General features: G+C 69.3%; 43 protein-coding genes and 18 pseudogenes (1 of these 61 only partly in view). 28 read left to right on the top strand and 33 right to left on the bottom strand.

Going from position 1 to position 55,962, the window contains the following annotated elements:
* The 4 genes in view from ACWFR4_RS04295 to ACWFR4_RS04280 are tightly spaced (at most 15 nt apart) and all read left to right on the top strand, a layout consistent with a single transcriptional unit that may run on beyond the window.
* On the top strand, positions 1-45 hold the end of the coding sequence (locus ACWFR4_RS04295; RefSeq protein WP_100597836.1) for an ABC transporter permease. The gene continues 882 nt to the left of window position 1, outside the view; only the last 45 of its 927 coding nucleotides appear in the window; its start codon lies off the left edge, out of view; the stop codon is at positions 43-45.
* Positions 38-940 carry an ABC transporter permease gene (locus ACWFR4_RS04290; protein ID WP_327579081.1) on the top strand — a complete coding sequence of 301 codons (903 nt, stop codon included), beginning with the start codon at positions 38-40 and terminating at the stop codon, positions 938-940. The genes ACWFR4_RS04295 and ACWFR4_RS04290 overlap by 8 nt, the downstream gene beginning before the upstream one ends.
* Positions 941-955: 15 nt before the next feature.
* The gene (locus ACWFR4_RS04285) at positions 956-1,960 is read left to right on the top strand and encodes an ABC transporter ATP-binding protein (protein ID WP_100597838.1); all 1,005 of its coding nucleotides are present in this window, start codon (positions 956-958) and stop codon (positions 1,958-1,960) included.
* Positions 1,957-2,976: an ABC transporter ATP-binding protein gene (locus ACWFR4_RS04280; RefSeq protein ID WP_116507045.1), complete on the top strand. Its 1,020-nt coding sequence runs from the start codon at positions 1,957-1,959 to the stop codon at positions 2,974-2,976. The genes ACWFR4_RS04285 and ACWFR4_RS04280 overlap by 4 nt, the downstream gene beginning before the upstream one ends.
* Positions 2,977-2,983: 7 nt before the next feature.
* On the opposite strand, the gene ACWFR4_RS04275 is transcribed toward ACWFR4_RS04280, so the two are convergent.
* The gene (locus ACWFR4_RS04275) at positions 2,984-4,642 is read right to left on the bottom strand and encodes a BTAD domain-containing putative transcriptional regulator (RefSeq protein WP_453650717.1); all 1,659 of its coding nucleotides are present in this window, start codon (positions 4,640-4,642) and stop codon (positions 2,984-2,986) included.
* A gap of 72 nt (positions 4,643-4,714) precedes the next feature.
* Complete coding sequence (locus tag ACWFR4_RS04270; RefSeq protein ID WP_453650715.1) at positions 4,715-5,935, bottom strand: aminotransferase class V-fold PLP-dependent enzyme; 1,221 nt, start codon at positions 5,933-5,935, stop codon at positions 4,715-4,717.
* A 245-nt stretch (positions 5,936-6,180) separates the two neighbouring features.
* Between ACWFR4_RS04270 and ACWFR4_RS04265 the strand changes: the two genes are divergently transcribed.
* Positions 6,181-6,870, top strand: a complete 690-nt coding sequence (locus ACWFR4_RS04265; RefSeq protein WP_100597842.1) for a FadR/GntR family transcriptional regulator — start codon at positions 6,181-6,183, stop codon at positions 6,868-6,870.
* A gap of 194 nt (positions 6,871-7,064) precedes the next feature.
* Positions 7,065-7,657 (top strand): annotated as a pseudogene (locus ACWFR4_RS04260) (RNA-guided endonuclease InsQ/TnpB family protein); the annotation flags it as partial.
* Between the two features lie 31 nt (positions 7,658-7,688).
* Here the strand turns inward: ACWFR4_RS04260 and ACWFR4_RS04255 are convergent.
* From ACWFR4_RS04255 to ACWFR4_RS04240, 4 genes and pseudogenes are all read right to left on the bottom strand, one after another.
* Positions 7,689-8,427: pseudogene (locus ACWFR4_RS04255) on the bottom strand (integrase core domain-containing protein).
* Between the two features lie 287 nt (positions 8,428-8,714).
* Positions 8,715-9,956 (bottom strand): MFS transporter, encoded by a 1,242-nt coding sequence (locus ACWFR4_RS04250; RefSeq protein ID WP_453651388.1) that lies wholly within the window; start codon positions 9,954-9,956, stop codon positions 8,715-8,717.
* A gap of 52 nt (positions 9,957-10,008) precedes the next feature.
* The gene (locus tag ACWFR4_RS04245) at positions 10,009-10,767 is read right to left on the bottom strand and encodes an alpha/beta fold hydrolase (protein WP_453650713.1); all 759 of its coding nucleotides are present in this window, start codon (positions 10,765-10,767) and stop codon (positions 10,009-10,011) included.
* A 35-nt stretch (positions 10,768-10,802) separates the two neighbouring features.
* Positions 10,803-11,480 (bottom strand): cysteine hydrolase family protein, encoded by a 678-nt coding sequence (locus ACWFR4_RS04240; protein WP_453650711.1) that lies wholly within the window; start codon positions 11,478-11,480, stop codon positions 10,803-10,805.
* A gap of 69 nt (positions 11,481-11,549) precedes the next feature.
* Here ACWFR4_RS04240 and ACWFR4_RS04235 point away from each other — a divergent pair, with 69 nt between their 5' ends.
* Positions 11,550-12,062: a PadR family transcriptional regulator gene (locus ACWFR4_RS04235; RefSeq protein ID WP_389533003.1), complete on the top strand. Its 513-nt coding sequence runs from the start codon at positions 11,550-11,552 to the stop codon at positions 12,060-12,062.
* Between the two features lie 582 nt (positions 12,063-12,644).
* Positions 12,645-12,866 (top strand): annotated as a pseudogene (locus tag ACWFR4_RS04230) (integrase core domain-containing protein); the annotation flags it as partial.
* A gap of 187 nt (positions 12,867-13,053) precedes the next feature.
* Here the strand turns inward: ACWFR4_RS04230 and ACWFR4_RS04225 are convergent.
* From ACWFR4_RS04225 to ACWFR4_RS04210, 4 genes and pseudogenes are all read right to left on the bottom strand, one after another.
* A pseudogene (locus tag ACWFR4_RS04225) lies at positions 13,054-13,322 on the bottom strand (IS110 family transposase); the annotation flags it as partial.
* 25 nt (positions 13,323-13,347) lie between these two features.
* The gene (locus tag ACWFR4_RS04220; RefSeq protein WP_453650708.1) at positions 13,348-13,947 is read right to left on the bottom strand and encodes a nucleoside deaminase; all 600 of its coding nucleotides are present in this window, start codon (positions 13,945-13,947) and stop codon (positions 13,348-13,350) included.
* A gap of 58 nt (positions 13,948-14,005) precedes the next feature.
* A pseudogene (locus tag ACWFR4_RS04215) lies at positions 14,006-14,147 on the bottom strand (IS21-like element helper ATPase IstB); the annotation flags it as partial.
* Between the two features lie 901 nt (positions 14,148-15,048).
* Positions 15,049-15,795: an AraC family transcriptional regulator gene (locus tag ACWFR4_RS04210; protein WP_453650706.1), complete on the bottom strand. Its 747-nt coding sequence runs from the start codon at positions 15,793-15,795 to the stop codon at positions 15,049-15,051.
* A 252-nt stretch (positions 15,796-16,047) separates the two neighbouring features.
* Between ACWFR4_RS04210 and ACWFR4_RS04205 the strand changes: the two genes are divergently transcribed.
* A complete protein-coding gene (locus tag ACWFR4_RS04205) occupies positions 16,048-16,770 on the top strand; it encodes an alpha/beta fold hydrolase (protein ID WP_453650704.1) in 723 nt (240 codons plus the stop codon).
* Positions 16,771-16,946: 176 nt separating this feature from the next.
* On the opposite strand, the pseudogene ACWFR4_RS04200 reads toward ACWFR4_RS04205, so the two are convergent.
* The 3 genes and pseudogenes from ACWFR4_RS04200 to ACWFR4_RS04190 form a co-directional block, all read right to left on the bottom strand.
* Positions 16,947-17,366: pseudogene (locus ACWFR4_RS04200) on the bottom strand (MmyB family transcriptional regulator); the annotation flags it as partial.
* A 288-nt stretch (positions 17,367-17,654) separates the two neighbouring features.
* Positions 17,655-18,089 (bottom strand): hypothetical protein, encoded by a 435-nt coding sequence (locus ACWFR4_RS04195; protein ID WP_453650702.1) that lies wholly within the window; start codon positions 18,087-18,089, stop codon positions 17,655-17,657.
* Positions 18,090-18,232: 143 nt separating this feature from the next.
* On the bottom strand, positions 18,233-18,760 hold the full coding sequence (locus tag ACWFR4_RS04190) for a nucleoside-triphosphatase (protein ID WP_453650700.1): 528 nt from the start codon (positions 18,758-18,760) through the stop codon (positions 18,233-18,235).
* Positions 18,761-18,898: 138 nt separating this feature from the next.
* Here ACWFR4_RS04190 and ACWFR4_RS04185 point away from each other — a divergent pair, with 138 nt between their 5' ends.
* On the top strand, positions 18,899-19,351 hold the full coding sequence (locus ACWFR4_RS04185; RefSeq protein WP_375994908.1) for a YbhB/YbcL family Raf kinase inhibitor-like protein: 453 nt from the start codon (positions 18,899-18,901) through the stop codon (positions 19,349-19,351).
* A 630-nt stretch (positions 19,352-19,981) separates the two neighbouring features.
* Here ACWFR4_RS04185 and ACWFR4_RS04180 read toward each other — a convergent pair.
* Positions 19,982-21,079: a baeRF2 domain-containing protein gene (locus ACWFR4_RS04180; protein WP_453650698.1), complete on the bottom strand. Its 1,098-nt coding sequence runs from the start codon at positions 21,077-21,079 to the stop codon at positions 19,982-19,984.
* 207 nt (positions 21,080-21,286) lie between these two features.
* Here ACWFR4_RS04180 and ACWFR4_RS04175 point away from each other — a divergent pair.
* Positions 21,287-21,757, top strand: a pseudogene (locus ACWFR4_RS04175) (transposase); the annotation flags it as partial.
* A gap of 293 nt (positions 21,758-22,050) precedes the next feature.
* On the opposite strand, the pseudogene ACWFR4_RS04170 reads toward ACWFR4_RS04175, so the two are convergent.
* A pseudogene (locus ACWFR4_RS04170) lies at positions 22,051-22,119 on the bottom strand (integrase core domain-containing protein); the annotation flags it as partial.
* A gap of 494 nt (positions 22,120-22,613) precedes the next feature.
* Here ACWFR4_RS04170 and ACWFR4_RS04165 point away from each other — a divergent pair.
* Complete coding sequence (locus ACWFR4_RS04165) at positions 22,614-24,971, top strand: glycosyl hydrolase family 95 catalytic domain-containing protein (RefSeq protein ID WP_453650696.1); 2,358 nt, start codon at positions 22,614-22,616, stop codon at positions 24,969-24,971.
* 138 nt (positions 24,972-25,109) lie between these two features.
* Here ACWFR4_RS04165 and ACWFR4_RS04160 read toward each other — a convergent pair.
* Positions 25,110-25,211, bottom strand: a pseudogene (locus ACWFR4_RS04160) (integrase core domain-containing protein); the annotation flags it as partial.
* 427 nt (positions 25,212-25,638) lie between these two features.
* Here ACWFR4_RS04160 and ACWFR4_RS04155 point away from each other — a divergent pair.
* The gene (locus ACWFR4_RS04155) at positions 25,639-26,250 is read left to right on the top strand and encodes a class I SAM-dependent methyltransferase (protein WP_453454804.1); all 612 of its coding nucleotides are present in this window, start codon (positions 25,639-25,641) and stop codon (positions 26,248-26,250) included.
* A gap of 114 nt (positions 26,251-26,364) precedes the next feature.
* Here ACWFR4_RS04155 and ACWFR4_RS04150 read toward each other — a convergent pair whose 3' ends face one another.
* Entirely contained in the window at positions 26,365-27,171 is an 807-nt protein-coding gene (locus ACWFR4_RS04150; RefSeq protein WP_453650694.1) for a site-specific integrase, read from the bottom strand.
* A gap of 111 nt (positions 27,172-27,282) precedes the next feature.
* Between ACWFR4_RS04150 and ACWFR4_RS04145 the strand changes: the two genes are divergently transcribed.
* Positions 27,283-27,537: a hypothetical protein gene (locus ACWFR4_RS04145; protein WP_453650692.1), complete on the top strand. Its 255-nt coding sequence runs from the start codon at positions 27,283-27,285 to the stop codon at positions 27,535-27,537.
* Positions 27,538-27,920: 383 nt separating this feature from the next.
* On the opposite strand, the gene ACWFR4_RS04140 is transcribed toward ACWFR4_RS04145, so the two are convergent.
* The 5 genes and pseudogenes from ACWFR4_RS04140 to ACWFR4_RS04120 form a co-directional block, all read right to left on the bottom strand.
* The gene (locus ACWFR4_RS04140; protein ID WP_453650690.1) at positions 27,921-28,256 is read right to left on the bottom strand and encodes a hypothetical protein; all 336 of its coding nucleotides are present in this window, start codon (positions 28,254-28,256) and stop codon (positions 27,921-27,923) included.
* Between the two features lie 118 nt (positions 28,257-28,374).
* On the bottom strand, positions 28,375-28,782 hold the full coding sequence (locus tag ACWFR4_RS04135) for an FKBP-type peptidyl-prolyl cis-trans isomerase (RefSeq protein WP_376609244.1): 408 nt from the start codon (positions 28,780-28,782) through the stop codon (positions 28,375-28,377).
* A 173-nt stretch (positions 28,783-28,955) separates the two neighbouring features.
* Positions 28,956-29,477, bottom strand: a pseudogene (locus ACWFR4_RS04130) (integrase); the annotation flags it as partial.
* A 51-nt stretch (positions 29,478-29,528) separates the two neighbouring features.
* On the bottom strand, positions 29,529-29,660 hold the full coding sequence (locus tag ACWFR4_RS04125) for a hypothetical protein (RefSeq protein ID WP_453650688.1): 132 nt from the start codon (positions 29,658-29,660) through the stop codon (positions 29,529-29,531).
* 291 nt (positions 29,661-29,951) lie between these two features.
* Positions 29,952-30,404 carry a VOC family protein gene (locus ACWFR4_RS04120; protein ID WP_100595502.1) on the bottom strand — a complete coding sequence of 151 codons (453 nt, stop codon included), beginning with the start codon at positions 30,402-30,404 and terminating at the stop codon, positions 29,952-29,954.
* Positions 30,405-30,733: 329 nt separating this feature from the next.
* On the opposite strand from ACWFR4_RS04120, the pseudogene ACWFR4_RS04115 reads away from it, so the two are divergent.
* Together ACWFR4_RS04115 and ACWFR4_RS04110 are read left to right on the top strand one after the other, a co-directional pair.
* Positions 30,734-31,066: pseudogene (locus ACWFR4_RS04115) on the top strand (transposase); the annotation flags it as partial.
* 22 nt (positions 31,067-31,088) lie between these two features.
* A pseudogene (locus ACWFR4_RS04110) lies at positions 31,089-31,296 on the top strand (transposase family protein); the annotation flags it as partial.
* Positions 31,297-31,341: 45 nt separating this feature from the next.
* Here the strand turns inward: ACWFR4_RS04110 and ACWFR4_RS04105 are convergent.
* Entirely contained in the window at positions 31,342-31,896 is a 555-nt protein-coding gene (locus tag ACWFR4_RS04105) for a hypothetical protein (protein ID WP_453650686.1), read from the bottom strand.
* Between the two features lie 68 nt (positions 31,897-31,964).
* On the opposite strand from ACWFR4_RS04105, the gene ACWFR4_RS04100 reads away from it, so the two are divergent.
* From ACWFR4_RS04100 to ACWFR4_RS04085, 4 genes are all read left to right on the top strand, one after another.
* Positions 31,965-32,219 carry a hypothetical protein gene (locus ACWFR4_RS04100; protein ID WP_453454785.1) on the top strand — a complete coding sequence of 85 codons (255 nt, stop codon included), beginning with the start codon at positions 31,965-31,967 and terminating at the stop codon, positions 32,217-32,219.
* Positions 32,185-34,194: a protein kinase domain-containing protein gene (locus ACWFR4_RS04095; RefSeq protein ID WP_453650684.1), complete on the top strand. Its 2,010-nt coding sequence runs from the start codon at positions 32,185-32,187 to the stop codon at positions 34,192-34,194. The genes ACWFR4_RS04100 and ACWFR4_RS04095 overlap by 35 nt, the downstream gene beginning before the upstream one ends.
* Before the next feature lie 118 nt (positions 34,195-34,312).
* Entirely contained in the window at positions 34,313-36,550 is a 2,238-nt protein-coding gene (locus ACWFR4_RS04090) for an outer membrane protein assembly factor BamB family protein (protein WP_453650682.1), read from the top strand.
* A gap of 5 nt (positions 36,551-36,555) precedes the next feature.
* Complete coding sequence (locus tag ACWFR4_RS04085) at positions 36,556-38,793, top strand: protein kinase domain-containing protein (protein WP_453650680.1); 2,238 nt, start codon at positions 36,556-36,558, stop codon at positions 38,791-38,793.
* A 109-nt stretch (positions 38,794-38,902) separates the two neighbouring features.
* Here the strand turns inward: ACWFR4_RS04085 and ACWFR4_RS04080 are convergent, their stop codons facing one another.
* The 3 genes from ACWFR4_RS04080 to ACWFR4_RS04070 all read right to left on the bottom strand — a co-directional run bounded on the left by ACWFR4_RS04080 (position 38,903) and on the right by ACWFR4_RS04070 (position 40,278).
* Positions 38,903-39,223 carry a hypothetical protein gene (locus ACWFR4_RS04080; protein ID WP_453650678.1) on the bottom strand — a complete coding sequence of 107 codons (321 nt, stop codon included), beginning with the start codon at positions 39,221-39,223 and terminating at the stop codon, positions 38,903-38,905.
* 1 nt (position 39,224) lies between these two features.
* Positions 39,225-39,671, bottom strand: coding sequence for a hypothetical protein (locus ACWFR4_RS04075; RefSeq protein WP_453650676.1), 447 nt, complete (start codon positions 39,669-39,671; stop codon positions 39,225-39,227).
* A gap of 169 nt (positions 39,672-39,840) precedes the next feature.
* On the bottom strand, positions 39,841-40,278 hold the full coding sequence (locus tag ACWFR4_RS04070; RefSeq protein WP_326710019.1) for a MarR family winged helix-turn-helix transcriptional regulator: 438 nt from the start codon (positions 40,276-40,278) through the stop codon (positions 39,841-39,843).
* A gap of 113 nt (positions 40,279-40,391) precedes the next feature.
* On the opposite strand from ACWFR4_RS04070, the gene ACWFR4_RS04065 reads away from it, so the two are divergent.
* The 3 genes and pseudogenes from ACWFR4_RS04065 to ACWFR4_RS04055 all read left to right on the top strand — a co-directional run.
* Positions 40,392-41,900: an MFS transporter gene (locus tag ACWFR4_RS04065; protein ID WP_453650674.1), complete on the top strand. Its 1,509-nt coding sequence runs from the start codon at positions 40,392-40,394 to the stop codon at positions 41,898-41,900.
* Between the two features lie 169 nt (positions 41,901-42,069).
* Positions 42,070-42,861: a maleylpyruvate isomerase family mycothiol-dependent enzyme gene (locus ACWFR4_RS04060; protein ID WP_382638648.1), complete on the top strand. Its 792-nt coding sequence runs from the start codon at positions 42,070-42,072 to the stop codon at positions 42,859-42,861.
* A 116-nt stretch (positions 42,862-42,977) separates the two neighbouring features.
* Positions 42,978-43,760, top strand: a pseudogene (locus ACWFR4_RS04055) (ISL3 family transposase); the annotation flags it as partial.
* Positions 43,761-43,783: 23 nt separating this feature from the next.
* Here ACWFR4_RS04055 and ACWFR4_RS04050 read toward each other — a convergent pair.
* Both ACWFR4_RS04050 and ACWFR4_RS04045 read right to left on the bottom strand, forming a co-directional pair.
* A pseudogene (locus ACWFR4_RS04050) lies at positions 43,784-44,882 on the bottom strand (integrase core domain-containing protein).
* A 67-nt stretch (positions 44,883-44,949) separates the two neighbouring features.
* Positions 44,950-45,069, bottom strand: a pseudogene (locus tag ACWFR4_RS04045) (IS5 family transposase); the annotation flags it as partial.
* A gap of 245 nt (positions 45,070-45,314) precedes the next feature.
* Between ACWFR4_RS04045 and ACWFR4_RS04040 the strand changes: the two are divergent.
* Both ACWFR4_RS04040 and ACWFR4_RS04035 read left to right on the top strand, forming a co-directional pair.
* Positions 45,315-45,575, top strand: a complete 261-nt coding sequence (locus ACWFR4_RS04040) for a hypothetical protein (protein ID WP_453650671.1) — start codon at positions 45,315-45,317, stop codon at positions 45,573-45,575.
* 130 nt (positions 45,576-45,705) lie between these two features.
* Entirely contained in the window at positions 45,706-48,285 is a 2,580-nt protein-coding gene (locus ACWFR4_RS04035) for an FG-GAP-like repeat-containing protein (protein WP_453650669.1), read from the top strand.
* 247 nt (positions 48,286-48,532) lie between these two features.
* Here the strand turns inward: ACWFR4_RS04035 and ACWFR4_RS04030 are convergent, their stop codons facing one another.
* Positions 48,533-49,375 (bottom strand): maleylpyruvate isomerase family mycothiol-dependent enzyme, encoded by an 843-nt coding sequence (locus ACWFR4_RS04030; RefSeq protein ID WP_453650667.1) that lies wholly within the window; start codon positions 49,373-49,375, stop codon positions 48,533-48,535.
* A 190-nt stretch (positions 49,376-49,565) separates the two neighbouring features.
* On the opposite strand from ACWFR4_RS04030, the pseudogene ACWFR4_RS04025 reads away from it, so the two are divergent.
* Positions 49,566-49,706, top strand: a pseudogene (locus tag ACWFR4_RS04025) (IS701 family transposase); the annotation flags it as partial.
* A 21-nt stretch (positions 49,707-49,727) separates the two neighbouring features.
* Here ACWFR4_RS04025 and ACWFR4_RS04020 read toward each other — a convergent pair.
* Complete coding sequence (locus ACWFR4_RS04020) at positions 49,728-51,014, bottom strand: BTAD domain-containing putative transcriptional regulator (protein WP_453650665.1); 1,287 nt, start codon at positions 51,012-51,014, stop codon at positions 49,728-49,730.
* 487 nt (positions 51,015-51,501) lie between these two features.
* Between ACWFR4_RS04020 and ACWFR4_RS04015 the strand changes: the two genes are divergently transcribed.
* Together ACWFR4_RS04015 and ACWFR4_RS04010 are read left to right on the top strand one after the other, a co-directional pair.
* The gene (locus ACWFR4_RS04015; RefSeq protein ID WP_453650663.1) at positions 51,502-53,163 is read left to right on the top strand and encodes a serine/threonine protein kinase; all 1,662 of its coding nucleotides are present in this window, start codon (positions 51,502-51,504) and stop codon (positions 53,161-53,163) included.
* 26 nt (positions 53,164-53,189) lie between these two features.
* Positions 53,190-53,318, top strand: coding sequence for a hypothetical protein (locus tag ACWFR4_RS04010; protein WP_453650661.1), 129 nt, complete (start codon positions 53,190-53,192; stop codon positions 53,316-53,318).
* Here ACWFR4_RS04010 and ACWFR4_RS04005 read toward each other — a convergent pair.
* The 3 genes and pseudogenes from ACWFR4_RS04005 to ACWFR4_RS03995 form a co-directional block, all read right to left on the bottom strand.
* A pseudogene (locus tag ACWFR4_RS04005) lies at positions 53,302-53,818 on the bottom strand (transposase); the annotation flags it as partial. The gene ACWFR4_RS04010 and the pseudogene ACWFR4_RS04005 sit on opposite strands and share 17 nt — an antisense overlap.
* Before the next feature lie 66 nt (positions 53,819-53,884).
* Positions 53,885-54,763 carry a GNAT family N-acetyltransferase gene (locus ACWFR4_RS04000; RefSeq protein ID WP_453650659.1) on the bottom strand — a complete coding sequence of 293 codons (879 nt, stop codon included), beginning with the start codon at positions 54,761-54,763 and terminating at the stop codon, positions 53,885-53,887.
* A 187-nt stretch (positions 54,764-54,950) separates the two neighbouring features.
* Positions 54,951-55,824, bottom strand: a pseudogene (locus ACWFR4_RS03995) (IS5 family transposase).
* Positions 55,825-55,962: the final 138 nt, after the last annotated feature.

Genomic DNA, 55,962 nt, shown 5'->3' with positions numbered 1-55,962 from the left:
GACCTGCTCTACGGCCTCCTGGACCCGAGGGTGCGCCATGTCTGACACCGCCCTGGCGACCGCCGCGACCGCCGCCGAACTCGAGCCCGTCGGCGAGGACAGCCCGCGCGGCGCCGCCGTCCTACGCGAACTGCTGCGCAAGCCACGCTTCGTCCTCAGCGCCCTCGCCATCCTGGTCATCGCGCTGATGGCCGCCTTTCCCCGGCTGTTCACCGCCACCGATCCCACCGTGTGCGACCTGAAGCTCTCCAAGGGCGCCCCGTCCGCCGCGCACTGGTTCGGCTACGACATCCAGGGCTGCGACTACTACGCCAACGTGATCTACGGGGCCCGGCCCTCGGTCCTGGTCAGCGTCTCCGTGTGTGTGGTCGGCTTCGCTGTCGCCTGCGTCCTCGGCATGCTCGCCGGATACTTCCCCGGCTTCGTCGACAGCCTCGTCTCGCGCACCGCCGACGTGCTGTTCGCCCTGCCCGGCCTCGTCGCGATGATCGTCATCCTGCAGGCCTTCTCGTCCCGCTCCGTGTGGACCATCGCCTTCGTGATCGTGCTGCTCGGCTGGCCCGCGGGCATGCGGCTGATGCGCTCCACCGTTCTGAGCGTGCGCACGCGCGAGTACGTCCTCGCCTCCCGCGCGCTCGGCGCCGGGGCCCCGCACATCCTGCGGGTGCACATCCTGCCCAACTCGGTGGCGCCGCTGCTCGCCCTGACCACGCTCACCGTCGGCGCGGCGGTCGGCACCGAGGCCGCGCTCACCTTCCTCGGCATCGGGCTCCAACCCCCCACCATTTCCTGGGGACTTCAGATCGCCATCGCCGCCTCCTACCGCGACGACGTCCACCTCTTCCTCTTCCCCGCCCTGCTCCTGACCATCACCGTCATGGCCTTCATGATCATGGGCGACACGGTCCGCGACGCTCTCGACCCGAAACTGAAGAGGTGAGCGGTGAACCGCCCCATGGCAGCTGAACCTCTGCTCGACGTACGTGACCTGAGCGTCGAGTTCGACACCCGCGCCGGCCGCCTGCGCGCCGTGGACTCCGTTTCCTGGACCCTGCACCGCGGCCGCACCCTCGTCATCCTCGGCGAGTCCGGCTCCGGCAAGAGCGTCTCCACCCAGGCCATCACGGGCATCCTCGACAGCCCGCCCGGTCATGTCACCGGCGGCCAGGCCCTGTTCGACGGAATGGACCTGCTGACGCTGACCGAGCGCGCACGCCGCGGCGTCGTCGGCAGCCGGATCTCGTTGGTCTTCCAGGACGCGCTGTCCGCACTCAACCCCGTGCACACGGTCGGTCGGCAGATCGCCGAGCTGTACCGGGTACACCGGGGCACGAGCCGCTCCGACGCCATGAAGCGGGCGGCCGAGATGCTGGACCGCGTGGGCATCCCCGGCGCGCGGGCCCGTGTCCACGACTACCCGCACCAGTTCTCCGGCGGCATGCGCCAGCGCGTGATGATCGCCATGGCGCTCGCCCTCGGCCCCGAGGTACTCATCGCCGACGAGCCGACCACCGCGCTCGACGTCACCGTGCAGGCCCAGATCCTCGAACTCCTCGCGGAGATCCAGGCCGACACCGACATGGGGGTCGTGCTCATCACCCATGACCTGGCCGTCGCCGCGGAGATCGCCGACGACCTGGTCGTCATGTACGCGGGCCGGGTCGTGGAGTCGGGGGCCACGGCCGATGTGCTGGGTGATCCACAACACCCGTACACCCAGGGGCTGTTGCAGTCGGTGCCGTCCGCCGAGAGGCGCGGCCAGGACCTGCCCGCCATCCCCGGCACGCCGCCCGACCTGATGCGGCTGCCGTCCGGCTGCCCGTTCCGGCCGCGCTGCCCGCACGCCCACGACCGGTGTGTCACCGAACGCCCCGCCCTGCAGCCCGCCCCCGGCGAGCTCCGCTTCGGCGCCTGCCATCTCCTCGACCAGCCGCTCAGCCCGGAAGGCGCCGCACGATGACCGACGACGTGATCCTCAGGGCCGAAGGGCTGGTCAAGCACTACGGCGGCGGGCCCGCGCTGCCGTGGCGGCGCGGCCGGGGCGCGGCCGTGGTCCGGGCCGTCGACGGCGTCGACCTGGAGCTGCGGCGCGGTCAGGCGCTCGGCATCGTCGGCGAGTCCGGCTGCGGCAAGTCGACCCTGCTGCGGCTGCTGTGCGCGCTGGAGCGGCCGACCGACGGGCGGCTCCTCTTCGAGGGCGAGGACGTCGCGCGGCTGCGCGGCGCCGCCCTCAAGCGGTGGCGCCGCCGCGTCCAGGTCGTCTTCCAGGACCCGTACGCCTCGCTCAACCCACGGCTGAGGGTCGGCGAGATCATCGGGGAGGCCTTCGACGTCCATCCCGATGTCGTCCCGCGCGCCGGGAGGCGGGCCCGGATCGCCGAACTCCTGGAACTGGTCGGCCTCGACGCCCGTCACGCGGACCGCTATCCGCACCAGTTCTCCGGCGGACAGCGCCAGCGCATCGGCATCGCCCGCGGCCTCGCCCTCGGCCCCGACGTGCTGCTGTGCGACGAGCCCGTCTCGGCGCTCGACCTGTCGGTGCAGGCCCAGGTCGTCAATCTGCTCCTGAAGCTCCGTCGCGAATTGGGTCTCGCGCTCGTCTTCGTCTCCCACGACCTCGGCGTCGTACGCCACGTGTGCGACGACGTCACCGTGATGTACCTGGGCAAGGTCGCCGAACAGGCCCCGGTGGACGCCCTCTACGCGGCCCCGGGCCACCCCTACACCGAGGCGCTCCTGTCGGCCGAACCCTCCCTCGACCGCATCCGCGACCCGCACGCCCCGCGCCGCACCCGCATCGTCCTCGCGGGCGATCCGCCGTCGCCGTCCGCACCGCCGCCGGGCTGCCGGTTCCACACCCGGTGCCCGCGCGCACAGGACCTGTGCCGTGACACCGAGCCCCTGCTGACGGTGCGGGGACAGCGGGCCGGCGCCTGTCACTTCACGGACGCGATGCTCGCCGGGAGTGTGGACTGACGGGGTGTCAACCTGCCGATGCGATACGGGTCCTGGCGGTGCGCGGGCCGTCCGGGAACCCCGGGTGCGAAGCGGGCGGCCCGCCGATGTCGTCCACCCGGGCCGCTTCGTCGGCAGCCCGCGCGGCGGCGAGCCGCAGCGCCAGCGGATGCCCGGCGCAGCCGTCCGCGAGGCTGTGCAGAGCGGACGTAGCCGAGGCGGTGGCCGCCGAACGGTACGGCAGCGCCGCGACCGAGGCCAGCGGCGCCCCCGAAGCGAACCGGCGCAACAGCCGCAGGGACTGGGCCGCGTCCAGCGGGCCGAGCCGGAGCGGCACCCGGCCGGGCAGGTCCCGCAGCGGGGCCTGGCTGGTCACCAGCACCGCGCAGCCGGGCGCCGCGGGCAGCAACTCCCGCAACTGGTCCGTGGACTGGGCGTCGTCGAGCAGGACGAGGAGCCGACGTTCGGCGGTGAGCGTACGGAACCGGACGGCGCGCCGCTCCAGACCGTCGGGCACCTCGTGCGGCGCCACCCCGAGGTCCTCCAGGAATCGGCCGAGCACGTCGGCAGGGGCGCGCCCGCCGAGCACCGCGTAGAGCTGGCCGTCGGGGAACCGGTCCCGCACCTGGTGGGCGACGTGCACGGCAAGCGTGCTCTTGCCGAGGCCCCCCGCACCGGAGATCACCACGGTGGGGCAGACGGCGGCGGGGGAGTCGGGGCGCCGCAGCAGTTCGCGCAGCTGCCGCACCTCCTCCTCCCGACCGGTGAAGTCGGCACTGTCGCGCGGCAGTTGAGCGGGCACGGGCAGGAGGTGGGCCGGTGCCGGACACGCGGGCGTGAGTGACCGCGGCGGCTGCCGGGGCGCGGCCAGCGAGGGGTCGGCGTGCAGGATGCGCTCGTGCAGCCGGCTCAGTCCCGGGCGCGGTTCGACACCCAGGTCGTGCACGAGGGCGCGCCGCACTCCGCGGAACAGGGCGAGGGCCTCGGGCGTGCGCCCGCTGCGGTACAGCGCCAGCATCAGCAGCGCCTGCAACCGCTCGTCGTACGGTCTGCCCGGCACCAGCGGGGCGATCCGCTCGGCGGCCTCGGCATGTTCACCGAGGTCGAGCAGTGCCTCGGCGTGTTCGAGGCGGGCGTCGAGGCGCAGCCCGGCGAGCCGGTGCCGGGCATCCGCCGCACAGCGTTCCGGCACCCCGCTCAGCGCCTGCTCGCCCCGCCACTGGGCGAGGGCCCGCTCGTAACAGGTGCGGGCGGCGCCGACCCGGCCCGCGCGGCGCTCCCGGCGCGCCTCGGACAGCGCGTCCTCGAACCGCCACAGGTCCAGTGCGTCCCGCCGCAGATGCAGCCCGTAGGTGGTGCCCCGCGTGATCAGGAGCCGGGGTGCGGCGCGGCGGGCTCGGTCCGGCTCCAGCGCCTTGCGCAGGCGTGCTGTGTACGTGGCGAGCAGGCCCGCCGCGCTGTCCGGCGCGTGCTCGCCCCAGACGGCCCGCACCAGTTCGGTGCGCTCGACCTGTTCACCGCCGCGCAGCAGCAGCGCCGCGAGAAGCGCCTGCTGTTTCGGGGCGCCCGGCGGTAGCGGCTCTCCGGCACGCTCCGCGCGTACCTGGCCTAGGAGGCGGTACCGCACCAGAGCGCTGTCGCACGCGGGCGGGAGTGGGGGGAGGTCCGTCGAGATGCTCGGGGCCACGGGTCGTTACCTTCCTCGTCGGGGCCGTGTTCGGAGAGCCGTGCGGGCTGCTGGGCCGGGGCGCGCGCGGGCTCAGGCGGCGCGGCTCCACGCCACCAGCCGAGGCACGCACCGCTCGGCGAACTCCTCATAATCGGCGGGGGTGTTGTAGACGTGCGCGGAGAGCCTGATATAGCCGACCCCGTCGAAGGACGTGAACGCGGTCTCCGCGCCGAGTTCCTGTGCGGCCCGGTCACGCAGCACATCACTCGCGAACCGGTCGGGGCCGAGCTCGTCGGGCAGTCTTACCAGGCGTAGCGCCGGCGCGGGTGTGCCAACCGCCGGCACGGCGTCCTGTCCGATGTGCTGGGCGAACGCGTCCGCGACGGTGCGCTGCCCGTAGTCGGCGAGCGCGCTCAGATAACCGCGGACCGTCTCCCACCCCCACGTCCGCTCGACGAAGGACAGCGCGGCCGGGGCCGCGAGCCAGGCGGAGGTGTCCTGGGTCCCGGTGTGATCGAAGCGTGCGGGGAAGGGCAGTTGGGTGCCCCAGGAGTCGATCAGCGGGTACAGGGCCGCGCGCAGTGGACCGCGCGCGACGAGGGCGGAGGTGCCGCGCGGGGTGCAGGCGAACTTGTGCAGATTGCCGGTCCAGAAGTCGCAGGCGAGACCGTCCAGCGGCGCGGCCAGCATGCCGGGGGCGTGCGCGCCGTCCACCAGGAACGGGATGCCGCGCCGTCGGGCGAGCCGTGCGATCCGCTCGACCGGCAGCAGTCGGCCGGTCGACGACGTGATCTGGTCGAGGAGGATCAGCGCGGTGCGATCGCCGACCTGTTCGGCCACGGCCGTAAACGCCTCGTCCGCGTCGGCCGCGAGAGGGATGTGCGCGGTCCGCACCCGCCCGCCGCAGCGCAGGGCCGTACGCTGCGCGGCCATGGTGACCGCGCCGTATCCGTGATCGGTGACCAGAATCTCGGCCTCGGGCGGCAGGGTGAGCGAGGCCAGGACGGTGCTGACTCCGGCGCTCGCGTTCGGTACGAGGGCCAGATCGTCGGCGTCCACACGCAAGAACGCGGCGAGTTCGGCGCGGGCCGTGGAGATCCGCTGCGGCTGAGCCGGGAACCATACCACCGGCGCCCGCTCGGCCCGCTCCCGCAGCCGGTCCTGCTCACGCTGTGCCGCCACCGGCACCGCACCGAACGAACCGTGGTTGAGATGCAGCAACTCCGGGTCGAGCGACCAGGCATCCGCGGCGGGTCGGCCGTTGGGCAGGGACAAGGGTTTTGGCGGGGCGACGGCCAGGCCCGTACTCATGCGACTCCTAGGAGGAACTACCCAAGACGTATGATGACATGCAGCATCCTGGCATGTGCATCGCTGCGATTAAAGTGCTCCTTCCCCGAGTTTTCAGGGAAGGTGGCTGATGACAGGAGCGCGAGTTGATCTCAGTCTCCTGAAGACATCAGATGACTTGCTAGGGTCTCATCAGTCGAAGCACGCATGACGGAGCACGGGCCGCCGCGGGCCGTGGGGCACGGCACGGATCGGGGGAGCGGGATATGTCCGCAGTGGAGAAGGCCTTTCACGGCCTACGGCACATGATCGCCGACGGGCGGCTGACGGCCGGTGCGCGCATGCCGCCCGAGGCGGACCTGTGCGCTGAACTCGGAGTCTCCCGCGGGCCGTTGCGGGAGGCCGTGCGGATGCTCGCCGCGCTGCGCGTGGTCGAACCGCGCCACGGCTCGGGCACCTACGTCTCGGCACTGCGGCCCGAGGACATCATCGGCAGCCTCTCCCTCACCGTGGACCTGCTGCCGCTGCCCGGCCTGCTCGAGGTCTACGAGCTGCGCCGGGTCCTGGAGGCGCACGCCGCCTCGCAGGCCGCCGCGCGAGTGGGCGCCGAAGCGTTGGAGCGCATGCATGCCCACCTCGCGGCAATGGAGGCCACCGATGATCCGGCGGAAGTCTCCGACCTGGACCACCGGTTCCACTCGGAGGTCGCGCGCGTCGCGGGCAACCCCGCGCTGGATTCACTGCTCACCGTGTTCCGTACCCGCTCGCGCCGCCACCAGATCTTCACGTTGCCCGAGGGCCCGGACATCAAGCGGGTCAGCGACGCGGGCCACCGCGAGATCGTCGGAGCGATCAGTCGCCACGACCCGGTGGCGGCCGCGTCGGCCGCCGCGGCGCACATCGCGCATTCGGAGAAGTGGCTGCGCCATCTTCTGGACCAGGAGCGACAGGCCTGACCGGAGGTTCGTTCCCGGCAGGCTTGACGACCTGGGTACGGCTACCGGGATTCATTCGCAGTGCTCCGGTCTTCAGGCCGGGGGTGAAGCGAATCTTGTGGGGGCGGCGCGGAGCGTCGCCGTATCGTTCCAGCGGGGCTGGATACGGCTGATCCGCCCCGGGACTGTCAGTGTGCGGTGTTAGCGTCCGGATCATGCAGCTTCGGTACGCCTTCAGGTTGTATCCGAACGCCGTCCAGCAGTCCGCGTTGGCCAGGGCGTTCGGGTGCGCCCGTGTCGTGTCAACGACGCGGTCCGCGCCCGCGAGGACGCGCGTAAGGCTGCCCAGCCGTTCCCGACTGTCGGTGAACTGTCGCGGAAGCTGATCACCGAGGCCAAGCAGACCGCTTCGCGGTCCTGGCTGGGTGAGGTGTCCGCGGTGGTGCTCCAGCAGTCCCTGCGGGACGCCGAGAAGGCGTACCGCAACTTCGTCGCCTCGCTCAAGGGCACCCGTGAGGGTGCCAGGATCGGCCCGCACCGCGTCAAGTCCCGCAAGGATGCCCGGCAGTCGATCCGGTTCACCGCGAACGCCCGCTGGAGCATCACCGACAGCGGCCGTCTGAACCTGCCGAAGATCGGGGCGGTGAAGGTGAAGTGGTCCCGCACCCTGTCCACCACTCCCACGTCGGTCACCGTCATCAAGGACGCGGCCGGCAGGTACTTCGCTTCCTTCGTCATCGACACCGACGCCGACGCTGCCCGGATGCCCGAAACTGACCGCACCATCGGCATCGATCTCGGTCTGACCCTGCCCTTGCCGAAAACCTCATCCGCGCTGGTCAGGCCGCATGGTGGTACTCGTGGAGGGTGCCGCCAAGTCGATCTCGCCGTCGTATGTCTAGATGGGCGATCCGGTCCGGATCCTTGATCGGGGCGGGCAGGGAGTGGAGGGGGCAGGCATTCGCATTGCCCTGGTGGGGTTCGTGCTTGTTGTAGAACTTCTCGAACTCGCGCAGGGCGTGAAGGAGATGGCGCTGGTTCCAGATCAACGTGCGGTCCAGCATCTCTCGCCTGCAGGTTTGAACCCACCGCTCCGTGATCGAGTTCATGCGCGGTATCCGGATGCCGCTAAGCACCACTTCAATACCCGCGTCGTTGAGCACGTCGTCGAATGGCTGCGGGAACTTTCCGTCCCGGTCCCGGATCAGGTAGCGGGCTCGGCAGCCGGCGTCTTCGAGGTCCATGACGAGATTCTTCGCGGCCTGGACTACCCAGGACGCGGTCGGATGCGCGGTTGCGCCCAGGACCCGGATCTGGCGGTCTGCGTGCTCGATCGAGGTGAACACGTACAAGCGAGCGGCGCAGCACCTCTCGTGGCAGGCCATGAAGGAGCGATGCCAGGAACGCCCGGTCGCTCGCGTGGAACCGAAGCTGCTGCCCATTCAGCTGACGTTCCAGAACGCCGATCTGGTGGCGCAAGGCCAGGATCTTGACATCTTTCTCGCGATCGCTCATCGGCAGCAGTCGCAGCATCGCGAACGCGTTCGTCACACCCAGGTACGTCAGTCTCAGAAGCACGACTGATCATCATGCCGCGCCCACCGCCGCCAAGCGACAGCGGCGACTTGAGCGGTCTCAGCCGGCGCCGCTACCCGCTCCCTCCTACATGGATGAGGTATTCGGCAAGGGCAAGATCACCTGGAGGCCTCGAGACCGAAGAAAGATCCTCAAGCGTCACAACATCCAACTCGAACTTGGTGAAGTGAAGCCGGCTGTGGCGCAATGCCCCAGATAGACACGCTCCCGGACTGTCAAACCTTCGGCAGCATCGGCTGCTGGGAACGCGTCTGGCGCGGCGAGAGCCTCTACTTGCATGTCCGTCGCAGGGGAACAGCAACCCTGTCTCGGGCGCTGCTCGTCACAGCCGCGTCGGCGCGAGCGATCGAGCCGGTTGGCCGGGTTGCGACGAGAGTGGCGACTGCGATGACGGTTGCCGCAAACGTGAACGACCGCAATATGCCGCCGGACTGATCGACGATCAGCCCGGCCATCGCACCGCCGGCCGAGTTGGCCGCCATCGGAACGGTCACCAACCAGGTACCGGCCTCGTTTCGCATACCGGCCGGCACGATACGCCCGACGATGGTGGTGTAGACGGTCAGCGTTGGGGCTACGGTGATGCCGCCGACCGCGAGCGCAATGCCCAGCGCCAGTGGGCCTGGCATGACCGCCAGTACCGCCGTACTCAAGCAGACGGCGCCGAGCAACCATGTGAACTGCCGCGGCAGCGGGGCGTGCGGCCGTGCAATGCCATAGCCGAAGCCGCCCAGTGCAGAACCCAGACCCCATACCGCGAGCAGGACACCGGCCAGCTGATCGGCGCCAGTCCCCGCGTGCCGGGACGCGAACGCCGGCACGGTCACGCTGATCGCACCGAAAGCCATCCCGAGACTGCCCACGCAGACCAGCACCACTGCGAAACCGGGCACCACAAGTGGACCCAGCCCCCGAGTCCTGTCGTCCGGCGAGGCCGGACGACAGTCGCATACGACCGGGCTGCGGGCCAGCAGCAGCGTGCCGACCAGCGTCGCGACCGCCGATCCCGCGATCGCCGCAGCCGGGGAGGCAAGCAGTACCGCGACGGCCATCAGCAGCGGGCCTGCCACGAACACCAGCTCGAACAGCGAGGTCTCCACGGCCAGCGCCGCGCCGCGCAGGTGATGCCTGGCAGTACCGTCCTCGGTAAGACCAATCCACGCGCTGCGGATCGCCGAGGTCAGCGGTGGATAGGTCCCGCCTGCGGACACAGCAGCCGCGCAGATCAGCGGCAGCGCCCCGCCGCGGACGGCGAACAGGAACGCGACCAGGCCGAGCGGATGGGCGACCGCGGACACGCGCAGCACCCGTGTCGCGCCCAGCCGATCCGCAAGCCGTCCGGCGATCGGGCTGACAACCGCGCCCGACAGCGCATAGCTGCCGGCGGCGACGCCTGCTGATGCGTAACGGCCGGTGGCCTGTGCGACCGACAGCAGCAGGGCCAAGGGCGTCACTCCTGTGCCCAGACGGGCGACCACACCGGCCGCCAGCAGCAACGGCGCCCCCGGCATCCGCCACACCGCAACGTAGTGTCGCAAGAGCCCCACTTTCGACTCCGGTGGGTTAGGTGCCCTGCAGAGCACGAGCGGTTTCCCGGGCGAACGCATCCGCGTTGTCCAGCATGATGTTGTGTCCGCAGTTCGGGATGGGCACGAGAGCGACCCCTGCGTCGACGAGCTGCGTTTCTGCGGCGAACGGCTCGTCGTCTTCGGATCGCATGCAGGTCCGGGGAATCGTCACGTTCAGCAGCAGCTCACGGATGGTGGGCTCGGTGCCACGGACGAGGTGTACCGCGCTGCGATGGAGCGCCTCAAGCCGGCAAGCCGCATCGTGGACCACCAGTGCGCTCCGACGGCTTCGCGGACCTCCTCCCATCCTCTGTCGGGGAACTCTTCTTCGGTGTAGGCGGCGATGCCACGTGAGCCCGTCATGCCGCGTGCGAGGACGGTGGGGTCGACGAGGACCAGGCCGGAGACCAGGTAGGGGTGGCGATGGGCCAGCAGGACGGCAACCGGCACCGCCCATGCTGTGCCCAACGACTTCAGCTCCCTGGACGCCCGCCGCCTCAAGGGCCGTTGCGAGAGTGTCGGCGTGGTCTTCCAGGGTGTAGCCGAAGTTCGTCGGGCGGTCGCTGATGCCGAAGCCGAGCATGTCGATCAGGAGAGAGCGAGCGGCGACGGCGGGGTGGACGGCGACGGCCGCGAAGTACGGACTGGAGGAGGCGCCGAACCCGTGCGGGTAGACCCGAGGTCGCTGGAGTCCTCCCGGTATCTCCACCCAACGGAATTGTGCCCCAGCGGATGTCACCTGTGCGCTGCGCATACTCCCTCCTCGATCCATTCGATATATCGCCAGCGCTATACATCGCTGGCGATATATAGCGAAGCGCCCGCAGTCAGTCGGCCGGCGATCTCCTCGGCGGTCAGCACGAGCGCGAAACCCTTGCGCAGAACGGCGAGTTCCGGTTCCTGCCGGGACTCGTCGTCGGTGGCCGTGACGTCGGATCCGAAGACGACCTTGTAGCCGCGCTCGTATGCCTGCCGGGCCGTGGTCCCACAGCAGTAGTTGGTGAGGGTTCCCGTGACGATGACCGTGTCCCGGCCGAGGTTGCGCAGCAACGTGTCGAGAGGTGTGTCGTAGAACGCCCCGTAGGAGGGCTTGCGGATCAGGATCTCGTCGGGACGGTGGCCCATCGGGCCCCACACCGCGGCAGGGCCCGGCCGGCGCCAGTCACTGTCCGCGTGAGGCAGGAAACGCAGGGCGTGCGGCCGGTCCAGGCCCAGATGGGTGTCGTCGAAGATGGTCCAGATCACCGGGATCGAGGCACTCCGGCAGTCTTCGACCAACTCCCGCAGCCGGGGCGCCATCCGGGTCGCCGTAGGCACCCAGTAAGGGCTCGAGCCGGGCTCGACGAATTCGTCCTGCATGTCGATGACCAGGAGTGCTGTCCGTTCGGGCCGTATGTCGAACGATGCCCGACCGCTCTCGTAGGCGTCGCGCGCCCGCGACGTCACCCATTCCTCGCTGTACGTCATCCCATCTCCTGCCTCGTTTCGATGTACACCGATTCGATATACCTCGATTCGATGTGCGAGAGTAGCGGCATGCTCGAACTTGCGATACTGGGATTCCTGGCCGAGGGGCCGCTGCACGGCTACCAACTGCGCCACCGGATAGCTCACCTGTCCGGCCATGCCAGGCCGGTCAGCGACGGCAGCCTCTACCCCGCGATCAACCGGATGGTCAAGGCCGAACTGCTCGACCGGCGAACCGAACCGGGCGACTCTGCCGCTCAGCGGCACGTCCTGAGCCTGACCGACGCCGGCCGCCGTGAGCTACTGCGCAGACTGCGGGATGCCGACGGCTTGGAAATCACGGACAGCACCCGGTTCTTCACGGTTCTGGCCTTCCTCTCCCACCTGCCCGACACTGCTGACCAGCACGCGGTACTGCGCCGCCGGCTGGACTTCCTGGAGCAGCCCGCGAGCTTCTTCCACGACGGTGACCGCCTGCAAAGGGCCGAGGACACCGACGACCCCTACCGGCGAGGCATGCTCACCATCGCCCGCGCGACCAGCCGCGCGGAAAGGTCCTGGCTGCGGGAGATACTGGCCTGACGCGGCACACCGAGCACATCGCCGCGCAGGGCGCCCCGCGGAGTACAACGGCCAAGCGGGACGCGCGGGGTCCCTGCCGAGTAAGTCGACAATCAGAGCGACCAGTTCGCCTGGACGCTCGACGCGGGCGACATGCCCGCAGTCCAGCTCGGCGTACTCGCTGCCGGGGAGCTCCGCGTGGACGCCGCGGGCGTTCTCGACCGGGATCAGCGCGTCGTCCGTGCAGCCGGTAACCAGCGTCGGCGCCTGGATCACCGGGAGCAGGTCGATTCCGACCTTGGGACGTCAGGGGACCAGCCACGGCGAAGCCTTCAACTCGTCGTCGATCCGGGCATAGAGCGCTGTCGCGAGGGTGTCCAGGTTGTCTTCGCACACTCGTGAAGGCCCGCACGCAGGCCATCAACCAGATCCGCAGCCTCCTGGTCACCGCCGCCCGACGCACTGCGCGGTCCGACCGCGACAGAAATCATCAGCGTGTGCGCCAGGCCGCGGTCGGCAGCGGACCTGGCCGCCCCCACCGCCGCCGCCAAGTTCATCCTGCGCCGCTACCAGGCCCTGGACGAACCCGGCGCCACGGGCAAGTTCACCCGCCCCTACCGACCACAGACCAACGGCAAGGTCGTACGCTTCAACCGCACCCTGCTCGATGAATGGGCCTACCTCCGCCCCTACACCACCAACAGCGAACGAAGCGCAGCCCTGACAGACTTCCTCCACACCTACAACCACCACCGATGCCACACCGCGCTCGCAGGCAAGCCCCCCATCAGCCGCGCAAACAACGCTTCAGGGCAATACACCTAGCGGCTCAAGCCGCGCGGAGGCTGCTGGCCGTCAACTGCGTCGGGCCCGAGACCGCAGCCCGCCTCCTGGCGGCCGTCGGCGACAACGCCGAGTGCCTGCGGTCCGAGGCACCTTCGCCCACGTGTGGGGCGCCGCGCCTCTGCCCGCCTCCTCCGGCCGAGGCGACCGCCACCTCCTAATGAGGTTGTCAAGCCGCCGCTGTGACTGGGAGATCCTGGTGGTAGCACCGGCCGTCACGTATCAAGGCCCACAGAACGCTGACCCTTCGTCGGGCCAGCGCAAGGACGGCCTGGGTGTGTCGCTTGCCTTCGGCACGCTTGCGTTCGTAGAAGCGCCGCGATGCGTCGCAATTGCGGATGCTGATCAGCGCGAAGGTGTAGAAGACGCGTTGCAGGCCGCGGTGGTAGCGCCGGGCCGGTGCAAGTTGCCGCTGACGTTGCCGGAGTCGCGTGGGACAGCCATCGTCGGCCCGGTTGCGGTCCTACTCTCCGCGTTCAGCCAGCAGATCCCAGACCTGCTCCAGGGCTTGGTCGGCGGTGTCAGGTAGCCTGTCTCTGCTTCCGAGTCGCCGTGCGACGGCACGGGCAAGTTCGGCGCGGTGCGGTGCCGTTGACTCCATTGCTCGGACCAGGGCGCCGTTCGTATTCAGGCACGGCAGCACCGCGAGCCACTCGCCGAGTGGTCCGGTCAGCGGGCCTGTGACTTCCGGCCATCGACGCCGCACCTCGTCGTTGTGCTGGGGCAACTGCTCGATCCCTAGCCAGGTCGGGTCCAACGCACCGAAATGAAGTCGGCCGACGCGCGCCACGACGATGGCGCCGAGGCACATTGGACACGGATGCAAGGTCGTGTAGAGCACGCTGCCGCGTGCACGGTCCTTCTGTGCTGGAACCACACTTAACGCCTCCATCTCTGCATGAGCGAGAAGGCCACGCGGTGACATCGTCCCGAAGCGCTGGTTGCGTCCGCGACCGATAATGTTCTCCGTTCCGTCAGTCAGAACGGCACCGACGGCGATGCCGCCTTGGCGGTAGGAATCCCAGGCCATCTCCACGGCTGCCCGCCACGGCACGTCGAGCATCGACCACGACTCGTACGCTGATTTTCGTATCGGCATGCAGCGATTCTTTCGCATCACCGCCGCCGAAGGTGAGGCGGTCCACGATGGCCGCGCAGAGCCGGGGATCGGTGAACGCCTTGGTTCAGCCGCTGAACCAACTCGTTCGACGCGATCGCGACGCTGTTCTTTTCTTCGGTCGGAACCTGGAAGAGCAGTTCAGCGTGTGAGGGCTCGGAAAGTCATCGCCGCAGGTCAAGCAACGTAGCGGTACGCGTTGATGGTTGCGCCTAGGACGCGGGTGCGCAGGCGACTGGTGCCTTCGACTTTGTGAAGGGTGATGGGGTGGTGTTCGGCGCCTGGCGGAAATCGGTTGCGGGCACGGTGGGGCGGTGCTCGTTGTAGTGCCGTTCGTACGCGGCCAGGACCTGCCGGGCATGGCCCGGTTCATGATGAGGACATGGTCGAGGACCTCGCGCCGAATGCTGCCGATCACCGGCTTGCAGCGGGCGTTCATCCGAGGTGCCCGCGATGCACTCATCAGGATATCCATCTCCTCGGCCTCGAAGATGGCATCGAAAGACCGCTGTCCTTGCCGTCGTGGTCACGCAGCCCAGGTCAGCGGCAAGGTTCCGGGCCTACTGCACCGTCCGCTCACGGGACGGCGATGATGCCCTGGGCCTGGTTGGTAAGGAACTCCTTCCAGGTCGGGCCCGTACGGCGCGGGGCCGGTTCGATCCCCGGCGCGTGCAGGATCTCCCAGACCGTGGACGCGGCGATCGGGTGCCGAGGCGGGTCAGCTCGCCCTGGATCCGCCTGTGCCCCCTCTGTGTGTTCTCTCGAGCGAGCTGCAGGATCAGCTTCTTGAGCGCCGCCCTGGTCGGCGGCCGTCCTGTGAGGGTGCGCCGGACGTCGTAGTCCCACCTGACCAGGAGCACTGCATTCTCATGGCGGAGATCAAGCAACTCGGCGTCCTTGGTGCTGTCGCGGCGCAACAAAACCGGGGGACGGACAGCAGCCTGCGGGCGACATTGTTCCGCCGCTGTAGTTGTGCGGGAATCCGAGCCACACGGGGGGCATCTCCTGTTCGATCGCGGACCACATCGGCCCGGGTGCGAGTACGAATCACTCCGAGGAGTTGACCACTGTCGGGAGTGGAGATGCGTGGGCGGTGGTCTGGCGACCGGTTCGGTAGCGGCCCGGGGTCGTTCCGATGATGTTGGTGAACGCTGCGATGAAGCTGCTGGGGTTGGCCCATCCGCAGGCGAAGGCGGTTTGGGTGGTGTCGTGGCCATCAGCGAGGAGCACGAGCGCGTGGTAGATGCGTAGCTGCGTGCGCCACTCATAGAAGGTCATGCCGAGTTCGTCGCGGAACAGTCGGCTGAGGGTGCGGGTGCTGGCTCCGATCGTCTTCCCGAGTTCGGCCAGCGTGGTGCTGTCTGCCGGCGTCTCGCACAGCATCCGGGCAATGGCTTGCAACCGGTCGTCCCGTGGCTCCGGCAGGTGCAGTGGCCGTTCGCGTGCTTCGCGGAGTTCATCGACGAGTACTCGAAGGAGACGAGAGCGCGCGGAGCGGCTGTAACCAGGCGCGGCGTCATCGTAGTTGCGGGCGCCCGTCAGGGCGAGCAGGACCTCGCGGGCGAGGTCGGAGGCCAGGAACACCGCGGGGCGGTCCGGCATGAGCCGGGCGAGAGATGGCACGAGAAAGACGATCCGCATATCGGTCTCGCCGTGGGCGCGGTGGTAGTGCGTGAACACGGCGGGGGTCCAGGCGACCCGGTTGGCGGGAACGATCGACGTGCCGCGCTCGGTGTGAACTGCCAGGACGCCGCTGGCCGCGTATACCAGGTGTCCCCGTGCGTGCGACTGCACCACGCTCGTTTCGCCGGATGGCCACAGGTGGCGCCCGCCGGACGGCCACATATGTGAGGTCACACCGGCGGTCTGGCGAGGTCGGCGGCGAGCAGGCATCAGTTGGCATCGTAGCGGTAGCAAGCCACACCGTGAACTGGCGAGACTTCCTCCATGTGGACTGGTCTTCAGTCGGGCGGAGTGCCCAACCGAACCACATGTCGTCGAGGCAGCGTGCCTCGATGCCGCGGCTTGAGAGAGAAGGAGAAGCGCATGGCGACGTTCGTCCTCGTACCTGGCGGTTGGAAGGGCTCCTGGTCGTATGAGGCGGTGATTCCGCTGCTGGAGCGTGCCGGTCATGCCGTTCACGCCCTGACCCTGCCCGGCCTGCGGCCAGACGATGACAAGGCGACGGTCGCGACCGCCAACCTCGACACGCACGCCGACGACGTATTGCGGCACCTCGACCGCAACCACATCACCAGCGCGACGCTGGTCGGCCACAGCTACGCCGGGATGGTGATCGCCGCCGCCGCCGATCGCGCTGACGGCCGGATCTCACGACTGGTGCATCTCGACGCCTTCGTACCGCGCAATGGCGAGTCGTGGTGGTCGTCAACAAACGAGTACTTCCGGGAAGTCGCTGCTGCTGGCGCTGCGGCCACCGGCTACGCCATCCGACCACCGGACGGCGGCGATCCCCGCCGCCGCCCCCATCCCCTCGCCTCGTTCCTGCAAACGATCCGGCTCACCGACACGCTCGCCCAGGTCCCTCGCCGGGAGTTCATCTACTGCTCGGGGTGGGAAGACCGGTCGCCGTTCGCCGTTCGCCGAACTCCGCACCCGCCTCCAAGCCGATCCCGAGTGGCAGGTCCACGACCTCCCAACCGGCCACGACGCCATGCACGAGGCACCGGAGGCGGTCGCCGCACTGCTGCTCGGCGAATGAACCGCGGATGCATCGACAGGGTCTGTCATGGGGACGGAAAGCGATGATGCAGGACTACGTCCGCGGCCTGCTGGGGCCTGTGGCTCGGAAGAACAGCTGGGTGCGCCACGAGGCGCCATGTGACCGAGCGGATGTGGTAAGCGGCGTCGACGCGGTCGTTGATGGCGGAGTTGGCTCTGACACGACGGTGACGCGACTCGACGTCGGATGAAGGCAGGGTGAGTCAGGAGATTGCCCGGAGCCGGCTGGGGGACCGGCGGCGGAGTTGGTCGACGGCCTGGGCCGTCCTCTCGTCCGCGAGGAGGAAGACGACCAGTTGCTGAGAGCCCGAGGAGAGTTCGAGTGTCTCGCGGAGTAGCCGCAGTTCGGATCAGGACGTGTGGTTGAGGCGGAGAGCTCCACGTTGCGGAACCACGTGACGGTTCAGGCGGAGCGTGAAGTTGGGGCTGGCGATGGGGGCTAGTTCTGCGGTGAACCACTCGGAGTTCTGGACGGACGGTGCGAGCCACAGGTCGAAGACCTGCTCGTCCGCGACGTCGTCCCAGTCGGCGAAGAGCGTCCGGGCGCGAAGGCCGGTGAAGAGGTAGCGGGTGAGGTTCGAGGTGTCGGCGTCGAGCAGTCCGGTTCCGTTGGTCACGGACTCTGCGGCTGCCGGATATTACATCCGCCCAGGGCAGGTGGCATTCCGGCACTCGTGGATCACTCCGCCGAGTCGGTCTCGGCGGCGTATCCTTCGAGGAGAGCAGCGAGGACAACAGCGTGGGGCAAGCCCCGATGTCGCCGGTGGACACTGCGGGTGCCGACAAATCATCCGCCCAGGTGAAGGCATTGATCGCCGATCTTGGGCCGTATTCGCCGCCCGCCCCGCTGTCTTCACCTGTACGCGGCAGGACGGCAGGATGACCTGTCATGCTGCTGCGCCTGGCCTACCTCACCGCGACGACCACCGTCGCGCTCGCGCCTGGTGCCTATGAGTGACCGGGAGAAGGACATCGAAATACTGGCGCTGCGGCACCAGTTGCTCGTCCTGCAGCGCCAGGTCGGCAAGCCCGCGTTCAACGATGCCGACCGCGTCGTCCTCGCTGGCCTGCTCCACCGCCTCCCGGGGGAGAAGTTGCGGCATGTCCGGGTGCAGGGCGAGCACATGCTGGACGGCCCCGGGCTCGGTGACCAGGACGGTGGGGTGCGGACCGAGGCGCAACGCGGCGACCCCACCGAGCTGCTTTAGCGCCTGGGTCAGCAGGCTGACCAGTTCGCCCCCCTCGGTGCGCCACTGCTCCACGCACACGGAGTCCAGTTCGGGGACCGGACGGCCCGTTCCGGAGAGCCGCGGGGCGAGCGGCTCGCTACCGGCGTCGGTGGCCACGGGTCTCCTCCTGCCCGACCGTCGGATCCGTCCCGTGAGGGAGCGTCGGCAGCACGGATTGTACGGGGTCCGGCACGCACGGCGACAGCCCGCCCGCGCCCGAACCCTCCGCGGCTGCCCTCACGCACGCGACTCGGAACCCGTCACCAGTACTCCAGTTGTGCTGCCAGATTTTCGGGGAGGGCGTGCCGGTTCGCCTGCGTCACGACGACTTCGATGCCGGCGCGCTGTTTCAGGGCGTCGGTGAACGGGTCGCTGTGCGCATGAACGGTCGCGACCACATCGATGCCGGCTTCGAAAACGAATCGGACGGCCGCCCTGAACGAGGCGGCGGCCAACTCCATCCGGCCGAGCTCGTCGATGAGCACAAGCCGACCGGGAACAGGATCCGCCGAAGCCGCCATCAGAGCCGGCACCGCCACCCGGTCCATGACGCCCAGATCGACGCCGTACCGTCCCACCTTCGGCGGCCCCGGGAAATCGACATGGGCGAGCACGACGCGGTGTCCCGCCGTCGTCTCCAGAGCGAAACCGACCCGGGAGCCGCCCTGCCGGATCTCCTCCGTGGTGAAGCCGACGATGTCACGGCCGTGCAGCAGCGAGGCCAGCCGGCGGATGGCGGTCGTCTTGCCGACGCCGGGGCGTCCCTCCAGCAGGATCCTCGTCGGCATCTCGTACTCCGTTCCGGGTCGGCAGCCCTCCACCAGGCTCCCAGCGAAGAAGGTCTTCGCCGCCCCGGATCGGCCGATCGGGCGCATAGGACGCCCGATCGGTGATGTTCATGCCGTTCACCGGGTACAGCGGCGTCCATGACCGCAATTGAGCTCAGCAGCACGGCATTCCGCGACCATCAGGCGATCCCACGCCACCACAGTGGGGAGAGTGACGACGTCTCACCACCCTTGACCTGGTCGGCGGCACCGGAGGGTGCGGCCGAGCTGGTCCTGGTCTGCGAAGACCCCGACGCGCCCGGAGGGGCGTTCCTCCACTGGCTCGTCACCGGTATCGACCCGGGGAGCTCCGGCGTGGACGAGGGCGAGACACCCCCCGGCGGCCATGTGTGGCCCAACGACTTCGGACGAGTGGGCTGGGGCGGGCCCATGCCTCCCCCCGGGCACGGGGAACACCGCTACTTCTTCCGCCTGTACGCCGTGTCCGAGCCGCTCCCGCTCCACGGCCGGGCCGGCTCCGATGCGGTGCACCGGGCCCTGAAGGGCAGGGGCCTGGCCAGCGGCACCCTGGTCGGCACGTATCAGCGCTGATCGGGTCCAGGGGCTCCGTACGGCCGGACGAAGCAGGCCGGTCAGCCCGAGGGCCAGCACGGGACCCGAGTCTCGCCCAGGACGTACGTGCCCGTCGCTGATCGCGCCGCGCCAGGCTCCGGTCTCTTCCCCCCCCGGCGCTCGATGAACGCCTTGAAGTGCCCCAGCCCGCCGTGGATCTCGCGCCGGACGACTCCGAGGGCGTCCACCGTCCGCCCGACGGGGCCGTGCGGCGCGTACTCCATGCGCAGCGTGACCCGTGTGTGGTCGCCGTCGCCGACCGTGGAACGGAAGGTGACCGACCGGGTTGGCGCGGTCCGTCCAGGCTCTGCCAGACCAAGCGTTCACCGGGTGTGCTCCACGATCTGCGCGTCGAACACGTGGGTGAGCCCCGGTCACCGGGCGCATCAGGGCCGGACCGAGATGCTCGACGTCCTTCACGCCTGGCGTGAACCGGGGGAAGCTCCCGAACTGGGTCCACTGGTTGTGGGCGGCGCGCGCCGGGGCGGCTCCATCGACCGACGCCTCGATCACGCTCACTACCTGCCCGCTTGCCTCGGGCTTCCATTCGTGTCCAGTGCCGTCACCTTCTACCCGCCGCGCGAGCTGGAACCGCGGTACGCGTTCGGGTCAGGACGGCGTCCCCGGGTCGGTGTACCGCAGCAATGCGCCCACGCCCTCGTACAGCCTCAGCTCGCTCTCCGGTACGACGACCAGTTCGGCACCAGTGCCGACGAGGGTCCGCAGCAGGGCCTCGTCGGCACGCTCCTCGCGGGGTGCCCGCACGCCGAAGGAGACCAGCTCCGCCTCGGTCAGGGCGAGCTGGGCGGGCTGCGGGCCCGCCCACAGCCGCAGGGAGGGCGCGGGCGGGTGGTTGAGGAGCAGCGCCGCGACCTGACCGCGCTGAAGGGCGGCGACGGTGGCGGACAGCCCCTCCGTCGCGGCCAGATGCAGTGCCCGCCGACCGATGAAGATGTCCACGAGCGCCCGGTCGTGCGAGGCCATGCGGCCGCGGAAGGCAATGTTCAGCTGTGGCTCCAGAAGGGCGCGCCGGGTGTCCGTCGGCGTGGGACCCCCTACGCGTACGACCCTGTCCCGCAGGGTGTGCGGGAGGCGGCGGATCAGGACGTTGGACGCCCAATCGTCCCCGCCGATGACGACGGCGTCGGCGCAGGCGCGCCGCGCCCATTCGTCCAGCCGGTGGCCCAGCCGGACCGCGGTGTGGTGCCAGGTCGCCACCGCGACCCTGCGGTGCAGCCGCTCACCCGGGGTGACATTGGATGTCGGCCAGGTCCCGGTCTCCGCGTCCACCCTCACCCAGCCGTGGGTCTTGGCGGTCGGCAGCCCGCCATAGTGGACGGTCACGGCCAGGTAGGGGATCTCCGGGATGTGCTGGGTGACCAGGGGCATAGCATCCGGCAGCGTGCCGTAGCGGGCGGAGTCGTGTGCGGGCGGCCTGGGCAGCTCCCCGTCCAGTACGAGCGCTCCGTCCGCGGCGAAAACTGCCTGCCCGTGGATCCCCGGTACCTCCGTGTCGACGCCGACCACCTCCTCCAGCACCTCGAGTAGCGCCCGGTCCGCGCCCTGACGGGCCAGGTTGTCGCGCAGCCGCCGCCAGCGCAGCGCGATCGCCCGCTCGGGATGCTCGACGTCACGCGAGGTGTCCAGGTACGCGGAGGCGAACGGGCCGGGCTCCGCGTACAGGGGCTCCAGGAACGACAGCCTCATCGCCACTCCTCGTAGACGTTCTCCCTACGTTCGATGATGCGCGCTTCGGCCCAACATGTTGTCGAATTATTATTCGAATAGTCTCAATGTATCGATGCTTCAGGGCAGCGGAGGCGGTAGGCCAGGGTGTTCGGGTGAATGAGGAGTACGCCCGCCGCCTCGTCGTTGCGTTGGACCCGTTCTCTCCAGGTCAGGGCCGAGGCGTCCAAGGGGATGCGGCTGATCGTCCGCAAGGAACGGCCTCACCCCGGGGCCCAGTTGCGTTTCACCGACCTCGACGGACTGAGGCTGACCTGCTTCGCCACCAACACCAAGGGCGGCCAGCTCGCCGACCTCGAACTGCGTCACCGACGGCGGGCCCGCTGCGAGGACCGGATCCGAAACGCCCGCGACACCGGCCTGCGCAACCTGCCCCTCCACGACACCGCCCAGAACCGGATCTGGCTCGAGATCGTCTCCATCGCGCTCGACCTCCTCGCCTGGATGCCGATGCTCGCGCTCACCGGTGACACCCGCCGCTGGGAATCCAAACGACTCCGGCTCCACCTGTTCTCCGCCGCCGCCCGGCTCGTGAACACCGGCCGCCGTCGCTGGCTCCGCTTCACCGCCCGATGGCCCTGGACCGACACCATCACCCAGGCAATCGATCGCCTCCAGGCCCTGCCGAACCCCGGCTGACCAGCTACTTCGACCATCCCAACAACCGCACCACCCCCGGAGAGTGGAACCCGGCGCCCACCCGACGCGACAACCGTGTAGGTGCCAAGAACTACGTCCGGGCTGGTCACGCCGCATGTTGGTATTCGTGCAGGGTGCCGCCGAGGCGGTCGCGTCGATGGACCTCGAGGTGGGTGAGCCGGTTGGGTTCGCTGATCGGTTCGGGTAGGGGACGCAGTAGCGCGGCGCTTGCCAGTGCGGTGGGGGCGATGCTGGTTGTAGAACTGCTCGTACTCACGCAGGGTGTGGAGTAGATGGGCCTGGTTCCAGATGAGGGTGCGGTCGAGGAGCTCGGTCCGGCACGTTCGCACCCATCGCTCCATGATCGCGTTCATGCGCGGCATCCGGACGCCGGTCTGTATGACCTCGATACCTTCCGCGTGCAGGACGGCGTCGAAGGAGGTCGGGTAGCGAACGTCCCGGTCCCGGATCAAGAACTTGACCTTGGCGCCCGCCAGGGTTTTGGTCTCGAAGAAGTCGGCGGTGAGGATGGCCTGTCCTTGAGAACGGGGGCTCACACCCACGTGTGCCGGGTGCCGACGCAACGTCGTCGGCACCTCACGGTGGGCCGCGGCCGCCGCCTCGTGTGCGCGGCACGCGGCCTCCGACTGCGAGAACCATGACGCCTGCGCCCTCGAGTGGGGCGCGCTGCTACGTCTGGTCGATCGGACCGCGCCGGACTGCAAGGACGGCGGCCTCCCGTCCATGGCCGCGCGAAAAGATCGGATCTCTTGCTTCAATACCCCTTGTGGCTAAGGGGTGTTGACTGCATCATTCCCGGGACGCGGGTTCACCTCCGAGTATGGGAGTCACTTATATGAACGAGAGACACATCTCGGCCGCACTCTCCCGCCCATCCCGGCGGACCGCTCTCACTCTGGCCACCGGAGTGGGCGCAGCCACGCTTCTCCCGCAGGCCGCCTCCGCCTGGGCCGCTTCTGCCGCCAACGTGGGGGCGGGCGCGCATTCCACCGATGTCTCGCCCCATGAACGGGTCGCGCGCGACGCCTCGTTGCGTTGGCGCACGCTGCCCGCCGACTGGAAGGACGGCGCACTGCTCGGCAACGGGCTGCTGGGCGCCGTCGTCTCCAAGGGCGCCGCCGCGAACACCCTCCAGGTGATGCTCAGCCACACCAAGGTGCAGGACCAGCGCGGGCAGTGGCGTGCGGCCATCGGCTACTCCCGGCTGCCGATCGGCTGTCTCACCCTCAGCCTCTCCGGCGAGATCACCGCCGTCGACTGGACCCTCGACCTGTACGACGCCGAACTGCGCGGCACCATCACCACGGTCCGGGGCAGCGTCGCGTTCAGCATCCTGGTGCACAACTCGCGTGACGCGCTGGTGGCGTTCACCGAGCCGAGCCCGGGGGAAGAGGATGCGGCCTGGTCCTTCACCTGGATGCCCGCCACCACGTCGCGCACAAAGGACAAGCCCGCCGACTACGTGGGCAACCCGGACCCCGCGACCGGCACTGCCGAGGGCACCTCCTATGTCGAGCAGCCGCTGATAGCGGGCGGCGGCTGGACCACGGCCTGGCGCGAGCGCCGCGACGGCACCCGCCGGGTGCTGGCCGCCCATGTCGTGTACCGGCACCCGGAGGAGCTGAGCGGCACCACGCGCCTCGCCCTCGCCGCGGTCGACCGCACCCTCGCCGCCTCCACCACGGGCCTGCTGAGCGAACACCGATCCTGGTGGCACCGCTACTACCGCCGCAGCTTCGTCTCCGTACCCGACAAGCGAATCCAGGACTTCTACTGGATTCAGCTGTACAAGCTCGCCAGCGCCACCCGCGCGAACAGGCCGTCCCTGTCCGAGTGGGGGCCGTGGTACCCGGAGACCGGCGGCAGCTGGACCGCCGTCTGGTGGAACCTGAACGTGCAGATCGCCAGCTGGCTGCTGCAGGGCTCCAACCATCCCGAACTCGACTCCGTCACCTCGACGTTCAAGGCCTTCGAGGCAGAGCTCCCCACCTCCGTCCCCGCGGAGTACCGTGACGGCGATACCTACGCCCTCGCGCACCCCTCGGACTGGATGCTGCGCACCGGCGGAAAGACGGTCGGCGTCCCCGGCACCGCCTCCAAGACCGACAACACCGGCAACCTGCTGTGGGCGCTGCACAACATCTGGCTGAGCTACCGCCACTCCATGGACCTGGCGATCGTCCGCGACGTGCTCTACCCGATCCTCACCCGCGCGGTGAACTTCTACGACCACTTCCTGTACGAGGGTTCAGACGGCGCCCTGCATCTGCCGCTGACCCGCTCACCGGAGTGGGCCGACGCCGAGGACTGCACCTACGACCTGTCCCTGGTGCGCTGGGGCTGCACCACCCTCCTGCAGTGCCTGAAGCTGCTGCGCACGACGCACCCCAAGGCTGCCCGCTGGCAGGAGATCCTGGACCGGCTCACTCCCTACCCGCAGGACGCGACCGGGGTGATGGTCGGCGCGAACAAGCCGCTCACCGAGTCGCACCGGCACTTCTCGCACATGCTCTGGCTCTTTCCGCTCGCCGAGTACGACCACGCGCGCCCCGCCGACCGTGCCCTGATTGACACCACCTTCGACCACTGGGTCAAGGACCGTACGCAGTGGGCGGGTTACAGCTTCGCCGCCGCGTCCTCGATGGCCGCCCGGATCGGCCGTCCCGAGCAGGCCCTCGACCTGCTGACGTACTTCACCGATGGCAACGTGTTCCGCAACTCCCGGATGACCGAGAACACCATGTACGTCGAGGGCGGCAACCTCGCCGTCGAATCCCCGCTCACCGCAGGCCAGTCCGTGCTCGACATGATGATCCAGAGCCACTCCGGGCCGGTGCGGGTCTTCCCCGGTGTGTCGGCGAGCTGGCCCGACGCCAGTGTCCAGGGCCTGCGCGCCCAGGGCGCCTTCCTCATCGACGCCGACCGGGCCGACGGCGCCACCCGATGGGTACGGGTGCACAGCGAGGCCGGCGCGCCGCTCGACCTGGAGCACGGGATCAGCGGGGACATCGACGTACGGGACGAGCAGGGGCGACGTTTGCCGTACCGCACGACGGGTGTCGGGCGCGCTGTGATCCAACTCCCGAAGGGCGCCGTGGTGTTGGTGACCCCTGTCGGCAAGAGGATCACCGGTCCCGCACCGCGGGACGTGCCCGCACTGTCGGCGCGGCGCCCCTGGGGACTGCCGGACTGAACGCGGAGTCAGTGCACCGGCGCGGCGGACTCGGGAGTGATGTTCTTGTTGAAGCGGAGCAGGCTGTTGGTCGGTGCCTGGCGGTAGTTGGTTGCGGGCCCGGTGGGGGCGGTGCTCGTTGTCGTGCGGTGCGTAGGCGGCCAGGACCTGTCGGGCGTGGGCCTCGTTCATGATGAGGACATGGTCGAGGGCGGCCTCGCGCCGGATGCTGCCGATCACCCGATCGCAGTGAGCGTTCATCCGAGAGGCCCGCGGCGCCCATGAGGATCTCTATCTCCTCGGCTTTGAAGGCGGCCGTTTTCCGTCGAATTGCCGTTGCGGCAAGCCGAGTTGGTGGCGGAGTGCCAGCATCTCGGCGTCCTTCTCGCGGTCGGTCATCGGCAGCAAACGTAGTGTTGCGAACGTCTGGGTCACAGGGAGGTAGGCGAGGCGGACGAGCGCATGAGCAGCAATCACGCAGGATGGCGAACGGGTCACGTTCTGGCTGAGCTGACCTGCGCGGATGCATTTTCTGGCACGCACAGGGTCACCAGCGCTGTGGAGGAGCGACTGCATCGGGGGCTGGAGCGTGAGGCCTGTGACCGTCCCTCGCGGTGCTGGTCGCGACCGGGGGTGGGGCAGCCCCGGACCGGATGTCGGGGCCGCCGGGCGGCCTATAGTCGATCTCATGAGTCGTTGGCAGGAGCTGACCGGTGGTACATCGGGAGATGCGTACGCCGCGCGCTTTGCTGCGCTGGCCCGCAACGGCAAGGATGTGCATGGTGAGGCGCGTTTCTGTGCGGCCCTGGTGCCCGCTGGGGCGCGGGTGCTTGACGCCGGATGCGGCACCGGACGGATTGCGATCCGGCTGGCGGAGCTGGGGTATGACTGCGTCGGGGTCGACCTCGACGCCTCGATGCTGGACGTGGCGCGGGCTCACGGACCTCAGCTGCCGTGGTTCCGGGCCGATCTCGCCGAGTTCGATCCGGCCCGGCTCGGCATCGCCGCGGACTTTGACCTCGTCGTTGCTGCCGGGAATGTCTTCCCGCTGCTGGCCACCGGGACCGAGGGTGCGGTGGTCAAGCGCCTGGCCGGGGCCCTGCGTCCGGGCGGCCTGTTGGTCGCGGGTTTCGGCCTGGACGCCGCCCACCTGCCCGTGCCGCCCGGTATCACGCTGCCGGAGTACGACGCGAGTTGCACTGCGGCGGGTCTCGCCCTCGTCGACCGCGTTGCCACCTGGGACGCTGACGCCTACGACGGCGGTGGCTACGCCGTCAGTATCCATAAGGCCAGCCCCTGACTCAGTTGTCCAGCTTCATGACCACAGGGGTCAAGCCCGCTGCGGCGGAGCCCTGAGAGCCGAGAAGGAGCCAGCGCCCGTTACGAGAGCGTGACTGCCCCGAGCGGCTGGGGGTCAAGGGGTCGCAGGTTCAAATCCTGTCGTTCCGACTTGTGTTGTCGCAGGTCGGAGGCCGTTCTCTCGTGATCGAGAGGGCGGCCTTTCGTGTGTTCCGGGGCGTGGTGGTCGCAGTGTGGTCGCACGACCTGGGCGGTGCTGGCTGGCCGTGGTGCTGAAGGCGGGCGGGGCAGGCTTGCGCAGTCGGCGGAAGGCTTCGCGGACGCTGCGGATGTGGTCGCGTGGTGGTCGCGGCGGGCTTGGCCGGTTGGTTCGAAGGCTGGTGGTCTCGGCCTGAGTGAGGGTGCGGTCGACGGCTTCGCGTGCGGCTTGTTGGGTGAGGTGGCTGTAGAGGTTCGCGGTGGTCGACAGGGTGGAGTGCCGCAGGGTCTTGGAGACCACGGTGAGCGGGACGCCCGCGGTGATGGTGATGGTGGCGGCCAGGTGTCGCAGGTCGTGAACGGTGATTCTGGGGACGCCGACTTCGTCGGAGAGCCGGTGGAAACGGTTGAGCACTCCGAGCGGGCGGCCGTCGGGCCGACAGAAGACCAGTCCGGCGAACGGATCGGCAGCATCGCTGTGGGTGCGAGGAACCGTACGTGCCCGATGCCGCAGCGCTGCGGCGACGCGGGGTGAGATGGCGGCCCAGCTGCGGCTCGATCGGGTCTTGGGGGTGGTGAGGACGAGGCGGTTGTTGTCGATGGCGGAGAGCGTGGAGCGCAGGTAGAGGACGCCCTCGGAGAGGTGGACGGCGTCCCAGCGCAGGCCGAGTACTTCGCCCTTGCGCATGCCGGTGCCGATGAGGACCTCGAACAGGTCCGCCATGTAGGGGTCGGCCTCGTGGCAGTATGCGAGGAAGCGGACCGCTTGCTCTGGTGTCCAGATGCGCCGCTCCGGTGAGGGTGGCCGGCGCAGGACCGGGGGACTGGCGGGGTTGTGGGGGAGGCGGTGCTGGCGGACGGCGTCGCCGAGGGCGCTGGAGAGAGTGGCCAGGCACCTGGAGAGGGTGACCTTGCCGCGGCCGGCGGTGAGTTGGCTGGTGGCGAAGGCGGCGATGTGCCGGTGCCCGAGCTGCTCGAGCTTGAGGCTGCCGAAGCCGGGGATGAGGTCGTTGCGGACATGGTCCCGTACCGGGCCATGGTGGTCGGCTTCAACACGAGGTCCTTGGCGGAGAGCCAGGAGTTCAGGTAGTCGGCGACCGTCTGGTTGGGGTCGGCGTCGAACCCGCCCGCCTCGCCCTCGAGGAATCGGTGCAGTGCTTGCTCGGCGTCGTCTTGGCTGGCGAACCCGCCCCGGCGCACGGTCGCCCGGCGGTCAGCCGGGGCGGGGACATCGACGGCGAAGGTCCACGTCCCGTGATTGCTGTCCGTGACCAGATGTGGACAGTGTGCACCGAGATGGTGACGGCGAATGTCTCGGCAGCCGCAGCGGCGGTAGACACGACCGCGGCCGGCGGTGGTGGTTGTACGCATGGGGATCGCCTCAGGGTGCGGCAGGGGAGGCCGACACGTCCAGCCTCCGTCCAGTGCGACCACCAGGCGACCACCATGACCTCGGCATGGTCTCTGACCTGGTCATATCCCTTGATAGGGCGCAGCTCTGCAGACCGCCAGCAGATTCTTCGTCTCCTGGTGGACCGCAGTTGCACCCCAAGCTGACCAGCGGAAACAGTAGATGGTGCGGCTCTCTGGCGGGGCCTGGTCCGGATCTTGGTCCGTATCGGCTTGCGCAATGTGCTGCTGCTGGGCGGGGCCTTCTCGGACCAGCGCTGTGATCGGCAGTGCGACGAGCTGGATTCCGCCGGGGGCCTCCCCCGTTTGCCGAGCGCGGCCGCCGAGTTCAGACGTCAGGGCGGCGGCGCCGGGCAGGCCATTGAGGCAGTCGGTCGCCTTGTGGCCTTCGGCGGTCACTGAGTCGCAGCGGAACCGTTCGGACGCTGCGGAGGCGGAAGCAGGAGCGGCAGTGAGGAGCACGGAGGCGCCAACCCCGGGGGCGACGCAGCACGTCGTAGGGGAGGGGCGGCCAGGGTTACCAGGCGCTGCTCCACCCGGTTGTGCTGGAATACGAGTCCAGCAGGTCCACCACGAAGACCAGGGTCGAGCCCGCCGGGATCAACGGCGAGGGCGACTGCTTGCCGTAGCCGAGACGCGGGGGAACGATGATCTCGCGCCGACCGCCGACCTTCATCCCCCTCACCCCTCGGTCCCAGCCCTTGATGACCTTGCCGCTGCCCAGGGCGAACTTGAACGGCTGGCCCCGGTCCCAGGAGGCATCGAACTCCTTCCCGGACTCGAAGGTCACCCCGACATAGTGGACCCTGACCACCATGCCCGGCTTTACCTCAGCCCCGTCCCCGACGACCAGGTCCCGGATGGTCAGCTCGGTAGGAGCGTCACCCTCCGGAACGTCGACCTCGGGCTTCGTCAGTTCACTCATTGCAGCCTCATCACTCTCCGTCGGAAGCCATCGCACGGACCAGCCGGACACCTGAACACTCCATGCAGAAGATGGTCACGCTATCGAGAATGCCGGTCCCCGGAGCACTGCGGCTGCCGGATATTGCATCCGTCCAGGTCAGGCGGCATTCCGGTGCTCGTGGATCACTCCGCCGATTCTATGAATTCGCAGGCCAGGAGGACCTCGGCTTGGGAGCGCAGGAAGTCGGCCCAGGTGGTGGTGCTGCGGTCGGGTGCGGGGTCGATGCCTTCGATTGTGGGGATCTTCCAGACGGTGGAGGCGGCGACCTTGATGCCGAGTGTGGCGAGTTCGCCGTGCACCCTGCGATAGCCCCACGACGGGTTCTCCCGGACCAGGTGCAGGATCAGCGTACGGATCGAGTGAACGGCGGGTGGGCGGTCTGGTCTCTTCGGGCGGCAGGTGTGGGCGTGGCGCTGCTTGATCAGGTTGCGGTGCCGGCGCAGCACGGTGTCGGGTTGGACCAGCAGCCGGTGCCGGCGCAGAGCCTGGCGCGGGAGCGGCATCAGTAGAGCGGCGGGGAAGGCTCGGTCTTCCGAAGTGAACTTCACTCGGTCCGCGCCGAGCTGCCGTTCGAGGGCCGTGATCTGGTGGCGTCGCAGGGCAAGGATCTCCGCGTCCTTGTCGCAGTCGCTCATCGGTAGCAATCGCAGCATGGCGAACGCGTTGGTGACGGTCAGGTAGGCGAGACGAAGCAACTCAAGCGCTCATCCTGCCGCAGCACCGCACAGGCCCTTGAGCTGCACGGACGGCATTCTCGGCAGGCGCAGGCGCAGGCGCAGGCGCAGGCGCAGGCGCAGGCGCAGGGTCGGGGTCGGGGAGCGGGTGGTGCTGGACAACTTCTCCCGCACAAGCACGTCAAGGTACGCGCCTGGGTAACCGACAACGACATGGAGTTGGTCTTCCTGCCGACTTACGGTTCCTGGCTGAACTGGATCGAGGCGGAGTTCGCAGCCCTACGCTACTTCGCGCTCAACGGCACCGATCACCGCAGCCACGAGGAGCAGAACGCTGCTATCGGCGCCTACGTCCGCTGGCGCAACGCTCGAGCGAAACCGAAGACACACTTCGCCCCGATTCATCAATCCGATCATGGACTGATTACCCGGCCAAGGCTGCGTGACGGGCCACTAGCTTGTGCCGGCGGGCGGGTCGGCGTAGACGCCCTGCAGCATGCCGGTGGCCTGCCCGACTTCGATGAGATAGCCGTCCGGATCGCGCAAGTAGCACCGCAGCTCGGCCTTGCGATCGATGGGTGGCGTGAGGAACTCGGCGCCCTTCGCGCTCCACTCTCGGTGACATGCCTCGATGTCGGCGACACGGAGGTTGAGGAAGCTGCTGACCGTGCTCGGGTCGGTGGGCGGGCGCAGGATGACGTCTGGCTTGTCTGGGGTGGGGCCGCCGCCCGGATTCATGATGATCCATCCATTGGCGAGCTTGATGGTGCAGGGGTTCTCCTCGAGCACCACCTCACCGCCGAGAACGTCGGCGTAGAAGGCGCGAGATCGGGCTACGTCGGTCACCGTCAGAAAGTGAGTGAGGAGGAGCCCGGAATCCGGGGCAGGAAAACCGTCACCGTGCATGCAAGGCCTCCAGGTAAATCGGATGTTTCCTTTCATAGTGGTGGATGGATGTTCGCGAGCACGAATGAACACGGCTGGGAGGGGAGCCAGTCGTGTTGTGGCGTCGACGCTCCAGTCACGCTCGTAGCGCGGGATACCGGTGAACTCTGCGCCGGCCGAAAATCTCATCCGTGCATCTCAGGCGGCATGTCGGTACTCGTAGATCACTCCACCGAGGCGGTCGTGCCGACGTATGTCGAGGCGGGCGATCCGGCCTGGATCGGCAATCGATTCGGCGAGGGCGCGTAGCCCGATCTGCTAGCGCTGTTCAGCGTGGCCACGCAGAGACCGCCGGACAGCTCTTGGTCACAGCCGGCGACAACCCTGAACGTCTGCGCACGGAAGCCGCGTTCGCAGCCTTGTGCGGCGCCGCGCCCGTCCCGGCATCCTCCGGGCGCACGACCGGCGTCGACTCAGCCGTGGCGTGACCGCCAGGCCAACTGGGCCCTCCACATGACCACGGTGGTGCGGATGCGCTACTGCCCTCGCACCCGCGTCTACGTCGCACGCCGAACCCAGCAAGGGCTCACAAAAAGGCCACCATCCGTTGCCTCAAGCGCTTCATCGCCCGCGAGGTCTACCACGCACTCACCCGCACCCGCGCCACCATCTCAAAGGCTTGACGTCTATAGAAGCATCACGGCCTACCAGGGCGCTGGCCGACCGGTCCGAGTACCGCTTCGACGCCGTCACCTCAAGCGGTGGGAGCGGCGGCATAACAGTACGCATGCCGAGATCCGCTGCCTCGGTGAACAGGCCACGGCCACCCTGAAGGGATGGCGTCTCCTGCGGAAACTCCGCTGCAGCACCAACCGCATCACCGACATCTGTGAAGACCGTCGTCGTCCTTCATCACACCTCAAACCGAGGTTGGAAAGGGCTCCTTGTACCCAGGCGGTCAGTCGGAGATCCGAGCTGGATCGCTTCCCTCCGAACTGCCAAGTGCCCGAGCCTCCTGGGAGTTGTCCTCGGCCTGAAGACGGGTAATGACGGCACGGAGCTCCACCGAGTACCACTCCAGATGGTGCGTCAGCTGACTGCGAATGGGTGGGCTCGTGCGGTACATCGACGTTACGAGGTTGTGCCATGCTGCACGATTGTTCGCCGTGACGTTCAGTCCCTGGCCAACCAGTTCTTGGAAGTACATGCAGTACAACTCGGCCAGGGAAGCGATCCGACTGGCCTCTGGATGATCGGACGGGGCGGGCACGTCGTCGAAGAAGAACGGACGCAGTTGCGGGTGCTCCAGAAGGACGAGTTTGATCTGAACACCGACGTCGTACGTCGCCCCGCGGGCGGCGGACCTGATGCTTTCAGTGAGATGCCGTAATTGCACGAGAGACGGGGCAGCACGAGTGACCATCCTGCCGCGCCGTGCGATCGACGCCGTGACTGCGGTGACCTGCTCGGACGTAATTATCGGCACACGCAGGGTGCCGAAAACCCCATCCACGGCCTGAGACGTGCAGATTTGCGCAAACGGTCGGTGATCGCCGGATCAGCGTGTCAGGCTGATCGATCGTGCTGCTGGTACTGCCCTACCTCGCCATGTCGAGCATGTTCGCCTTGATACGACTGCTGCCGATGAGCAACATGGACAAGGACATCGAGATATTGACGCAGTGGTCCAACCCCGAACAACTCCATGACCTGCAGCGATCCGAGAATGGTTCTGCGTTGAAGCACGGAAAGTTGGCGACCACTCAGCCCCTGCCCCCTACACCCCGTACCATCGGCCGCCGTGACCGAACTGGTGGGGGAACTGCGGCCCGGTGATCCCGCCGTGCTGGGCCCATGGCGGCTGATGGGCGTGTTGGGTGAAGGCGGCATGGGTACCGTCTATCTGGGACGGCATGGGCGGCGGATCGCCGCCGTCAAGACGGTGAAGGCCGAGCTCCTGCACGCGCCGCACGTCGTGGCGAGGTTCCGGCGCGAGCGCGAGGCCATCAAGGCCGTTCGGAGCCCGTTCGTCCCGCGCCTGCTCGGGGCCGATCTGGGCGGGCCCGTGCCCTGGCTGGCGACCGAGTACGTGGCGGGGCCGACCCTGGAGCGGTGCGTCGAGGAGCACGGCCCGCTCCCCGTGGGCACCGCGTGGGCGCTCGGCGCCCGGCTCGCCTCCGTGCTCACCGCGCTGCACAGCACCGGGGCCGTGCACCGGGACCTCAAGCCGTCGAACGTCCTGCTCGCCGCCGACGGGCCCCGCCTCGTCGACTTCGGCATCGCCCGGCTGTCCGCCGGGACCAGGCTCACGCTCACGGGGCAGCGCCCCGGATCCGCCGGGTACATGTCGCCCGAGCAGATCCTCGGGCACGAACTCGGGCCGCTCAGCGATGTGTTCACGCTGGGCGCCGTTCTCGTGTACGCGAGCACCGGTCACCACGCCTTCGGCGGCGGGCCCGTGCTCGCCGACTACGGCATCGTGCACGAGGAGCCCGACCTGTCCCGCGTACCCGGGCCGATGCTCGACGCCGTACGCCGCTGCCTGGACAAGGACCCCGGACGGCGCGCGGCCGCGCGCGACCTGGCGGCGCTTCTTCGGGAGGCGCCTGCCGAGGGGACGGCGACGGGGTGGCTGCCCGCCGACGTCGTCGCCGACATCGAGGAACTGGCCCGCCGGGCCCGGGAGGTGACCGGCCTCCGGGCCGCCCCGCTGTCCCGACGCCGGATGCTGCACCTGGCGGGCGGTGCCGTACTGCTCGCCGCCGCCGGGGGCGTCGGATGGCGGTGGTACGACAGCACGCGTGACGGGAACCCCACCGGCGAGGTGCCGCTGTGGGCGGGGGCGCCGGGGGAACTCCCCACGCCGCTGTGGGACGTGTCCGACCTGGACCCGGACATGCCGTTCGGGCCCGCGCCGGCGGGCGACGTCCTGCTGGTCGCACAGGCCGGCCGGGTCACCGCGCTCGACCCGCGCACCGGCGACCGGCTCTGGTCCCACACCGGGGGACGCGCCCCCGCCCCGTCGGCGCCCTGGCCCGTGCTGCTCGGGCAGGACGGGAAGCTGCGCGGCTTCGACCCCCGTACCGGAGACGTCACCTGGCAGGGCCCGGGCGTCCTCGCACGCGTCCTCGCCGCCGGGACGGACACCGTGTACGCGGCCGACCCCGCCGGGCACCTCGTCGCCGTACGGCACGGAGCCCCTGGGCGGCTGTGGCGGTCGGCGCGGGCGCTCGCCCCGGAAGGCGCGACGGCCACGGCGGGCGACGGGCGAATCCTGCTCACGCTCGGCAACGGGACCACGCACGCGGTGGACTCGGCCTCCGGGGAGGAGAAGTGGAGCGCACCGGGCGGAACGAGCGGGCTGCGCCCCGCGTCCGGCGCCGGTCTCGCGGTCCTCGGCGGTGCGCTGCTGCGCGGCCTCGCCCTGGGGGACGGCACCCCGCGCTGGCAGGCCGAGCCCACAGACTCCACCGGCCGGTTCGGGTCCCCGCTGGTGCACGAGGGGCATGTGTACGTTGCCGAAGGCGGCCTGGTCCGCTGCCTGCGGCTCACGGACGGCGACGACGTACGGCAGGTCCGGGGCGCGGAGGGGGCGTACGCGCCCGCGCGGCCGGTGGTGGCGGAGCACGGCCTCTACATACCGCTGGCCGCCGGCGCGGCCGGCATCGCCGCGCTGCCCCTCGCCGGAGACGAGGAGCGCTACCGCTTCGCACCGGCGACCGAGGGGAAGGGGGCGTGGGGGCTGGCCGCGGTGGGCCGCGTCCTCGCGGCGCAGAGCGGCGGGAGGCTGTACGCGCTGCCGCAGTTCTGAACGCGGCAGGCGCCAGGCGGAACCGATCACTTCGCGGTGCTCGTCCTCCACCCGCGGGTTACCGATTCACAGGCCGTCACTGCGCAAGTGCCGGGCGGAGACAGGGGGTTGAGCACCGATGTCCGTGCAGGCAGAGGGTCTTGCCGAGGGGCTCGAAGGGCTGCGGCATTCGGATCCACGCCAGGTCGGGACGTGCTTCCTGCTCGCCCGGCTGCGGCAGAGCGCGGCCACCGTCGAGTACGTGGCCCGGGACGGCGACGGCGCCACGGTCACCCTGCTCGTACCGCACCCACGGCTCGCGGAATCCGCCGCGTTCCGCCGGAGGTTCGGCGAGGAGGCCGCCCTCGCCGCCAGGCTGTCCGGGCCCTGGGTCGCACCCGTGCGGGAGGCCACGGCCGAGCGTCTCGTCACCGCGTACCGGCCCGCCCTCACGCTCGGCACCGCCGTCGCCCTGCACGGCCCGCTCCCCGAGCACGCCCTGCGCGTCCTCGGGGCCGCGCTCGCCGAGGTGCTGGTCCGGCTGCACCGGCGCGTCCCGGTCCATCAGGGGCTCGCCCCGCACACGGTGCTGCTCGCCGCCGACGGGCCCCGCCTCGCCGGCTTCGGGCCCCTCACCGCCGCCACCGGCATCGACCGCGACGGCGAGGGGTTCCGGCTCACGCTCGGATTCCTCACGCCCGAGCAGGTCGCCGGGCGCACGCCCGCGTCCGTCGCCGGTCCCACGGTGGGTCCCGCGGCGGACGTGTTCATGCTGGGGCTGCTGCTCGTGTACGCCGCCACGGGAGGCAGCCCCTTCGCCCCGGCCACACCGGACGGCATCGCCACGACCACGGCCGACCTCACCGGCGTACCCGAAGGACTGCGCCCGCTCCTCACCCGCTGTCTCGACAAGGACCCGGCCCGGCGGCCCACCCCGGACGCCGTAGCCGAGGGCCTCGCACCTGGCGGCGCGGCGGCGCTCCTGAAGTCCGACTGGCTGTCCGGGCCCCTGGTCGCGGAGCTGGCCGAACAGGCCGCCGCCGTCATGGCATCGGAGTCGGCCGCGGCGGGCGGGACCCCCACGGCCACACTCGTCGATCCCACGCCCACGCCCACGCCGACGTCCACAGCCGCTGTCGCCGCGCCGCCCGGCCGCCGCGTGATCCTGGCCGCCGCGGCGGGCCTGGCGGCGGGTGCGGTCGGCGGGTGGGGCCTCACGGAACTCCTGGCCGACCGCCCGACACCGGCCCGGCCCACAGCGGCCAGGTCGAGCGGCCCACCCCGGCGCGTCGCCGGTACCCCGCCCACCGCCCTCTGGCAGTACACGACGCGGGACAGTGCCGGAGCCCCGCCGCTGCTGTGGCATGACCGGAACCTGGTCCTTCCCAGCGGGATCACCACCGTCGGCGTCGACTTGCGCACCGGGAAGCCGCACTGGTCGAAGCGCATCTACTGCGACGACCGGCCGGTCATCGTCCGCGACGACCTTCTGCTGGTCAGGGAGAGCACCCGCGGCCTGCTCCGCTTCTCCGCCGAGACCGGCACCGTGCGGGACTCCGACACGAGGTACTCCCGGCTGGGGATCAGCGATTTCATCGCGGAGGACGGCCCACGGGTGTGGTTCACGACCCCCGACTCCGGCGACTTCGGCACGTACCTCGTCTGCTACGACGCCTGGGAACGCGACGAGGTGTGGCGCACCAGACTGCCCCGCGGCTACGAGTCGACGGACCTCAAGGGCGTCCTGGGCGAGAAGTCCCTCTTCCTGAAGCGCTATCGAGAACCCGACGACATCGAGAAGAAGGACGAGACCAGGCCCGCCCTCTTCCTCGCCGTCAACCGGGTCACCGGTGTGAAGCGGTGGGAGAAGTCCTTCGGCAAGGTGACGGCCAAGGTCCGCTCCTGGCTGTCCCCCGGCGGTGTGCTGTTCGTGGAGGACTGGCCGGCCATGCGGGCGTACGACCTGGAGAGCGGCAAGGAGCTGTGGAAGAACCGAGCGGAGGGCGGCAACACGGCCGGGACCCCACGGGGAGTCGTGGTACGGGGCACGTCGCTGTACGCGGTCGACGGCATCCAGCGCGCGTACCGCATCGACGCCGCCGACGGGAACACGCGCTGGGCCTCCCTCCCGCCGGACGGCAGCGACGGCAGCGACGACTACGCTGGTGTGGCGGTCGGCAGTACGGGCACCCCCGTGTACTCCCTCGGCTCGTCCGTCGTGGCCCGGGACGCCGAGAACGGCACGATCCTGTGGAGCTTCCAGGGCGTCGGGGACACGGAGGACGACCGCGGCACCTGGCGGGTCTTCAGCGGCGCGAAGACCGCCGTCTTCGCGCGCCAGTACAGCAGGCACTACTTCGCCCTCCCGGTCGGATGAGCGCCATGAACGACGACTACGACAACGTCGACAACAACGCGTCGCCGCTTCAGCCCCTCCACCCCGCCGACCCCGTCCGCGTCGGCGGCTACACGCTGCTCGGCCGCCTCGGCGGCGGAGGCATGGGCACGGTGTTCCTCGCCCGGTCCGCGGGTGGCCGGGTCGTCGCCCTGAAGACCGTGCACGAACAGCTGGCACGCGAACCCGAGTTCCGCGTGAGGTTCCGGCTCGAGGCGGAGGCCGCGCGGACCATCGGCGCCCGGCACGGGGCCACAGTGGTCGACGCCGACACGCAGGGAACGCTGCCGTGGCTGGCGACGGAGTACGTCCTCGGGCCGTCGCTCGCCGAGGCCGTCGAGCGACACGGCCCGCTGCCCGAACCCGCCGTACGGGCCCTCGGCGCCCGCCTCGCCCACGCGCTCGCCGACATCCACGGCTCGGGCATCGTGCATCGCGATCTCAAACCGTCGAACATTTTGGTCACCGCCACCGGGCCGAGGATCATCGACTTCGGCATCGCCCGCGCCCTCGGCGCCCGCCGCCTCACCCGTACCGGCCAGGCGGTGGGAACCCCCGCCTACATGTCCCCCGAGCAGGCCGGCGGCCGTGACCACGGCCCCGCGGGCGACCTCTTCGCCCTCGGCGGCGTCCTGGTGTTCGCGGCCACCGGCCACGGACCGTTCCCCGGAAAGCAGGCGGCCGAACTCCTCTACGGCGTCCGGTACGAGGACCCGGACCTGACCGGGATGCCAGGTCCGCTCCGCCCGGAGCTGGCCCGCTGCCTGGCGAAGGAGCCCGAGGAGCGACCCGGCCCCGCCGCGTTCGCGGAACGGCTGAACGCCCCCGAAGGCCACTTCGCCACGCTGCTGCCAGGCCCGCTCCTCGCCGACATCGGCCGCCGCACCGCCGGAGTGTGGGAGCTGCGGCCGACCCGGCTGCCCGGTGCTCCCCCCACCGGCCAGGACGAGACGCCGCCGCCCGCCGTCCCGCCCTCGCGCCGCGGCCTGTTGCTCGCCGGGGCGGGCGGCCTGGCCGCGCTGGCCACGGGCGGTGCGGTGTGGGCGCGCCACGGCGCGGCCACGCCGTCCGGGCCGTCCCCCACGAAGCCGTCCCGGCCGCCGGGACTCGTGCCCGAGCCGCTGTGGACGCACCGGGCCACGGCGGAGGTCACTGTCGAGACGGTCGCGGACTGCGTGGTCGTCGTCTCCGTCGGCGACGAGAAGGACAAGCGGTCGCTGATCGGCCTCGACGCCCGGACCGGGAGGCAGGTCTGGCGCCAGCCCCGGTACGTGGCTTTCGCCGACGCCGGGGCGGGCCGGATCGTCCAGGAGACCCAGTGGTACGGGGACCCCAACGGCTCCCCGCCGCTGCTCCTGATCGACCCGAGGACCGGTGGACTCGCCCCGTTCCCCGGCGAGTTGGGCAAGCCGCCCCTGTACGTCCACTCCGTGGCCGCCCTCGCCGACGGCACGTTCTACCTGTCGGGTTCCGATGCCGGAGCGGAAACGGTGGCCGCCTACGACATGGCGAGCGGCCGACGGCTCTGGCTGCGTCCCACCGGGCACCGGGAGAGGCCGCTGCTCGGAGCGGTGGCCGATGACCTGTTCCTGTACAGCACGTCGATGGACGTCGTCGGCGTGGCCCGCTCCGACGGCCGGGAACGCTGGCGGACCCGGCTCATCGCCCCGAAGGTTCCGAATCTCGGCACTGTGGACGCCCGGGCCATCGCGGACGGCCGGGTGTTCGTGGGCGGTACCGAGGTCCGGGCGCTGGACACCGCGACCGGGAAGGTCCTCTGGCGCGTCGGCAGAGACCGGCCGGTCGATACCGGGTTCCAGCCCGTCTACGGGGTGCCGGTCGTGGCCGACGACGTCGTCCACGTCATCGCGATGGACGCCCACGACCCCGGGGTCTCGAGCGGCGGCTCCAGCAGCCTGCTGGCCCTGCGCGCCGCCGACGGCCGGGTGCTGTGGGAGTACAAGACCCGAGTGGTGCTGCTGTACGAGACCCCGCCATGGGTCCACCAGGGCACGTACTACCTCGACACCGGCATGGTCCGCGAACCGCTGCTCCCCGTCGGCCTCCGGACCCACCGCCCGCCCTGGACATACCGCCGCGACGACGCCGAGGACGACCGCCTCCCCCTGGAGGGGAGGTGGGGCCGTACCGCCCTGCGCCTCGCGGACGGCCGGCTCCACCTCTCCAGCGGCCGGGAGGTGATCACCCTCCCGCTGACCGACTGAAGGCCCTGACCCCTTGCTTACCGCCGCCGGCCAGATGCGTGGGCGGATGGCGAGCAGGTGACATGCGCTGCCGGGTGCGACGCCTGGTGTGGTGAGCGGGCAGCGATCATCAGTCGGCCCAGGATAGTACCGACCTGATCCACACGGTCGCCTGCTGCGGGGCCGCGAGGGTGTCGACCCCCAGGACGTGGACGCTCCCGAGCGAGCCCTGCGGTCCACTGACCTGGAGGACTCGGTGGGAGTGTCCACCGGGACATGGGTGGACGATCGCTGCACGCGGGTCGGTGCTTGGGGTGTAGCCGACGCTGTACGTGAGGAGCTGGTGGATGTTGGCAGCGCTGACGTCGTAGCGGTCGTAGCGCTTGTACTTGGCATCCGCCGGCAGCAGGGTGCGCGTGGATGTGGCATGCCCCGGAAGGCTGAGCAGCACGTCAGGCCGGAAAGTTGAGGGGTTGCCGAGGTCGTGTGGGTGCCCGATATTCGGCTGCCCTATGCGACCTGTGTGTATTCGTGGATCGCTCCGCCGAGTCGGTCGCGGCGGATGACCTTGGCGTCGGGATGGTGAGGGCTTCGTCGATGTAGTGGCACAGCTGCTCGCGTTCGCCTGTCTCATAGGCGCCCCCGTTGTGCTCGTCGTTGACGACGTTCAGAGCCAGGACAACACGCTGCACAGCAGCGAAGATGTGCTCATCGGGAGCGCCTTGGAGCAACGGGAGCTCCGCCTCGAACGCGCCCAGGACGCTGTCGGTGGCGACGAGCAGGCGCTCGGGGAAAAGCTCGGCCATGCACGCACACTCCGGATCCAACGTGCCAGCGGCCAGCTCCCGTTGTTCCTCCGCTATGCCCTCGCGCCAAGCTGTCGTAGGTCTCTCACTCATGGGCGGACCGTACAGCTGGCCACTGACAGCGACGTGTTCCGATCGCACATGGCTCCGGAGGGGCCTTTGGTTGCTGGTCACCAATCAGCCGGCTGGAGTCTGCCTCCCTCGCTCGGCTCTCGCGATAGCTCCTCGGCCCAACTACTGACCTGCGCCCCATTGACCCCAGTCAGGCAGCGGCCGGCCGGGAGACGAAAACGCGCTCCAGCAGGGCGTACAGCGCGACCCGGTCATCGTCGCCAAGCCCGTCCAGACCCTCCTGAGTGGCGCGCATCTTCACGCGAATCGCGTCCGCGACGCGCTCGCCCTCGGTCGTGAGGACGACGTTCTTGACGCGCCGGTCGGAGGGGCTCGGTTCGCGGCGTACCAGGCCGCGCTTCTCCAGCCGGTCGATGATCCCGGTCATGTTCGAGGCGTCACAGGTCAGAGTGTCGGCCAGGGACCGCATCGCCGCGGGCCCCCGGCGCAGCACCGTCAGTGCCTTGCCCTGGCTCGCCGTGAGGTTCTCACTCGCCGCCGCGACCGTGAAGTCGCCGTAATAGGCACCGAGTGACACCGAGAGCAGCTCCATGAGCTGGGCCGTGCCGACGCGGGGAGTTCCTGTCATGGGAGTCACTTTACCCCGGAAAACTTGACGATCTCAACTATTAATGTTTACCGTCTCCCATTGCTTGAGAACCTCAAGCATCAAGGTTGTCAAGTAACTGAGAGAGATTCGCCGTGTCCCAAGCACATCGCGCCGCGCCCCCAAGGGTCCCCGGGCAGACCCTGCTCGTCCTGGCCCTCGGGGCGGCCGCCATGGTCGTCTCGATGATGCAGACCCTGGTCGTCCCGGTGCTGAGCATCATCCAGGCCGATCTGAACGCCACCACGGCGAATGTCAGCTGGGTGACCACGGCCACACTGCTGTCAGCCGCCGTCTTCACCCCGCTCCTCGGCCGCTTCGGTGACCAGCACGGCAAGAAGCCCACCCTCGTCGGCGTCCTGCTCGTGATGATCGCGGGCTCGGTGCTCGCCGCCACCACCAGCTCACTGACCTGGCTGATCGTCGGCCGGGTGATGCAAGGGGCGGCGACCGCGATCTTCCCGCTCGCCCTGTCCGTACTGCGCGAGGAGATCAAGCCGGCCAAGCTGCACGGAGCCATGGCCCTGGTCAGCGGAACGCTCGCCTTCGGCAGCGGGCTCGCGCTGGTCGGCGCCGGACTCCTCACCCAGGGCTCGAACCCGGACTACCACCGGGTCTTCTGGCTCGCGGTCGCGCTTGCCGTGATGGCACTGGCCGGTGTCCTGCTCGCGGTGCCGCCGTCCCGCGCGAAGACCGGCGGACGGACCGACTGGCTGGGCGCGCTCGCCCTCGCGATGCTGCTCGTGCTGCTGCTTCTGCCCATCTCCCAGGGCCATGAGTGGGGCTGGACGTCCGGCAGGACGCTCGGCGCTTTCGTCGGTGCGGTCGTCATGGCATTCGTATGGGTCGCGGTCGAGCGCCGGGTCAAGGAGCCGATGGTCGACATGAAGATGTTCGTCCACCGGCCCGTCCTCTTCACCAACCTGGCCGGGCTGCTACTTGGATTCGCGATGTTCGCCCAGTTCATCGGCGTCTCGTACCTCGTGCAGATGCCCGAGAGCCTGACGGGCTACGGATTCGGTGCCTCGGTGCTCGACGCGGCCGTCGTCTACCTGCTGCCTACCACCCTCGTCTCACTCGTGGGCGCCCAGGCCGGAGGACTGCTCGTGCGCCGGATCAGCGCGCGCTTCACACTGGCCACCGGCGCCGCCTTCGGCGTACTCGGCTTCGTCTGGCTGACCGCCGCGCACGGCACCACTGCTTCGGTGATCGGCGCGGGCATGGTCATCGGCCTGGCGATCAGCTTCGGATACGCCTCCATGCCGGCGCTCATCGTCGCCTCCGTACCGGCCCACCAGACCGGAATCGCCAACGGAATCAACTCCATCTCCCGCTCGGTCGGCAGCGCCGTCGCGAGCGCCGTGATCACTTCGCTCCTTGCGTCGAAGACCATCGCGCTGCCGGACGGAATGCCGGCACTGCCCCAGGAGAGCCAGTTCACGCTGAGCTTCGCCATCGCCGGAGCGGCCTTCGCCCTGGTCGTGGTCGTCGCCCTCATCGGACTCAGGATGGCGCGCGCACCTCGTACAGCGGTGGCCAGGAAGGCCGACGCATCGGGGGCGGCGGAACCCGCAGGCTCTACACATGACGTCGAACTTGTCTGATCAGAAAAGCTGTTGAGGTCCCGGCGGAACCCGACGCACCGGAAGCCGGTTCACTCTCGGCCTCCTCATTGCGCCCGGGACTGTCGGCGCCGTGGCCTCACAGCCCCCTGAGCCCTTCCCACCACACGTCGCCCGCCAAGACCGGCCTCCCTCAGAAAGGCACACCTCGATGAAGACCTCGCCCCGCCCCGACGACGGATCGGCACCGGTCGACCACCGCACGCAAGTCGCAGCCGAGACCGCCCGGCTCGTCGCAGCGGTCAGGGACGCCGACCTGACGACCCCAGTACCCAGCTGCCCCGGCTGGACACTGACCGACCTGGTTAAGCACACAGGCAGCGTCCAGCGCTGGTTCTCAACCCTGCAGAGGGCGGCCATCCAAGAACCCCCACAGAGCCGCACGGTGGACCTGCACCTCCCGGATCGGCACGACGAGTACCCCGACTGGCTGACCGAGAGCGCGACCGTGGCCGCGGGCGCCTTCGCAGCCACCGACCCGAGGCTGCCGATGTGGGCGTGGGGCGCCGACCAGCACGCGCGCTTCTGGGCACGCCGGATGCTCTTCGAAACCCTGCTGCACCGAGCCGACGCCGAGCTGACACTCGGCCTCCAGCCCGCGATCGACCGCGCGGTCGCGGTCGACGGGATCGACGAGTTCCTCGTCAACCTGCCCTTTGCCGCCTTCTTCGCCCCCAAGGTCGCCAACCTGCGCGCCCCCGACAGGACCATCCGCTTCCGCGCCACTGATGGCGACGGCGACTGGCTCGTCCGCCTGCGGCCCGACAGCTTCGGGCTCGCCACGGCCAGCGCGGACGCGCACACCGCTGACGCGACCATCCGGGGTACCGCCCGCGACCTGCTGCTGCTCGTCTACGGCCGCCTGCACCACGACTCCACGGCCCTCTCGCACGAGGGAGACGACGACCTGCTGACGCACTGGTTCGCCAACTCCGCGTTCTGAGACGGCAGCCATCGTCCTGGCCGACCGCTCAGGGGTGCGGCGGGACTGTCCAACCAACGGGTCTGGCCCGAAGTCGGTGGTGACGCCGAGTAGCCATCCGCGATCATGATCTCGTGATGGATGTCAACTCCCTTATCGGGACGGTGTTTTCCGGGCTGTCGGCGCTGGTAGTCGAGGACGTGACGGGCGACGGTGACGAGGTGGTGGGCACGGCCCGCACCCGGGATGTGGCGGTGCCGTGTCCGGCGTGCCGAACGCCAGCGGCGAGGGTGCACGGGTACCACCGCCGGACGGTGCGGGACGTGCCGGTCGACGGCCGCCCGGTCGTCGACCACCTGCGCGTACGAAGGCTGGTCTGTCCGGTTCTGGGCTGCTCGCGGCAGACCTTCCGTGAGCAGATTCCCGGACTGCTGAAGCGCCATCAGCGCCGCACTGTGCGTCTCGCCGCGCAGATATCGCAGGTGGCACGGGAGTTATGCGGCCGGGCGGCCGCACGCCTGGCCGGTCTGCTGGCCGTGCCCGTCTCCCGCAGCACCGCGCTGCGCCATCCGCGGCGCCTGCCGCTGCCCAAGCAGGCCATCCCGCGGGTGATCGGCGTGGACGATTTCGCCCTGCGCCGCCGCTACGCAACGGTCATCACGGATGCCGAAACCAGCCGACGCATCGCGGTCCTGCCCGACCGCGAGATGGCCACCCTGGAGTCCTGGCTGCGCGAGCATCCCGGTGTCGAGGTCGTGTGCCAGGACGGCTCGGCCACCTACGCCGAGGCCGTCCGCCGCGCCCTGCCCGACGCGGTGCAGGTCAGCGACGGATGGCACCTCTGGCGCAACCTCTGCGACAAAGCCCAGCTCGAGGTCCGCGCGCATGCCGGCTGCTGGGCCACCATCGACCCTGCGCCTGCCGAAGAGTCCATCCACGCAGTTCAGGTGGCATGTTGGTATTCGTGGAGGACTCCGTCGAGGCGGTCTCTTCGTCGTACGTCGAGGTGGGAGATCTGTGCAGGGGTGAGCGGTTCGGGGACAGCGCGTAAGGGGGCTGCCTGATGCATCGCTTGGTGGGGGCGATGGAGGTTGTAGTGGAGTTCGAACTGGCGGAGCGCGTGGTGCAGATGTCGTTCGTTCCAGATGAAGGTGTGGTCCAGTAGTTCGTGGCGGCAGGTTTGGACCCAGCGTTCCATGATCGTGTTCATGCGCGGTATTCGTATGCCGGTTCGCACGACGTGAATGCCGGCGTCGGCCAGGATCTGGTCGAAGAGGGCGGGGTACTTTGCGTCCCGGTCTCGGATCAGGTGCGTGAGGGTGGCGTTGGTGTCAGTCAGGTCCATGGCCAGGTTCCGCCGGGCCGTCTGGGTCACCCAGGCTGCGGTGGGGTGGGCGGTGGTGCCGAGGATCCGGATGCGGCGCGTGGCGTGTTCGATGACGGCGAGGATGTACTGGCGCTGTCGGGTCAGGGGTGATGGTCTCGATGAAGTCGCGGGCCAGGATGGTGTCGGCCTGAGATCGCAGGAAGTCGGCAAAGGTGGTGGCGGCCTGGTAGGGCGCGGGGTCGATGCCCTCGGAGGTGAGGATTTCCCAGACGGTGGAGGCGGCGACTTGGATGCCGAGGGTGGCGAGTTCGCCGTGCACCCTGCGATAGCCCCAGGCCCGGTTCTCTCGGACCAGGCGGAGAATCAGCGCGCGAATTGAGCGGACCGTGGGCGGCCGGCCCGGCTTCTTCGGCCGGCACGTGCGGGCATGGCGCCGCTTGATCAGGTCGCGGTGCCAGCGCAGGACGGTGTCTGGCCGGACCAGTAACCGGAGCCGGCGCAGGACCTGACAGGGTGGGGGTACCAGTAGAGCGGCAAGGAATGCCCGGTCTTCCGCAGTGAACTTCACCCGGTCCGCGCCGAGCTGCCGCTCAAAGATGGCGAGTTGGTGACGCAAGGCGAGGATCTCCGCGTCCTTGTCGCGGTCGCTCATCGGCAGTAGCCGCAATACAGCAAACAGGTTGGTGACGGTCAGGCAGGCGAGGCGCAGCAGCACGAGTGCTTATCCTGCCGCACTGTCGAAGACGCTCCTGAGCTGCATGGATGACATTTTCGGCAGGCGCAGGGCGGCCGATGTCCAGGCCCTTGGCTCTGCGCTCGGCCCGCCAAGTGGTGAGCGTGGGCCCGATCAGTTCCCAACGTGCATCGGAGAGGTCACAGGGATACGGGCGTTGTCGTGTCATGTTTCGGTAGTACCGGCGAACAGCCCGTCTCCCCAGGGCGCAAACAGGGTCAAGCGGGGGCGCATTGGGATCAGACAAGAGCGAACCGCAGTAAACGGGCTGCCGACGCAAGGCAGGCCTCAGTCGACGAATGGAACACCTCTGCCCCACTAGCCCTCACCGCTTGAAGCCCCACCAAACAACCCCGCAGGGGCAAATCGCTCTTTTAGAGGTCGTCTCATCTTGACTGCGGTCTCTATGGCGGTTTGTTCTGCCTCAACCTCAAGGACGGTCAGGAGCAGAACGCCTCCTACGGCCACCGGCGCAAGACCCACCTGCCCTGGCACGCCTATGCCCACGTCACCCCCGACAGCGGCCCCGCCACCGTCACCGTGCCACTCGGCGCCGGCGGTGGCCATGCCTCCTGCCGCATCGCCGTGAGCGGCCGCGAAATCCAGATGGCCACCGCCTCCGGGGCGTACGGGCGTGCCGTGTGCATCGCCAACATTCCGCCCCGCCAGAAATAGCCCCGAGCCTGTCCGGCGCCCGTGTGACACCTGAGCCCCCTGGTGCGCTGGACAAACGTGGCGGCCGCACGGCCAGAGCCCGAGAGCGACGAGCAAACCATCACAGGAACGGAACCCTATGGACCACGGCATGGCCGACAGACGCGGGACGACGGGTAGACGGCGGCTGCGGCACCGGCGGTGGCGGACGATCGGCCTGCCGTCGCTGGCCACCGCGGTCCTGGGGTCGGGCGTACTCGCCGCGTTCGCCCTTGGTGTCACGGACAGCGAGCCTCGCGGGCAGGGGGCGCAGGCCCGGCCCGCCGCGGTGCGCACGCTGGCGTTGGGCGGGTCCTCGGCGACCGGTCGGTCCCGTCAGCAGACGGCCACCGGCCCGTTCTCGCTGGTCGGGGTGAGCTGGCCGACGGCGAAGGAACGGCTCACCGGCACGGTCGAGGTCCGCACGCGCGGCATCGAGACCGGTGAGTGGAGCGACTGGCGCACCCTCGAACTCCCGGACACGCCAGCCGACTTGGGGCGGGATGGAACCGGTACCGGGTTGCGCGGCGCCACCGAGCCGTTGTGGGTCGGCCCGTCCAACGGTGTCGAGGCCCGCGTCGATGGCAAGCGCAAGCTGCCCGCATCTCTGCGTCTTGACCTGGTCGACCCGGGAGTACGAGAGGCAGGGGGTGGCGTCGGGCCGGTCGCGTACGAGGCGGAGAACGCCACCCCGTCCGCATCACCGACTTCCGTCACCGGTCCGCGCTGTCTGGACGGACTGAGCGCGCCGCCGACCACCCCAGCCTCCGGGCCGGTCCCGAAGCCGGCGATCATCTCGCGGGCGCAGTGGGGCGCGGACGAGTCGATCGTGCAGTGCCCGACCGTCTACAGCCCGAGCGTCAAAGCCGTCGTCGTGCACCACGAGGCGGGCAACAACAGCTACAGCTGCGCGCAGTCCGCGGCGATGGTCCGCTCGATTCAGGCGTACCACGTCAAGACGCAGGGCTGGGGCGACATCGGCTACAACTTCGTCGTCGACAAGTGCGGGCAGATCTTCGAGGGCAGCAAGGGCGGCGTCGGGCTGCCGGTGAAGGCGCGGCACACGCTCGGCTTCAACCCGGACACCGTTGGTATCTCGCTGCTGGGCAACATGGAGACGGCGAAGCCGAGCAAGGCGGCGCTCAAGGCCATTGCCCGGATCGCCGGGTGGAAGCTCGGCCTGTACGGCGAGAAGCCGAGCGAAACGGCCACGCTGACTGCCGAGTTCGACAACGGCCGCTACACCGCGGGCCAGCAGGCGACCGTGCCGCGGATCACCAGCCACCAGGACCTCATGGCCACCGCGTGCCCGGGCGCCAACCTGCACGACCAGCTCACCGCCCTGGGCGCCCTGGCCGCGTCTCCCACGGCCTCGGCCTCTCCGGCCGCTGCCGACACCAACCGCGACGGGGTGAACGACCTCGTCGCCGGGATGCCCAAGGGGGCGGGCGGTGGGCAGATCGCCGTCGTGCCCGGTGGCCTCAACGACCTGGTCACAACTGCCAAGAGGCTGATCTCGCAGTCGAGTTCGGGCGTGCCGGGCGCGGGCGAGCCGGGCGACGAGTTCGGCACCACGACTGGGACCGGGGATGTCAACGGCGACGGCTACGCGGACGTTGTGGTCGGCCAGCCCGGCGAGGACGATACGAGTGGCAACGCCGACCGCGGCGCTATCACCGTCCTGAACGGCCCCGGCCTCAACTCCGGTTCCACCTACACCACCTCAGGCGTCACGGCGGCCGGAAGCCGGCTCGGCTCCGCACTCACCGTCGGCGACTTCAACGCAGACAGCAAGGCGGACATCTTCGCCGCCGGCACCGGCAACGGCGGCTCCTGGAACGCCCACCTCACCGGCAAGTCCACCCAGTACGGCACCCTCTCCACCACCGGCACCCTCGCCTACGAGGCCGCCACCAGCGGCGACTTCAACACCGACGGGTACGCGGACGTCGCCCTCAACTACCGCGACGCGAGCGGTATCGGGCGGGTCGTCTGGTTCAAGGGTGGCACCAGCGGCCTGACCAAGGTCGGAGTGCTCACGGTCAAGGGCGGGCGCTCCGTCGCCGCAGGCGACCTCAACGGCGACGGTACCGACGACCTCGCCATCGGCCAGCCGTATACCGCCGAGTCCGGCGCGAGCTCGGGCGGCCAGGTCACCGCCGTGTACGGCATCGCGGGCAGCGGCCTGACCGCGACCGGCGCCAAGGCGATCAGCCAGGCCACGTCCGGGGTGCCCGGCGCGGCCGAGTCCGGCGACGCGATGGGCGCCTCCGTCGCGGTCGGCGACTACAACGGCGACGGCTACGCCGACGTCCTCGCAGGCGCCCCGAACGAGGACATCACCCGCGACGCCACCAACCGCTCCAACACCGGAACCACCCTGCTCCTCAAAGGCAGTTCGGCCGGGCCGACGGGCACCGGTGCCGTGGCGATCTCCCAGGACACCAGCGGCGTCCCCGGCGCCACCGAGACCGATGACAATCTTGGTTCGGCCGTCGTCCTGACCGACCTGTCCGGCTACGGCCGCACCGACCTCGTCCTCGGCGCGGCGGGCGAAGACACGGGCGACGGCACGTTCCTGTACGTCCCCGCAGGCAGCACCGGCCTGGGCCTGAGTTCGGCCACGTACAACGGCAAGAACCTGCTCGGCACCGCCATCGGCGCCCGCCTCGGCGGCGTCCTCGCACCCTGATTCATAGGTGGACGGCCCCGTGCCCTGAGCCATACATAAGCACCGTACTCAGGGCACAGGGTCGTGGCACACGAGCGTCAACGCGACGCGCTCCGGCCGTGGGCACGAGTAGGCGCGCCAGCGGGAAGCAACCAGGGAGGGCGAACGACGGGTCGCCGCACCAGTTCGCTACCCTCGAAGGCCACGTCCTCCAACACGGAGGCGGCAGCATGCGGTGAGGAATTGAGGACCCAGGTGGCCAGCGGGTCTAGTACTCCAGCTGTAGATCGCGATCTTGCTGGCGGAGGGCCGCCGGCCAGAGCGTAGGGGCCCGCCCTGCAGGGTTTCTCGGGCTGGGAGGTAAACCCAGCTCTGGCCAGTTCATGAGGTTCTCCAGGGTGGCGCGGTCACCCTCGCTTCGCAGGTTGTCCAAGGGGAGGCGACCGTGCAGGGCGAGCAACAGGTTGCTCGCGGATCCGTGGAGGTAGGCGTCCGTTTCATGTTGGCCGTCGATGAGGTGTGACCCCGACTCCGTCACGTCGACCAGCCATGACTCGCCCTCGGCGGCGTGCAGGCCGATCCGGGCCGGCTCGTGCGGCCAAGTGCCAGCGGTGCCATGGCTGATACCGATGAACTCGGTGATGCCGTCGAGTGCTACAACCGCCGGGACGGGCTGGGGAGTTCCGGTGGCCAGCTGGGCGTCGAAGGCATGGACAGCGGCCTCCTGGACCTGATGACGCGCCACGGCACCACTGGTCGTCGGGACGTCGGAGCTGCCCCACCAAGTCCAGCAGTCCGCCGCGGGACCTGCGGCTCGCAGGGCGGCGATCAGCTCCTGGGTGGCTGCGGCCGAGCGGGCCAGTAGGTCGGCTGACAGCGTGTCATCGGCCGGTGCCACGGTCGGGGGCTTCTCGCTGGGACCGGCTACGACCGCCGCCGCCCAGAACCGTTGCACGTCGGTAAGGTGCTCGACGAGGTCGCGGAGCGACCAGTCGGGGCAGCTGGGGACGCGGACATCCAGATCGGGGGAGCCCGCGATGCTACTGCGCAGTGCGGCGGAGCGGTCCTGGACCAGGGCCAGCAGGTCTTCGAAGGCAGGTGTCTGGGTCATCCCAGCTTCCTATCACCCGGCACTGACATTGATATTGGTGCGCAGGTTCCGGTGGTCGTGCTGTTGGGGGGCAGATCCGGGAATGGGTGCGGCCGCCGGTGATCATCGGTGTGTGAAGACAGAAGATCAGACGGTAGCCGCAGGTCACAGCATAGATCCTGCCCGCTGGCAGGAAACGTTCGAGGTCCTGATGGGCCGTATCGCGGGACGGTTCGTCCGGGTGGAACCTCGGCGCCGGGAACGGGCGTTGGTGCTCGGGCTGTTGTCGGACCTGCCGCGCAAGAACTGCTGGACGCTCTCCGAGCATGCCGGGGACGCGAACCCTGTGGGTGCCGACAACCCTTGTCACCCCCTATGCGACCTGCGTGTATTCATGGATCAGTCCTCCGAGTCGGTCGTGCCGGATGGTGCGGGTCTGCTCGTCTTCGGCGGGTCGTGGGGGCGCGTGGAGACTGTCTGGAGATCGCTGTCCGAGTGATCGGTGGGGCGGCAGCAGGGGACGTACCTGCTCGGCGGAGGCCGCGTTGTCCAGCAGGACGAGCATGCGCCGGTCGGCCAGCAGGGTCCGGAACACGCGGCCCTGGGCCTCGTGGTGCGGGGGGATATCCGACGCCGAGAGCCCAAGGCTGCGCAGCAGCAGTTCAAGGGCCTCGCCGGGCTCGAGGGGCTGCCGGTCGTGGTCGAAGCCATGGAGGTTGACGTAGAGCTGGCCGTCAGGGAAGTGGTCGCGGACCTGGTGCGCCCAGTGCACGGCCAGCGCGGTCTTGCCGATGCCGGCGGCACCACCGAAGGCGGAGATGGCCACGGTGTGCGCCGCCCCCTGCTCCTGCGCGGGCGGAAGCAGTGTGTGGAGTCGGTCGAGTTCGCCGACGCGTCCGGCGAAACCCGGAGTGTCGTGTGGGAGTTCGGCGGGCACGGCGCTCTCGCACGGTGTGGAGAGCACCGACGGGGACGGACGCAGGAGGAAGGCACCGTCCTGGTGCAGCACCGCATCGTGCACCCGACGCAGTTCCTCACCGGGATCGGCTCCGAGCTCGTCACGCAGTCGTACGCGCATGTCCTCGTAGGCCCTGAGCGCTTCCGCCTGACGTCCGCAGCCGTACAGGGCCCGCATGCGCAGGGCCGTCAGTGACTCGTCGTAGTGGTCGGAGGCGGACGCCACCCCGCTGAGGCTGTCCAGGCCCTCCCCGTAACGGCCCAGCAGAACCAGGCACTTGAGCCACTCCAGCCGGAGCGTCCGCCGCCGCTCCTCCCATCGCCGTCGCTCCTCCTGCGCGAACGGTCCCGGCAGGCCGGCCAGCGGCTCTCCCCGGAACAGCCCGATGGCAGCGGACAGTTGATCTGCGGCGGTGGCCAAGTCTCCTGCCGCTACGGACCGCATCGCCTCGCGGCTGCGCTCCTCCAGATCCGTCGTGTCGAGCCGGACCCCCTCGACGGCGAAGCGGTACCAGCCCTTGCCGCTGCGGATCACCGACTCCGCGGGCGGGGTGCCGTCCGGATCAAGCGTCCTGCGCAGCGAGTTGACGTGTGTGGGCAGTACCTTGCGACCGCCGGCGGGTAGCCCCAGCCCCCACACCGCGTCGAGCAGCCGCTCATGACTCACCATGGCGCCCTGGCTCAGCAGAAGGGCGGACAGCACGGCCTGTCCCTTGACCGGGCCCAGCTCCAGTGGTATCCCGCCCCGCCATGCCCGCAGCGGCCCGAGCACTTCGAACCGAAGCGCTTGAGGACTTCCACCGTCCACCGCGAAGCCTCCGTTTCCTACGCTGCCCACGTCATCGAAAATTCATCGATATTGCAGCACGCCGGGACACGGTGGTGGCCACGACATTACGTAACCCGCACAACCAAAAGGAATGCCGAATCCCCGCAGTGGAGTTGGTGGCCACCGTTGACCGCAGAAGCGGCGGTCGCACTCAGCAGTACCTCCTGTGGTGTCGCGAATATCCGAGATTGACGACGAACTGTTATGGAGGGACGGGGACAGTCGCCGAAGCCGGTGTGGACGAGGCAAACACGGGATTGCCGACGGCTGGGCGCGCCCTGATCGTGATGGTGTCCCCCGTGATGGTGCAGGTGATCGGGGGGCACAGACTGCTCCTCCCTTCTTCATGTGATGAGGCTGTATGTGGAGTCATGGGACCTTGTTGGGTGACCGATACACGCTCGGCGAGCAACTGGGAAGCGGGGCCATGGGGGAGGTCTGGCGCGCCGCGGACCGGGTGCTGGACCGGGAGGTAGCGATCAAGATCCTGCTGCCGCGGCATCTTGAGGAAGCGGCTTTCGCCGCTCGGTTCCGCCGGGAAGCCAAGACCCTTGCCGCGCTCACGCATCCCGGGATCGTCGATGTGTACGACTATGGCGAGGAGTCGGATGCCGGCTCGGGAACCGGGTTCGCGTACATCGTGATGGAGCTCGTTGACGGGCGAACCCTCGCCGAGGTCCATCAGGAGCGGGGAGTTCTGCCGGTTGGGGAAGCGCTGGAGATTGTCGCCCAGGCGCTGGAGGCCCTGCACGTGGCGCACCAGGGCAAGATCGTGCACCGGGACGTGAAGCCGTCCAATCTGATGCTCCGGGCCGACGGCCGGGTCGCTGTCACCGATTTTGGCATCGCGAGCACTGCGTCGGGCACTGGCCTCACGGCCGCCCGCCAGGTGCTCGGCACCGCCTTGTATATGGCTCCCGAACAGGCGGAAGGGGCCGGGGCGCTGCCCGCATCCGATCTCTATGCCATGGGTGTGCTGTGCTACGAACTTCTCACCGGGGAGCCGCCGTTCACCGGCGCCTCGGCGATCGAGGTCGCCCTCAAGCACATCCGTGAACCGGTTCCCCAGCTGCCCTCCTCGTTTCCCGGGCCGGTACGGGACTTCGTCGCCCGTGCGCTCGCCAAGGAACCCGGGCAGCGGCATGCGAACGCGGCGGTGATGGCCGCCGCCGCGCGGCGCGCGGCGGCGGGTCAGGGCGATCTGTCCGCCGCACTGCCCCCGACGCGGCCGCTTCCACGGGACGGGGAAGGCAGCAAGGGCCGCGGACGTACGCCCGGGCGCCGCCGTACGCTGCTGGCCGTGGTGCCGGTCGTCATCGTCTCGACCGGGGCAGTCGTCTACCTCGAGACGCTTCCCGGGGCAAGGGCATCGCAGGGTGACGGCTCTGCAAAGCGGTCTTCCGCGTCGGCCGACGCGGAACCGGGGCCCGCCTCATCGAGCGCGTCAGCTTCGCCTTCCGCTGCCTCCTCGAGCCCGTCCGCGTCAACGGCCGGGGCTGAGGATAGTCCGGCGGCGAAACCTGGAGGCCATGGTGATCCGGCCCGGCAGAGCAGCACACCGACCGCCGGACCGGCGGCAGAGACAGAGGCCGGCCGTCCGGCTGGCTGCGGGGGCGATCAATGGGGCTCGATCGTCAACGTCGGCAGCGGGCGCGCGCTGGGGCTCGCCGGCGACCGGCCCCGGGCGGGCGGTGTGGTGGTCACGGGCGGCAGCACCAGCCATGGGTGGGTCGTGCGGGTGGGTGGGTTTCCCGGCGGCTCCACCGGCATCACCTCCTGCTCGGCCGAAGGATTCAGCCTCGAGGACCAGCGGGCCACCCCGCACTCCGTGGGAGTCCTCAGCAACGAGCACACGATCGGCCAGTCCTGGGACCTGGTGGACGCCGGCGCTGGCGCCTACTACATCAAGCCGTTCGTGAACGACAGCTGCCTCACCGATACCGGCGCGAACAAGCAAGTGATCACCGACGTCTGCCGCACCGGCGACAAGAGCCAAATGTGGCGCCTGCCGACACCTGGGTGAACTGCCCGTTGGGCAAGCATGGCACGATGCCCGCCAGGGTGTTCACCGGCGGGCAGGACGACCAGCAGTCCACACAGCCCAAGGTGTCATCCGCCGCGCTCGCGCAGGACGGTGCCTGGATGATCGATTCCAAGGGGCTCAGTGGTCGTAGGTAGTGAGCGCGCGTCTCGTCGTCTGGCCGGTATGGTCGTCGTGCCAGATGACGGCGGTGAGAGCCAGGATGCGCTGCAGGACGCGGACGGCCACCCCGCCAGGCGTACGGCCACGATCCCGTTCGAGGTCGAGCTGGCCCTTGAAGGTCTCGTTGACGGACTCGATGACCTGCCACAGCGGCTTGAACAGATGTGATCCGGGCCGCTCGGCCTCGCCCTTGCGGGTGGGCCGCAGCAGCCGGATGCCCAGCTTGGTCAGCTTCTGCTCGAAATCGCGGCCGAAGGAAATTCTTGTCGCCGATCACGGTCTGTCCTGGCCGTTCGTCGACGAGTTCTGCTTCGACGGCGAGCAGATCCAGCAGAGTCTCGCGCTCGTCGGCCTTGGCTCCCGTCAGTGCGAAGGTGATCGCCAGACCGTGCTGGGTGCACACCAGGTGCAACCGTAGTCCCCAGAAGTAGCGCGAGTGGCTGGCGCAGTACCCGTACTGGGCCCATCCGGCCAGGGCCTGTTGTGAAAGTGCCGACGGGCCGGACGAGGTGCTATCCAGGTCCGGCCCGTCCGTTCGTCTCTACAGGTCGAGCTGGTACTGGAGTGTCGTGTGCGTGGGCACGTAGCCGAGGCTGTCGCTGATGTGTTTCATGTGCGTGTTGCTGTCGGCGGTGTCGGTCAGGAGGCCGCCGAGGTCTGGGTAGTGGCCGTGGGCTTGTCGGATCGCCTCGGCCTTCATCCATCGGCCGAGGCCATGCCCGCGGTGCTCGGGCAGCACGCCGGTGCCGTAATGCTGGGCGTCACCTGTGCCGCCGCCGGGGACGACGAGTTCGGTGAACCCGGTGATCGAGCCGTTGGAGGTGTCGATGGCGACGACGGTGTGCAGGTGGTCGCCGCGCTGTTCGACGGCCTTCGCCGCAGCCCGGACCCGGTCCACGTCCCAGGCCGTGGTGCCGTGGTCGGTGTCTTCCATGGGCATGTCGTCCATGGCGCGGCGTGAGGCGGCGAACGTCTGGGCCAGATCGTCGGGGACGGTTCCCTGCCATGACGCCAGCCGGTAGCCGGGATGCGGACGCTCGATGACCTCGGCGAGGGCGGTGGTGTCCACGTCGGCCAGTGGCAAGCGGGCGAACCTCAGGGTGAGGACCTTGCGGAAGCTGTGGGCCGGCAGGAAGTGCTCGCCGGGCGATCCGGCCCCGGCCTGCGCGACGACGCAGCGCCGGGTGTTGTCCCGGGCGGCGGCCACGGCAGTGTCGAGGAGCCGGGAGCCGACGCCCTTGCGGCGCTCCATGGGATGGACGTGGAGAGTCAGTTCCGCCAGGTGCTCTTGTCCGCCATCGAACAGGCGCAGAAAGGCCGTTCCGACAGGGTTGGCATCGGCGTCGGACGCCAGCCATGCGAGACGCCGGCTGTGTGCCCCATGAGCGGGGTCGGTCAGTGGGGTGATGCGAAGCGACAAGGTGTTGTCTCCGTCGTGAGGAGGTGGCAAAGGTCAGTACGCGGGCTCAACTGCTCGGCACTCCTGCGCATGTGCTCCACACCTCCTCGTCGACGTGCCGGTCCGCAACGATATGGACGGCTGGGAGAACTTAGCCGGCCCATCAGCTGCGTGGCAAAGGGTTAACTGAAGGCTGCTGCGACCGTGGTCACAGCCATTCGTTGATGGCTGCGACCAGCACGGTTGCCTCATAGCGAACGGCGAGCTTGTCGTACCTTGTGGCCACGGCCCGGTGGCGTTATAGGCGATTGATGCCGCACTCGACCGCGTGTCGCTCGCGGTAATCGGTCTTGTCGAACGTCGGAGGCCGGCCGCCGCGGGAGCCAAGCTTCTTGCGGTTTCGGATCTGGTCCTTCTTCTCCGGGATCGTGCATCGTATCCCGCGTCGGAGCAGGTAGGCGCGGTTCCTCCGGGAGCCGTACGCCTTATCCGCACGCACCTTGTCGGGCCGTGTGCGGGGACGTCTCAGCCCCAGCCGGGGGACCCGGATCCGCTCCAGGACCGGTTCGAACTGACGAGAGTCCCCGCGCTGTCCGGCCGTAATCACGATTGACATGGGCTTCTGCCCCTGCTCGACCGCAAGATGAACCTTGGTGGTCAGCCCGCCTCGCGAGCGCCCGAGACCGTGGTCGTCCGGCTCGACCTCGACACCGCCGGGCGACTCCTTCTGAAGATCCCCCTTTTGACCGCCCCGGCAGCGTGTTGATGAGCGCGGTACACCGTTGAGTCGACGCTGACATCCCAGGTGATCAGGCCTTCGCGTCGGCTTGGGCCTGCAGTTCGGTGAAGACGCGCTTCCAGGTGCCGTCACGCTGACGGCGCCGGAATAGGTCATAGACCCGATCCCACGGCCCGTACCGCTCGGGGACATCCCGCCAGGGTGTCCCGGCCCGGGTCCGCCACCGTATGCCGTCGATCAGCTGCCGCCTCGGCCATATCGGCGGCCTGCCGGACTTCTTGCCTTTCGGCAACAACGGCTCCAGCCTGGCCCACTGCTCGTCCGTCAGATCTCCACGCGCCAGCGCGTGATCATTTCACGACCAAGATCGACTTTTGCAACAGGCCCTAGTGTTCTGAGTCAGGAATTCTGTTCAGATGTGTAGGCTTGCTCCATGGCGCGGACGGGGCGGCCGAAGGCCGAGTTGACACTGTCGGACGAG

It is taken from the genome of Streptomyces sp. NPDC055140, from assembly GCF_053607285.1.
Note: the sequence above shows the minus strand (reverse complement) of the source record. Positions and strands in the feature narration are given on the sequence as shown.

What these genes read in the sequence shown, in the direction of transcription:
- ACWFR4_RS04290 (WP_327579081.1), top strand. Translation starts at nt 38, where the DNA reads ATGTCTGACACCGCCCTGGCGACCGCCGCGACCGCCGCCGAACTCGAG.
- ACWFR4_RS04285 (WP_100597838.1), top strand. Translation starts at nt 956, where the DNA reads ATGGCAGCTGAACCTCTGCTCGACGTACGTGACCTGAGCGTCGAGTTC.
- ACWFR4_RS04280 (WP_116507045.1), top strand. Translation starts at nt 1,957, where the DNA reads ATGACCGACGACGTGATCCTCAGGGCCGAAGGGCTGGTCAAGCACTAC.
- ACWFR4_RS04270 (WP_453650715.1), bottom strand. Translation starts at nt 5,935, where the DNA reads ATGAGTACGGGCCTGGCCGTCGCCCCGCCAAAACCCTTGTCCCTGCCC.
- ACWFR4_RS04265 (WP_100597842.1), top strand. Translation starts at nt 6,181, where the DNA reads ATGTCCGCAGTGGAGAAGGCCTTTCACGGCCTACGGCACATGATCGCC.
- ACWFR4_RS04250 (WP_453651388.1), bottom strand. Translation starts at nt 9,956, where the DNA reads ATGCCGGGGGCGCCGTTGCTGCTGGCGGCCGGTGTGGTCGCCCGTCTG.
- ACWFR4_RS04245 (WP_453650713.1), bottom strand. Translation starts at nt 10,767, where the DNA reads ATGCGCAGCGCACAGGTGACATCCGCTGGGGCACAATTCCGTTGGGTG.
- ACWFR4_RS04240 (WP_453650711.1), bottom strand. Translation starts at nt 11,480, where the DNA reads ATGACGTACAGCGAGGAATGGGTGACGTCGCGGGCGCGCGACGCCTAC.
- ACWFR4_RS04235 (WP_389533003.1), top strand. Translation starts at nt 11,550, where the DNA reads ATGCTCGAACTTGCGATACTGGGATTCCTGGCCGAGGGGCCGCTGCAC.
- ACWFR4_RS04220 (WP_453650708.1), bottom strand. Translation starts at nt 13,947, where the DNA reads ATGCTCGACGTGCCGTGGCGGGCAGCCGTGGAGATGGCCTGGGATTCC.
- ACWFR4_RS04205 (WP_453650704.1), top strand. Translation starts at nt 16,048, where the DNA reads ATGGCGACGTTCGTCCTCGTACCTGGCGGTTGGAAGGGCTCCTGGTCG.
- ACWFR4_RS04190 (WP_453650700.1), bottom strand. Translation starts at nt 18,760, where the DNA reads ATGCCGACGAGGATCCTGCTGGAGGGACGCCCCGGCGTCGGCAAGACG.
- ACWFR4_RS04185 (WP_375994908.1), top strand. Translation starts at nt 18,899, where the DNA reads ATGACCGCAATTGAGCTCAGCAGCACGGCATTCCGCGACCATCAGGCG.
- ACWFR4_RS04180 (WP_453650698.1), bottom strand. Translation starts at nt 21,079, where the DNA reads ATGAGGCTGTCGTTCCTGGAGCCCCTGTACGCGGAGCCCGGCCCGTTC.
- ACWFR4_RS04165 (WP_453650696.1), top strand. Translation starts at nt 22,614, where the DNA reads ATGAACGAGAGACACATCTCGGCCGCACTCTCCCGCCCATCCCGGCGG.
- ACWFR4_RS04155 (WP_453454804.1), top strand. Translation starts at nt 25,639, where the DNA reads ATGAGTCGTTGGCAGGAGCTGACCGGTGGTACATCGGGAGATGCGTAC.
- ACWFR4_RS04150 (WP_453650694.1), bottom strand. Translation starts at nt 27,171, where the DNA reads ATGGCGGACCTGTTCGAGGTCCTCATCGGCACCGGCATGCGCAAGGGC.
- ACWFR4_RS04135 (WP_376609244.1), bottom strand. Translation starts at nt 28,782, where the DNA reads ATGAGTGAACTGACGAAGCCCGAGGTCGACGTTCCGGAGGGTGACGCT.
- ACWFR4_RS04120 (WP_100595502.1), bottom strand. Translation starts at nt 30,404, where the DNA reads ATGCACGGTGACGGTTTTCCTGCCCCGGATTCCGGGCTCCTCCTCACT.
- ACWFR4_RS04090 (WP_453650682.1), top strand. Translation starts at nt 34,313, where the DNA reads ATGTCCGTGCAGGCAGAGGGTCTTGCCGAGGGGCTCGAAGGGCTGCGG.
- ACWFR4_RS04085 (WP_453650680.1), top strand. Translation starts at nt 36,556, where the DNA reads ATGAACGACGACTACGACAACGTCGACAACAACGCGTCGCCGCTTCAG.
- ACWFR4_RS04075 (WP_453650676.1), bottom strand. Translation starts at nt 39,671, where the DNA reads ATGAGTGAGAGACCTACGACAGCTTGGCGCGAGGGCATAGCGGAGGAA.
- ACWFR4_RS04070 (WP_326710019.1), bottom strand. Translation starts at nt 40,278, where the DNA reads ATGACAGGAACTCCCCGCGTCGGCACGGCCCAGCTCATGGAGCTGCTC.
- ACWFR4_RS04060 (WP_382638648.1), top strand. Translation starts at nt 42,070, where the DNA reads ATGAAGACCTCGCCCCGCCCCGACGACGGATCGGCACCGGTCGACCAC.
- ACWFR4_RS04035 (WP_453650669.1), top strand. Translation starts at nt 45,706, where the DNA reads ATGGCCGACAGACGCGGGACGACGGGTAGACGGCGGCTGCGGCACCGG.
- ACWFR4_RS04030 (WP_453650667.1), bottom strand. Translation starts at nt 49,375, where the DNA reads ATGACCCAGACACCTGCCTTCGAAGACCTGCTGGCCCTGGTCCAGGAC.
- ACWFR4_RS04015 (WP_453650663.1), top strand. Translation starts at nt 51,502, where the DNA reads ATGTGGAGTCATGGGACCTTGTTGGGTGACCGATACACGCTCGGCGAG.
- ACWFR4_RS04010 (WP_453650661.1), top strand. Translation starts at nt 53,190, where the DNA reads ATGCCCGCCAGGGTGTTCACCGGCGGGCAGGACGACCAGCAGTCCACA.